At 72.9% G+C, this 56,036-nt stretch carries 50 protein-coding genes, 1 tRNA gene and 1 riboswitch; of the genes, 21 read left to right on the plus strand and 30 right to left on the minus strand.

What is annotated here, in order from left to right; all coding sequences use genetic code 11:
• Positions 1–152 precede the first annotated feature (152 nt).
• A complete protein-coding gene (locus tag ACFTWP_RS35205; protein WP_380269113.1) occupies positions 153–1,295 on the minus strand; it encodes a LuxR C-terminal-related transcriptional regulator in 1,143 nt (380 codons plus the stop codon).
• Positions 1,296–1,876: 581 nt separating this feature from the next.
• Between ACFTWP_RS35205 and ACFTWP_RS35210 the strand changes: the two genes are divergently transcribed.
• The 7 genes from ACFTWP_RS35210 to griF all read left to right on the plus strand — a co-directional run bounded on the left by ACFTWP_RS35210 (position 1,877) and on the right by griF (position 10,001).
• A complete protein-coding gene (locus ACFTWP_RS35210; protein ID WP_380269114.1) occupies positions 1,877–2,806 on the plus strand; it encodes a BTAD domain-containing putative transcriptional regulator in 930 nt (309 codons plus the stop codon).
• A gap of 313 nt (positions 2,807–3,119) precedes the next feature.
• Positions 3,120–4,547, plus strand: coding sequence for an FAD-binding oxidoreductase (locus ACFTWP_RS35215; protein WP_380269115.1), 1,428 nt, complete (start codon positions 3,120–3,122; stop codon positions 4,545–4,547).
• Positions 4,544–5,941, plus strand: a complete 1,398-nt coding sequence (locus ACFTWP_RS35220; RefSeq protein ID WP_380269116.1) for an MFS transporter — start codon at positions 4,544–4,546, stop codon at positions 5,939–5,941. Before ACFTWP_RS35215 ends, ACFTWP_RS35220 begins: the two co-directional genes overlap by 4 nt.
• A gap of 216 nt (positions 5,942–6,157) precedes the next feature.
• Complete coding sequence (locus ACFTWP_RS35225) at positions 6,158–7,207, plus strand: phenazine biosynthesis protein (protein ID WP_380269117.1); 1,050 nt, start codon at positions 6,158–6,160, stop codon at positions 7,205–7,207.
• Positions 7,207–8,598: an aldehyde dehydrogenase family protein gene (locus ACFTWP_RS35230; RefSeq protein ID WP_380269118.1), complete on the plus strand. Its 1,392-nt coding sequence runs from the start codon at positions 7,207–7,209 to the stop codon at positions 8,596–8,598. Before ACFTWP_RS35225 ends, ACFTWP_RS35230 begins: the two co-directional genes overlap by 1 nt.
• Before the next feature lie 48 nt (positions 8,599–8,646).
• Positions 8,647–9,048, plus strand: coding sequence for a tyrosinase family oxidase copper chaperone (locus tag ACFTWP_RS35235; protein WP_380269119.1), 402 nt, complete (start codon positions 8,647–8,649; stop codon positions 9,046–9,048).
• A 26-nt stretch (positions 9,049–9,074) separates the two neighbouring features.
• The gene (gene griF / locus ACFTWP_RS35240; RefSeq protein WP_380269120.1) at positions 9,075–10,001 is read left to right on the plus strand and encodes a grixazone synthase; all 927 of its coding nucleotides are present in this window, start codon (positions 9,075–9,077) and stop codon (positions 9,999–10,001) included.
• Between the two features lie 166 nt (positions 10,002–10,167).
• Here the strand turns inward: griF and ACFTWP_RS35245 are convergent, their stop codons facing one another.
• Positions 10,168–10,359: a hypothetical protein gene (locus tag ACFTWP_RS35245; protein WP_380269121.1), complete on the minus strand. Its 192-nt coding sequence runs from the start codon at positions 10,357–10,359 to the stop codon at positions 10,168–10,170.
• 66 nt (positions 10,360–10,425) lie between these two features.
• Entirely contained in the window at positions 10,426–11,322 is an 897-nt protein-coding gene (gene mca / locus ACFTWP_RS35250; protein WP_380269122.1) for a mycothiol conjugate amidase Mca, read from the minus strand.
• A 225-nt stretch (positions 11,323–11,547) separates the two neighbouring features.
• On the opposite strand from mca, the gene ACFTWP_RS35255 reads away from it, so the two are divergent.
• Both ACFTWP_RS35255 and greA read left to right on the plus strand, forming a co-directional pair.
• The gene (locus ACFTWP_RS35255) at positions 11,548–11,961 is read left to right on the plus strand and encodes a DUF4307 domain-containing protein (protein ID WP_380269123.1); all 414 of its coding nucleotides are present in this window, start codon (positions 11,548–11,550) and stop codon (positions 11,959–11,961) included.
• Between the two features lie 342 nt (positions 11,962–12,303).
• Positions 12,304–12,798 (plus strand): transcription elongation factor GreA, encoded by a 495-nt coding sequence (gene greA, locus ACFTWP_RS35260; protein ID WP_380269124.1) that lies wholly within the window; start codon positions 12,304–12,306, stop codon positions 12,796–12,798.
• A gap of 163 nt (positions 12,799–12,961) precedes the next feature.
• On the opposite strand, the gene ACFTWP_RS35265 is transcribed toward greA, so the two are convergent.
• From ACFTWP_RS35265 to ilvA, 3 genes are all read right to left on the minus strand, one after another.
• Positions 12,962–13,819, minus strand: a complete 858-nt coding sequence (locus ACFTWP_RS35265; RefSeq protein ID WP_380269125.1) for an ABC transporter permease — start codon at positions 13,817–13,819, stop codon at positions 12,962–12,964.
• Position 13,820: 1 nt separating this feature from the next.
• On the minus strand, positions 13,821–14,855 hold the full coding sequence (locus ACFTWP_RS35270; protein ID WP_380269126.1) for an ATP-binding cassette domain-containing protein: 1,035 nt from the start codon (positions 14,853–14,855) through the stop codon (positions 13,821–13,823).
• Positions 14,856–15,305: 450 nt separating this feature from the next.
• Entirely contained in the window at positions 15,306–16,517 is a 1,212-nt protein-coding gene (gene ilvA, locus ACFTWP_RS35275; RefSeq protein ID WP_380269127.1) for a threonine ammonia-lyase, read from the minus strand.
• A gap of 191 nt (positions 16,518–16,708) precedes the next feature.
• Between ilvA and ACFTWP_RS35280 the strand changes: the two genes are divergently transcribed.
• Positions 16,709–17,206 carry a MarR family winged helix-turn-helix transcriptional regulator gene (locus tag ACFTWP_RS35280; protein WP_380269128.1) on the plus strand — a complete coding sequence of 166 codons (498 nt, stop codon included), beginning with the start codon at positions 16,709–16,711 and terminating at the stop codon, positions 17,204–17,206.
• 4 nt (positions 17,207–17,210) lie between these two features.
• Here ACFTWP_RS35280 and ACFTWP_RS35285 read toward each other — a convergent pair whose 3' ends face one another.
• Positions 17,211–18,365, minus strand: coding sequence for a cystathionine gamma-synthase (locus ACFTWP_RS35285; protein WP_380269129.1), 1,155 nt, complete (start codon positions 18,363–18,365; stop codon positions 17,211–17,213).
• A gap of 227 nt (positions 18,366–18,592) precedes the next feature.
• On the opposite strand from ACFTWP_RS35285, the gene msrA reads away from it, so the two are divergent.
• Positions 18,593–19,258, plus strand: a complete 666-nt coding sequence (msrA, locus tag ACFTWP_RS35290) for a peptide-methionine (S)-S-oxide reductase MsrA (protein WP_380269130.1) — start codon at positions 18,593–18,595, stop codon at positions 19,256–19,258.
• A 51-nt stretch (positions 19,259–19,309) separates the two neighbouring features.
• On the opposite strand, the gene ACFTWP_RS35295 is transcribed toward msrA, so the two are convergent.
• The 5 genes from ACFTWP_RS35295 to ACFTWP_RS35315 all read right to left on the minus strand — a co-directional run bounded on the left by ACFTWP_RS35295 (position 19,310) and on the right by ACFTWP_RS35315 (position 24,738).
• Positions 19,310–19,801, minus strand: a complete 492-nt coding sequence (locus ACFTWP_RS35295) for a DUF1203 domain-containing protein (protein WP_380269131.1) — start codon at positions 19,799–19,801, stop codon at positions 19,310–19,312.
• Positions 19,802–19,848: 47 nt separating this feature from the next.
• On the minus strand, positions 19,849–20,784 hold the full coding sequence (locus ACFTWP_RS35300) for a MerR family transcriptional regulator (protein ID WP_380269132.1): 936 nt from the start codon (positions 20,782–20,784) through the stop codon (positions 19,849–19,851).
• A 76-nt stretch (positions 20,785–20,860) separates the two neighbouring features.
• Positions 20,861–22,150 (minus strand): Ig-like domain-containing protein, encoded by a 1,290-nt coding sequence (locus tag ACFTWP_RS35305; RefSeq protein WP_380269133.1) that lies wholly within the window; start codon positions 22,148–22,150, stop codon positions 20,861–20,863.
• 211 nt (positions 22,151–22,361) lie between these two features.
• Positions 22,362–22,700, minus strand: a complete 339-nt coding sequence (locus ACFTWP_RS35310; RefSeq protein WP_380269134.1) for a hypothetical protein — start codon at positions 22,698–22,700, stop codon at positions 22,362–22,364.
• A 637-nt stretch (positions 22,701–23,337) separates the two neighbouring features.
• The gene (locus tag ACFTWP_RS35315) at positions 23,338–24,738 is read right to left on the minus strand and encodes a cystathionine beta-synthase (RefSeq protein WP_380269135.1); all 1,401 of its coding nucleotides are present in this window, start codon (positions 24,736–24,738) and stop codon (positions 23,338–23,340) included.
• Positions 24,739–24,905: 167 nt separating this feature from the next.
• On the opposite strand from ACFTWP_RS35315, the gene ACFTWP_RS35320 reads away from it, so the two are divergent.
• The 3 genes from ACFTWP_RS35320 (at position 24,906) to ACFTWP_RS35330 (ending at position 28,610) form a co-directional block, all read left to right on the plus strand.
• Positions 24,906–26,057: an SGNH/GDSL hydrolase family protein gene (locus ACFTWP_RS35320; protein WP_380269136.1), complete on the plus strand. Its 1,152-nt coding sequence runs from the start codon at positions 24,906–24,908 to the stop codon at positions 26,055–26,057.
• A gap of 94 nt (positions 26,058–26,151) precedes the next feature.
• On the plus strand, positions 26,152–27,372 hold the full coding sequence (locus tag ACFTWP_RS35325) for an acetyl-CoA C-acetyltransferase (protein WP_380269137.1): 1,221 nt from the start codon (positions 26,152–26,154) through the stop codon (positions 27,370–27,372).
• A 287-nt stretch (positions 27,373–27,659) separates the two neighbouring features.
• Positions 27,660–28,610: a hypothetical protein gene (locus ACFTWP_RS35330; RefSeq protein ID WP_380269138.1), complete on the plus strand. Its 951-nt coding sequence runs from the start codon at positions 27,660–27,662 to the stop codon at positions 28,608–28,610.
• A 153-nt stretch (positions 28,611–28,763) separates the two neighbouring features.
• Here ACFTWP_RS35330 and ACFTWP_RS35335 read toward each other — a convergent pair whose 3' ends face one another.
• From ACFTWP_RS35335 to ACFTWP_RS35345, 3 genes are all read right to left on the minus strand, one after another.
• Positions 28,764–29,312: a hypothetical protein gene (locus ACFTWP_RS35335; protein ID WP_380269139.1), complete on the minus strand. Its 549-nt coding sequence runs from the start codon at positions 29,310–29,312 to the stop codon at positions 28,764–28,766.
• Positions 29,313–29,557: 245 nt separating this feature from the next.
• The gene (locus ACFTWP_RS35340; RefSeq protein ID WP_380269140.1) at positions 29,558–30,469 is read right to left on the minus strand and encodes a Bax inhibitor-1/YccA family protein; all 912 of its coding nucleotides are present in this window, start codon (positions 30,467–30,469) and stop codon (positions 29,558–29,560) included.
• Positions 30,470–30,612: 143 nt separating this feature from the next.
• Positions 30,613–30,697 (minus strand) — tRNA-Leu (locus ACFTWP_RS35345).
• Between the two features lie 253 nt (positions 30,698–30,950).
• On the opposite strand from ACFTWP_RS35345, the gene ACFTWP_RS35350 reads away from it, so the two are divergent.
• Positions 30,951–31,808 (plus strand): ABC transporter ATP-binding protein, encoded by an 858-nt coding sequence (locus ACFTWP_RS35350; protein ID WP_380269141.1) that lies wholly within the window; start codon positions 30,951–30,953, stop codon positions 31,806–31,808.
• Positions 31,809–31,866: 58 nt separating this feature from the next.
• A complete protein-coding gene (locus ACFTWP_RS35355; RefSeq protein ID WP_380269142.1) occupies positions 31,867–34,425 on the plus strand; it encodes an ABC transporter permease in 2,559 nt (852 codons plus the stop codon).
• A gap of 368 nt (positions 34,426–34,793) precedes the next feature.
• Here ACFTWP_RS35355 and ACFTWP_RS35360 read toward each other — a convergent pair whose 3' ends face one another.
• From ACFTWP_RS35360 to ACFTWP_RS35390, 7 genes are all read right to left on the minus strand, one after another.
• A complete protein-coding gene (locus tag ACFTWP_RS35360) occupies positions 34,794–36,161 on the minus strand; it encodes an NAD(P)/FAD-dependent oxidoreductase (RefSeq protein ID WP_380269143.1) in 1,368 nt (455 codons plus the stop codon).
• Between the two features lie 447 nt (positions 36,162–36,608).
• The gene (locus tag ACFTWP_RS35365; protein ID WP_380269145.1) at positions 36,609–37,553 is read right to left on the minus strand and encodes an exopolyphosphatase; all 945 of its coding nucleotides are present in this window, start codon (positions 37,551–37,553) and stop codon (positions 36,609–36,611) included.
• Positions 37,550–38,215 (minus strand): DUF501 domain-containing protein, encoded by a 666-nt coding sequence (locus ACFTWP_RS35370; protein ID WP_380269146.1) that lies wholly within the window; start codon positions 38,213–38,215, stop codon positions 37,550–37,552. Before ACFTWP_RS35370 ends, ACFTWP_RS35365 begins: the two co-directional genes overlap by 4 nt.
• Positions 38,205–38,690 (minus strand): septum formation initiator family protein, encoded by a 486-nt coding sequence (locus ACFTWP_RS35375; RefSeq protein WP_380269147.1) that lies wholly within the window; start codon positions 38,688–38,690, stop codon positions 38,205–38,207. Before ACFTWP_RS35375 ends, ACFTWP_RS35370 begins: the two co-directional genes overlap by 11 nt.
• A 192-nt stretch (positions 38,691–38,882) precedes the next feature.
• A complete protein-coding gene (gene eno / locus ACFTWP_RS35380) occupies positions 38,883–40,169 on the minus strand; it encodes a phosphopyruvate hydratase (RefSeq protein ID WP_380269148.1) in 1,287 nt (428 codons plus the stop codon).
• A gap of 240 nt (positions 40,170–40,409) precedes the next feature.
• On the minus strand, positions 40,410–41,354 hold the full coding sequence (locus ACFTWP_RS35385) for a transglycosylase family protein (RefSeq protein ID WP_380269149.1): 945 nt from the start codon (positions 41,352–41,354) through the stop codon (positions 40,410–40,412).
• Between the two features lie 3 nt (positions 41,355–41,357).
• A riboswitch (cyclic di-AMP (ydaO/yuaA leader) is annotated at positions 41,358–41,530 on the minus strand.
• A gap of 229 nt (positions 41,531–41,759) precedes the next feature.
• Positions 41,760–43,013, minus strand: coding sequence for a cytochrome P450 (locus ACFTWP_RS35390; protein ID WP_380269150.1), 1,254 nt, complete (start codon positions 43,011–43,013; stop codon positions 41,760–41,762).
• Positions 43,014–43,160: 147 nt separating this feature from the next.
• Here ACFTWP_RS35390 and ACFTWP_RS35395 point away from each other — a divergent pair, with 147 nt between their 5' ends.
• Positions 43,161–43,598, plus strand: coding sequence for an SDR family NAD(P)-dependent oxidoreductase (locus ACFTWP_RS35395; protein WP_380269151.1), 438 nt, complete (start codon positions 43,161–43,163; stop codon positions 43,596–43,598).
• A 95-nt stretch (positions 43,599–43,693) separates the two neighbouring features.
• On the opposite strand, the gene ACFTWP_RS35400 is transcribed toward ACFTWP_RS35395, so the two are convergent.
• From ACFTWP_RS35400 to ACFTWP_RS35420, 5 genes are all read right to left on the minus strand, one after another.
• Positions 43,694–44,704 carry a MazG family protein gene (locus ACFTWP_RS35400; protein WP_380269152.1) on the minus strand — a complete coding sequence of 337 codons (1,011 nt, stop codon included), beginning with the start codon at positions 44,702–44,704 and terminating at the stop codon, positions 43,694–43,696.
• A gap of 137 nt (positions 44,705–44,841) precedes the next feature.
• Positions 44,842–45,513, minus strand: a complete 672-nt coding sequence (locus tag ACFTWP_RS35405; protein WP_380269154.1) for a hypothetical protein — start codon at positions 45,511–45,513, stop codon at positions 44,842–44,844.
• Positions 45,514–45,884: 371 nt separating this feature from the next.
• Positions 45,885–47,771 carry a protein kinase gene (locus tag ACFTWP_RS35410; RefSeq protein ID WP_380269155.1) on the minus strand — a complete coding sequence of 629 codons (1,887 nt, stop codon included), beginning with the start codon at positions 47,769–47,771 and terminating at the stop codon, positions 45,885–45,887.
• Complete coding sequence (locus ACFTWP_RS35415) at positions 47,768–48,493, minus strand: hypothetical protein (RefSeq protein WP_380269156.1); 726 nt, start codon at positions 48,491–48,493, stop codon at positions 47,768–47,770. Before ACFTWP_RS35415 ends, ACFTWP_RS35410 begins: the two co-directional genes overlap by 4 nt.
• A gap of 175 nt (positions 48,494–48,668) precedes the next feature.
• Positions 48,669–50,939: an N-6 DNA methylase gene (locus ACFTWP_RS35420; protein WP_380269157.1), complete on the minus strand. Its 2,271-nt coding sequence runs from the start codon at positions 50,937–50,939 to the stop codon at positions 48,669–48,671.
• A gap of 271 nt (positions 50,940–51,210) precedes the next feature.
• Between ACFTWP_RS35420 and ACFTWP_RS35425 the strand changes: the two genes are divergently transcribed.
• On the plus strand, positions 51,211–51,831 hold the full coding sequence (locus ACFTWP_RS35425) for a DUF4352 domain-containing protein (protein ID WP_380269158.1): 621 nt from the start codon (positions 51,211–51,213) through the stop codon (positions 51,829–51,831).
• Positions 51,832–51,884: 53 nt separating this feature from the next.
• Here the strand turns inward: ACFTWP_RS35425 and ACFTWP_RS35430 are convergent, their stop codons facing one another.
• Positions 51,885–52,688 carry a DUF5984 family protein gene (locus ACFTWP_RS35430; RefSeq protein WP_380269159.1) on the minus strand — a complete coding sequence of 268 codons (804 nt, stop codon included), beginning with the start codon at positions 52,686–52,688 and terminating at the stop codon, positions 51,885–51,887.
• A 232-nt stretch (positions 52,689–52,920) separates the two neighbouring features.
• Here ACFTWP_RS35430 and ACFTWP_RS35435 point away from each other — a divergent pair, with 232 nt between their 5' ends.
• Positions 52,921–53,280, plus strand: coding sequence for a helix-turn-helix domain-containing protein (locus tag ACFTWP_RS35435; protein WP_380269173.1), 360 nt, complete (start codon positions 52,921–52,923; stop codon positions 53,278–53,280).
• 79 nt (positions 53,281–53,359) lie between these two features.
• On the plus strand, positions 53,360–53,770 hold the full coding sequence (locus ACFTWP_RS35440; RefSeq protein WP_380269160.1) for a VOC family protein: 411 nt from the start codon (positions 53,360–53,362) through the stop codon (positions 53,768–53,770).
• Positions 53,771–53,824: 54 nt separating this feature from the next.
• Here ACFTWP_RS35440 and ACFTWP_RS35445 read toward each other — a convergent pair whose 3' ends face one another.
• A complete protein-coding gene (locus tag ACFTWP_RS35445; protein WP_380269161.1) occupies positions 53,825–54,271 on the minus strand; it encodes a MarR family winged helix-turn-helix transcriptional regulator in 447 nt (148 codons plus the stop codon).
• A gap of 98 nt (positions 54,272–54,369) precedes the next feature.
• Positions 54,370–54,807, minus strand: a complete 438-nt coding sequence (locus ACFTWP_RS35450) for an ATP-binding protein (RefSeq protein WP_380269162.1) — start codon at positions 54,805–54,807, stop codon at positions 54,370–54,372.
• 237 nt (positions 54,808–55,044) lie between these two features.
• Here ACFTWP_RS35450 and ACFTWP_RS35455 point away from each other — a divergent pair, with 237 nt between their 5' ends.
• Positions 55,045–55,890 (plus strand): helix-turn-helix domain-containing protein, encoded by an 846-nt coding sequence (locus ACFTWP_RS35455; protein WP_380269163.1) that lies wholly within the window; start codon positions 55,045–55,047, stop codon positions 55,888–55,890.
• Positions 55,891–56,036 lie beyond the last annotated feature (146 nt).

Below are 56,036 nucleotides of genomic sequence, written 5' to 3' on the forward strand. Positions count from 1 at the left end.
CCCGCCGGAGGATTCCTCCGGCGGGGCTGCGGCGTTCGGCTACGGCGGGTCGGGTACGGCGGCCCCGTGGTACCGGTTCGCCTACGCCGGTTCGACCAGAGCGGGTCGACACCGCGGCCCGACCGACGGCACGCCGGCCGGCCGACGGGGCGTCAGCCCTCGGTGACCCTGACGATCCGCTGCTCCGCCACCGGCGCGTAGTGCTCGGTGAAGAGGCGGCCGACGAGTTCGCCCCGGCTGGAGACGCCGACCTTCTCGAAGACGGCCTTCACGTGGTCGCGCACGGTGTGCGGGGACAGGAAGAGCTGTTTGGCGATCTCCCCGGTGGCCAGCCCCCGGGCGATGAACTGGGTGATCTCCAGCTCCCGTTCGGAGAGCTCGTAGGCGTCGACGATCAGCGGGACGATCTCCGAGGCCTTGGCCGGCTCGATGACCACCGCGGAGGCCCCCAGCACGCCGCCGGCCTCGCGCAGGCAGGAGGCGTGGCAGACCAGCCAGCGCCCGGACCTGGTCCGGGTGCGGACCCGGGCCGTCCCCCGGCCGCGGTCCTGGGCGATGGCCCGGGCCTGGGCGGCCGTACTGCTGATCCACGCCGGGACCCTGATGCCCAGTCCGGTGTCCGTGGACGGGCCGGCCGGGAGGTCCTCCAGGTGCTGGCGGGCGTCGTCGTTGATCGAGATCAGATTGCCGTGCGCGTCGAAGAGCAGCAGGCCGGGGCCGTGCTGGGCCTCCGGGAGGTGCTCCGACAGCGGCTCCACCACCGGCTGGTCGTAGGAGCGCAGCCGCCGGGCCAGCGGCCCGACCAGGCTCTCGACGATCCTGGCCTCCTGGCGGCCGAACGAGGCCCGGCCCTTGGAGCGGAAGAGGCTGATGTGGCCGCGCGGACGGCCGCCGATGCGCAGCACCGCCCGCAGTTCGTCGTCCAGGCCGCGGGGGCGCATGAAGTCGTGGTAGACGACGCTGCGTCCGGGCAGGTCACCGGTGCTCTCCCGCAGGCTCGCGACGGGCACCTCGGCCCGGGCCAGGTCCCGGAAGAGGTTCACGCTCTCGGTGAACAGCTCACAGCCCCAGTAGACCGCGCAGCCCTCGTCGTCGAGGTTCTCCGCGCGGATGGGCGCGGTCATCAACCCGGTGACCGGGTCGGTGGCCCGCCAGACGGCGGCGTCGTAGGGAACGAGGCGGCGCAGATGGCGCGAGGCCTCGCCGAACATGGCGAGCGCGTCCGGTGCCCGTAAGGCGCTGTCGAGCAGTTCGTCACGGCCGGCCATCACCCGGGAGCTGGTTGGTTTGCTCACGCCCTGATCCTCCTGCTCCGGGGACCTGTTGCGCCACCCCCCAACTGAGGGGGGCCGAAGGTCGTCCCCGTACGACCGCGCGCCGTGGGACCGCTACTTCTCGGCCAACCCCCAAAATGCGGGATTGATTCCGCGGGCGGTCTGTTCAAGGCTTAGGGGCAGCTGGAGCCGCCGACCGGGGTAACGGCGGCTTCACCATGCCCGGACGCGGGTTTTGAGCATGGACACGCCATGGCAGACTGTGGAGGAGAGCCGTAGATTCCGTGAAGGACGATGGCAGGTGTGCGCACACCTCGTCCACCGAGGCCTCGCCGGAGCTCGGCCCGAGAAAGCTACAACAATCAACAACCAGTGCCGCGGACCAGCCGGGTCTGCCGTCGGTGCGGCCCCGCGACGCTCGGGGCGAACGACAGGAGGCGGGAGGTCGGCGCCCGTCCGAAAACGCACCATGGATCACGCGAGTGGCTGACAGCAAGGCGCGAAAAGCAGGTGGCGTCATTTCGATCATGGCTGTGCATCGCATCGATGGGGGAGAGCGCATGTCGGACGGCTTCCGTTTCCGAATACTCGGGCCACTCGCGGTGGAATTCTCCGGACAACCGATCCGGCTGGGAGGAGCGCGGCAACAGGCCCTGCTCACCATTCTGTTGCTAGAGGCGAACCACGTGGTACCGATCGAGCGGCTGGTCGACGCGATCTGGAACGACGCGCCGCCCGCCTCGGCGAAGAACCAGGTCCGGATCTGCGTCTCCGGGCTGCGGCGGCTGTTCGCCGACCACCACCCGGAGGCCGTCATCGAGACCCGGGCCTCCGGCTACATCATCAAGGTCCCGAACGGGGCCCTGGACCTCAGCGAGTTCGGCGAACTCACCTTCCGCGGACGTGCGGCCGGCACCACCGCGGAGGCGGTCGAACTGCTGCGCAGGGCGATCTCGCTGTGGCGCGGCCCGATCGGCTCGGGGCTCGACAGCCGGCTGGTGGAGTCCCTGGCCACCAAGTTCCACGAGGAGCGGCTGTCCGCCCTGGAGGACTGCTACGACCTGGAGCTGAAGCTCAACAGGCACCGGCAGATCGTCGGGGAGCTCTCCGGCCACGTCGCCGAGCATCCCTTCCGGGAGAAGATGTGCGGCCAGCTGATGCTGGCCCTGTTCCGCTCGGGACGAAAGGTCGAGGCGCTCGAACTGTTCCGCAGCACCCGGCGCAGACTCTCCGAGGAGATGGGCATCGAGCCCGGGGAGAGCCTGCGCGAGCTGCAGTACTCGATCCTCAACAGCGACACCCCGGGGCCGGGCGGCCCGGAACCCACCCAGCTCCTCAACCTGCGGGTGCCACCGGTCCGGGACAAGATCTCCTCGTCCGCCGTCCACAGCCCGTTGAGCATCTCCGAGTACCGCAAGACCGAGGACCGGCTGGAGCGACTGGAACGCGAGCACGCGAGACTGCGGGCGGAGCACGCGGTGTTCAAGCGCGCCATCTCGCTCTGGGCGAAGTTCTGGGAGACCCAGGCCTGACCGGGCCCGGCCCGCGCCGTTCACGGCCGGGCCGGGCACGACCCGGCGCGGCCGCAACCGCCCGCGCCCGCTCCGGCCTGCCCGCGCCCGGCCACGCGCGCCCCTGCCGCACGGGCCTGCCTGCCGCGGCGCCGGCGCACCCGTCCCGCGGCACGCCCGCCGACCCTGCTCGACACCCCTGAGCAGGCGACCCACCCCCTCAGATGAGGGATGCGACCCCCGCCGACTCCCCCCATTCAAGGGATGGGTTGTGCCACCGCCGGAGCGAAGAATCCGAGTGGAAGGTACAGCACATCGCTCGAAGGGAAGAACTGTGGGGATTGCGCAGGAAGGCCAGGTCGAATTCCGGTCCGTGCCGACCGGGGTCGCGCAGGAACTGGCCCGCGTGGTGAACGGCCCGGTGCTGTCACCGGGCGACGAGGGCTTCGCCGCCGAGTGCGCGGGGTTCAACCTCGTCACCGCGCACCGCCCGGCCCTGGTCGTGGTCGCCGAAGGCGCGGCCGACGTCCGGGCCGCGGTACGGACCGCCGGCGCGCACGGCCTGCCGGTGACCGTCCAGTCGACCGGGCACGGGATCTGCGCCCCCGCCGACGGCGGCCTGCTGATCTCCGTACGCCGGATGAACGGCGTCGCGGTGGACCCGGTCGCCCGGCTCGCCCGGGTGGAGGCCGGCACCCCCTGGCACAAGGTCATCCGGTCCGCGGCCGCCCACGGCCTGGCCCCGCTCAACGGCTCCTCGCACCTGGTCGGCGCGGTCGGCTACACCCTCGGCGGCGGCCTCGGACTGATGGCCCGCCGGTACGGCTACGCCGCCGACCACGTGACCCGGCTGGAGGTCGTCACCGCCGACGGCGAGCTGCGCATGGTGACCCAGGACCAGAACGCCGCCCTGTTCTGGGCGCTGCGCGGCGGCAAGGCCAACTTCGGCGTCGTCACCGCGATGGAGTTCGAACTCGTCCCGGTCACCCGGCTGTACGGGGGCGGCCTGTTCTACGACGGAGAGGACACCAGCGACGTCCTGCACACCTGGCGGGCCTGGAGCCGCGACCTGCCGGACGAGATGACCTCGTCGGTGGCGCTGCTGCGACTGCCCGACCTCCCGGCGGTGCCGGCCCTGCTGCGCGGGCGGCTGGTGGTGCACGTCCGGATCGCCTACCTCGGCTCCACCGCCGACGGCGAGCAGCTGATCCGGCCGCTGCGCTCGGTCGCGCTGCCCGTCCTCGACACCGTCGCCGACATGCCGTACACGGCCGTCCAGGAGATCCACCAGGACCCGACCCACCCGCTGCCGTACCACGAGCGCTCGATAGTGCTGCGGGAGCTGGACCACCAGGCGGTCACCCGGCTGCTGGCGCTGGCCGGCCCCGGCTCCGGCTGCGGCGAGCTGATGGTGGAGCTGCGGCAGCTCGGCGGCGCCCTCGCCCGGCCCGCGGCCGTCCCCAACGCGGTGGGCAACCGCGACGGCGCGTTCACCCTCGCCACCCTGACCCCCGCCGTCCCCTTCGGCCCGGCGGACGGGGTACCCGGCAGCGAGGTGCTCGACGGCATGGCCCCCTGGGGCACCGGCCGCCGCTACCTCAACTTCCTCGGCGGCCCGGCGACCACCGACCCCGAGTACGTACGTGCCTGCTACGACGCCGAGACGTACCGCCGGCTGGCGGACATCAAGGCGGTGCACGACCCCCAGAACCTCTTCCGTTTCAACCACAACATCCTGCCCAGCGAAGGGCTCTCCCAGTGACAACCGACCCCGCCGTGCAGCAGCCGACCGCCGCTGCCACCCCGCACCTCGTCCCCGACGCCGCGGCCCCCGCCGCGATCAGCGCCCGGTCCACCGGACTACGCCTCGGCGCACTCTTCGGACCTGCCGTCTTCGGCGTCACCGCGGCCGGTGTGGCCCTGCCCAAGGTCACCGCCGCGCTCCACACCACCCCGGCCGCCACGGCCTGGGTACTGACCATCCACGCCCTCGCCCTCGGGGTGGGGACGGCCCTCTTCGGCCGGCTGGCCGACTCCCTCGGGGTACGCACCACCCTGCTGGTGGGCTCCCTCGTCCTCCTCCTGGGCACCGGCATCTGCGTCTCCGCGGGCAACCTCGGCACCCTGGTGGCCGGGCGCTTCGTGCTCGCCGCCGGCTCCGGCGCGATGACCTCCGGCGCGCTCACCCTCGCCGCCTCCGGCGATCCGGCGAACAGGCCCAAGGTCCTGGCCGGGTTCGGCGGCACGATGGCCGCCTTCTCGGCCAGCGCGACCCTGATGGGCGGCGTGATCACCCAGTGGCTGAGCTGGCGGCTGACGGTCGTGCTGCCGGTGCTCTCGCTGCTCGCCGTGCCGTTCTGCCTGCGCCTCGCCACCCGGCCGGGCTCGCGCAAGCCGGTGGACATCACCGGCGCCGTGCTGCTCACCGTCACCTCGGCGGCGCTGCTGGTGCTGATCCAGTCCCCGACCCTGTCGCTCTCCACCCCCGTGGTGCTGGTCACCGCCCTGCTGGTGATCCTCGCGGCGGGCGCGCTCGCCCTGCGGGTGCGCAGCCTGCCGACCGGCTTCGTGCCGCGGTCGCTGGCCGGCGACCGGACGTTCCTGCTCGCCGCCGCCGTCGGCGTGGGCGTGTACGGCGGCCTGTTCGCCGCCATGTACGCCGTGCCGCAGGTGCTGGTGAAGACGTACGGCTGGAGCGTGCTCACCGTCGGCTTCGCACTCCTCCCCGGCGCCGTGATCGGTGCGGTGCTCTCCCGGGCGGCCGGGCGGATCTCGGGCAGCGGCGGCAGCCGGCTGCTGGCGGGCGCCGCGGCGGCCTCCGCGGTGCTGCTGGCGGTCGCGGGGGTCTACGGCGGCGGGGCGATCCTGCTGGTCGCCGGTGCCTCGCTGGGCTTCGCCGCCTTCGCCGTGACCCAGGTGGTGACGACCGGTCTGATGTCGGTGCGCATCCCGCCCGCGCAGCGCGGCGGCGCGATGGGGCTGCTGAACCTGACCTTCTTCGTGGGCGGCGCGGTCGGCTCGGCCGCGGCCGGGGCCCTGTCCAAGTCGATGGAACTGACCAGTGCGCTGGGCCTGGTCGCCGTGCTGCCACTGGTGGCCGCGGTCGTCGCCCTCTCCCTGAACGGCAGCACCGTCCAGCCCAAGCCGGCCGGCTGACCCGGACCGGTCGGTTGTCCCAGCCGACTCCCTCGTACCCGAACTGACATTCCGACAGCATCTCCCCGGTGCCGGAGACCGCCCGTGCGGTCTCCGGCACCGGCATGTCCGGGCAGGCCCGGCGGGCACCGATACCCAGGTGATAACCGCCCGATAGACGGAGCACAAAGCATGTGAGGGACACCCTGTCCGGCGCGTCGAGAGAGTAGTTCACCGATGACCTCAGACGACTTTGACAGCCACCTGCGGAAGCTGATGGCCTGGCACTTCGGCGACGCCACCGGGTCGCCGTTCTGGCTCGGAAAGCGGGCCGCCCTCGGCTTCGACCCGGTCCGCGACGTGAACGGGGCGGCCGACCTGCTGCGGTTCCCCGACGTCAGCTCGGAACTGCGCACCGTCCAGGCCGCGGACCTGATCCCGCAGGGCCTCGGCGACCAGGTATTCCGGGTGTACGACTCGGGCGGCACCACCGGATCGCCCAAGCGCATCGTCGACAGCGCCTACCGCTCGCGGCTGCTGGAGTGGGCGTACGGCCGGCTGGTCGCCCAGGGCGTGCCGACCACCGGCAACTGGCTGCACCTCGGGCCGAGCGGCCCGCACGTCATCGGGTTCGACGTGGCGCGCTACGCGGCACTGGGCAACGGCATCTTCTACACCGTCGACCTGGACCCCCGGTGGGTCAAGCGGCTCATCGGCAGCGGCCGGCCCGACCAGGCCGAGGAGTACGTCCAGCACCTGCTCGACCAGGCGGAAACGATCCTCCGCACCCAGGACGTCGCCGTCCTCAGCACCACGCCCCCGCTGCTGGAGGCCATCTGCGCCCGCGAGGAGCTGTACGAGCTGGTGCTCGCCAAGGTGCGGGCGGTCATCTGGGCCGGAACCTCGATCAGCGCCGAGAGCCTGCGCCTGGTCGAGGAGGTGTTCTTCCCCGGCACCGCCGTGGTCGGCATCTACGGCAACAGCCTGATGGGCGTGGCGCCGCAGCGCGAGCGCCGGGACGGCGACGAGTTCCCGTGCGTCTTCGAGGCCTTCCCCGAGACCACCCGGCTGGAGCTGGTCGACGAGGCCGGCGAGCAGGTCGGCTACGGCGAGCGCGGCCGGGTCCGGCTGCACCTGGTGGCCGAGGAGATGTTCCTGCCGAACGTCCTGGAGCGCGACAGCGCCGTTCGCGTGGCGCCGACCACCCCGGGCGGGCCGGACGGCCTGGCCGACGTCCAGACCTACGGGCGCATCGACGATGTGGCCGTCATCGAAGGGGTGTACTGATGAGCGCCGTCCGCATCGACCCGGTGACCGGCGGCCGGGCCGTCCCCAGCAGCGACCGGACGACGCTGCTCGGCGTCACCGGCGAACCGCTGGCCGACATCGGCCAGGCCCCCCGGCTGCTGGCCCAGGCCGCGCTGAACGAGCTGCGCCGGCACGCCGACGGCGTCCCGCCCGGCGCCGCCCTGCTCACCGAGGCGGCCGAGCTGTTCGCGAGCGCGGAACTCGACGGCGAGAGCGTCGACGACTACGTGAACCGGGTGACGCTGAGCACCGGCCTCACCGCGGCGACCGTCCGGCTGGCGATCGAGGACCTCGTCAAGGAGATCGTCGCGCTGCCCGAGACCACCGAGGCGGAGCTCCCGGTGACCGACTTCGGCGACGGCTTCCGGACCCGCTGGGTGCCCCGCGGCCGGGTCTTCGCCGGCGTGATGGCCAGCAACCACCCGGTGCCCAACTCCACCTGGGTGCAGGCGCTCTACCACGGCTACAGCGTCCTGGTGCGCCCCGGCAGCCGGGACCCGTTCACCCCGCGCCGACTGGTCGCCGCCCTGCTGCGGGCCGGCCTGCCGGCCAACCGGCTGGCCTTCCTGCCCAGTTCGCGCGAGGTCGGCGAGTTCCTGCTGCGCAAGGCCGACCGGGGGATCATCTACGGCGGCCGGCAGGCCGTCGAGACCTGGCAGGGCGACGACAGCATCGCGGTGCGCGGGCCCGGCAGCACCAAGGCGTTCCTGGACGCCGACCTGGACGACCGTCTGCTGGAGCACCTGGTCGCCTCCGCCTCCTTCGACGGCGGCACCCGCTGCACCAACCTCTCCGCGGTGCTCACCACCCGCCCGGTGGCCGAGGTGGCCGACCGGCTGGCCCGGCGGCTGAGCGCGCTGCCGGTGCTGCCCGCCGGGCACCCGGAGGCCTCGCTGCTGGTGCTGGACGCCGCCCGCGCGGAGCAGATCCGCCGCCAGACCGCCGAACTGCGCGCCGAGCTGACCGACCACTCGGCCGGCCACGACGCCCACGAGCCGTTCGTCCGGCTCGACGACGGCTCGCTGCTCCCCCGGCCGCTGGTGCTCTCCGCCGACCGTGCGGACCACCCGGCGGTCGGCACCGAACTGCCCTTCCCCTTCGTCATCGTGGCGCCCTGGACCGAGGCCGACGGCACCGCGCCGCTACGGGAGTCGCTCGTCCTCAACCTGCTCACCGAGCGGGAGGACCTCGCCGAGCGGGCCCTGCTGGAGCCGACCGTCCGCAAGGTCACCCGGGGCACCGTCCTGCCCTGGACCGCGGTGCCCGGCATCCCGCACGACGACAACTACACGCAGTTCCTCCTGGAGCCGAAGGGGGTCGTGAGTGGCGATATCGATTCGAAAGCCGGGCGACACCTCGCGTCGAAATGATTCCTGGCGTCAGGCATGCAGCAACGGACCCAGAAAGGCGTTGTGGTGATGAAACGACGTGACATGGTGAAGGCGACGGTGGGTGTGGCCGCCGCCGCGGCCAGCGGTGTGGTGGCGTTCAACGGGACCGGTCTCGGAACGCCGAGGGCCGCGGCCGAGGGCACGGGCGCGGGCGCGGTGGCCGCCGGCCCGGCGGACCATGTCGAGACCTACAAGGGCCGGACGATACGGGTGGCCGAGAGCGGTGGCGAGCACACCGCGGTGTTCATCGACGACCGGCCGCTGCACGTGATGAAGCTCGGCGAGAACGCCTACATGAGCTCCCTGTGCCACTACGGCCTGGAGGCCTCGCCGCTGGTCGCGGCCCGTCGCGCGGTCGACGAGCTGCGCGGCGCGCAGCTGCTGGCCGCCAAGGCCTCGGGCACCTCCGACCACCACCACGCCGCATGAGCGGGAACGAGCAGGAGAGACGACGCGTGGGCGTACGCAAGAACCACCTTCACATGAGCCGCGCGGAGAAGCGCCGGTTCGTCAACGCGGTGCTGGAGATCAAGCGTCGCGGCATATTCGACCAGTTCGTGCAGCTGCACATCCAGATCAACTCCGACGACTACCTGGCGAAGCTGGGCGGCAAGCGGATCGGGCACGTCAACCCGGGCCTGTTCCCCTGGCACCGCCAGTACCTGATCAACTTCGAGCGCGAGCTGCAGAAGGTCGACCCCCGGGTCACCCTGCCGTACTGGGACTGGACCACCGACCAGGGCGCCGACTCCCCGCTGTGGGACGAGGAGTTCATGGGCGGCAACGGCCGGCCCGGCGACAGGCGGGTGATGACCGGCCCGTTCGCCCGCGACAACGGGTGGAAGCTCAACATCAGCGTGGTGTCCGACGGTTCGGAGCCCGCGCCGGTGAACGGCCACTACACCACCGACGACCGCGACTACCTCGTCCGGGACTTCGGCACCCTCACCCCGAACCTGCCGACCCCCAAGGAGCTCCAGGACACCCTGGACCTCCCGGTCTACGACTCGTTCCCGTGGAACCACACCTCCGGCCGCGAGACGCCGTTCGCCAGCTTCCGCAACCACCTGGAGGGGTACGCCAAGTTCCCCTGGGAGCCGGCCTTCGGCAAGCTGCACGGCGCCGGTCACGTCTGGGTCGGCGGCCACATGATGTACATCGGCTCGCCCAACGACCCGGTGTTCTTCCTGCACCACTGCTTCATCGACAAGCTCTGGTCGGTGTGGCAGCGGCAGCACCCGAACGTCCCGCACTACCTGCCGCTGGAGCCCACCCAGGACGTGCCCGACGTGCACACCAAGCTGCCGCCGTGGAACACCCTGACCCCGGGCGACCTGACCGACCACCGCAGGTTCTACCAGTACGACGACGACTGCGACTGACCGGGCCCGGCCGCCCGCCCCGCGGGCGCGGCGGCCCGGCCGGCGGGCGACGGACGTGCGGGGTGGGACCGACCGGTCCCACCCCGCACCCGTGCGCCCCGGCGCACCCGCGTACGGCCCGCGGTCCGACCCCCACCGGGTCGGACCGCGGGCCGTACGCGTGCGGTCACTCCTTCGGAGCCTCGGGCTCCTCGACGAAGTCCACGCGCTTGAACTGCTTGTTCATCGACTTCACCAGGAACCAGGTGGCGACCGCGAGCGCGGCGAAGACCACGAAGCCCAGCAGGCCGGGGGTCACCTTGGTCTCGTCGAGGGCGAGCCCGGTGGCCAGGTCGGTGAGGTTCACGGGGGTGCTCATCTCTCCATGGTGACCCGACCCCGTCGGGGCCGGGTCACCGGGGGTGGTACGGGTCGGGGCCGGCGGTCAGTTGCCCGGCTCGGCGGCCAGGCTGCGGGTGCGCAGACCGGCGAAGAGGTCGTCCTCGGGGAGGTCGGTGTCGATCAGGGAGCGGGCCAGCTCGTAGTCCTCGGTCGGCCAGACCACGCGCTGGACCTCCAGCGGGACCCGGAACCACGGCCCGTCCGGGTCGATCTGGGTGGCGTGGGCGATCAGCGCGCGGTCCCGGGTCTCGAACCAGTCGTCGCACTTCACGTTGGTGGTGATCTCGCGCTCCTTGCGGCCGCTCTTCTCCCACCCCGCGATCCACTCGCCGTACGGCGACTCGTGGCCGTGCTCGGTCAGGTAGGCGTGCAGGGCCCGGATCCGGCCCATCGGGAAGCCGTGGTTGTAGTACAGCTTCAGCGGCTGCCAGGGGTCGCCGGCGCCCGGGTAGGCGTCCGGGTCCCCCGCGGCGTCGAAGGCCAGCATGGTGATCTTGTGGGTCATGATGTGGTCCGGGTGCGGGTAGCCGCCGTTCTCGTCGTAGGTGGTGATCACCTGCGGCCGGAACTCGCGGATCAGCCGCACCAGCGGCTCGGCCGCCGCGGCGACGTCCTGGAGCGCGAAGCAGCCCTCGGGCAGCGGCGGCAGCGGGTCGCCCTCGGGCAGGCCCGAGTCGACGAAACCGAGCCAGGCCTGCTTCACACCGAGGATCTCCCGGGCCGCGTCCATCTCCTTGCGGCGCACCTCGTGGATGTTCTCCTCGACGAACGGGTCCCCCTGGAGCTTCGGGTTGAGGACCGACCCGCGTTCCCCACCGGTGCAGGTGGCAACGAGGACGTCGACCCCCTGGTCGACGTACATGGCCATGGAGGCCGCACCCTTGCTGGACTCGTCGTCCGGGTGGGCGTGCACCGCCATCAGTCGCAACTGCTCAGTCAACGCCTGGTTCCTTCCACCAATTGTTCCGGGCCGCCCACCGTCCGGGCCGCACGGTCTCCCGGGGCCACGGCATCGCGGCACCCTCCGCCGACGGGTGCCGGCGCGGCAGGCCCCCCGCCCCCGCTGGACCGGCCGCGGGCGTGCCCCTCCTATAGTGACGGACTGGAGGAGCCTTACATTCCCGCACCACCCGGCCGGCTGCTCCCCCGAGAGGACTGAGCCACCATGAGCGTCGGCACCACCACCCCGCAGCCGCCCGAGGGCCGCTACGGCCGCACCGGCGACCGCGAGGCGGACCGCAGGCTGAAGGTGGTCGGCGCCGCCTGCGCGGTGGTGCTGCTGGGCCTGGTCGCCTGGTTCGGCACCTCGTACCTGCTGCGCGAGACGGCCATGAACGGCCTGGTGCCGACCTTCCAGGCCGTCTCGGACTCCGAGATGCAGATCCACCTGCAGGTCAGCAAGAGCGACGGCACCGCGGGGGCGTGCACCGTCCGCTCGCAGGCCGGGGACGGCTCGGTGGTCGGCCAGAGCGACTTCCCGGTGCCCGCGGCCGGCAGCCAGTACGACGCCGTGCTGACCCTGCGGACCACCGCCCGGGGCACCACCGCCCAGTTGCTGGGCTGCACGCCGGCCAAGTAGCGCCGGTCCCGCCCCGGCGCGCGGCCCCGGGGCCCGCCGACCGGCGCCCGCCCCTCGTCCGGCCCTGCCCGCCGGACCCTTTGAAACTCACCCGATCGGGCGCATATTCGATCGGGAGAGCGGGAATCCGACCAGGGCCCCGGTCACCTTCGCGCAACCATGTGGTCAACAGGGCGTCAATGCCCCTCCCGCCCGGTGACGGAAATTGTTAGGCTCGTGGTTTCGCCCCTTCCGCGCCGGATGGTACGGGAGTGGGCGTTGCTTTGTAGTTAAGACCGATATCACCACCACCCGTGCCGACGGCCCCGCCTCGGCACCGCCCAGTACCTACGAGGAGCACCCGTGACCCAGACCAGCGAAAACGTGACCTGGCTCACTCAGTCCGGCTATGACCAGCTCAAGGCCGAGCTGGAGCACCTGACCGGCCCCTGGCGTGTCGAGATCGCCCAGAAGATCGAGGCGGCGCGCGAAGAGGGTGACCTCAAGGAGAACGCCGGCTACCACGCCGCCAAGGAGGAGCAGGGCAAGGGCGAACTGCGCGTGCGCCAGCTCACCCAGCTCCTGGAGCGCGCCAAGGTCGGCGAGGCCCCCACCGACACCGGTGTGGTGGCTCCCGGCATGGTCGTCACGGTGGCCTTCGACGGCGACCCGGACGACACCATGGTCTTCCTGCTCGGCTCCCGCGAGGCCGCCGGCGACCTGGACATCTACTCCCCGCAGTCGCCGCTCGGCCGTGCCATCGACGGCAAGAAGGTCGGCGCCGACGCCGGCTACGAGCTGCCGAACGGCAAGAAGGCCTCCGTCCGGATCGTGGAGGTCAAGCCGTACACCGGCTGACCCGCCCCGAACGCGCCGAAGGGCGGCCGTGGAGTCTCCTCCACGGCCGCCCTTCGGCTTACCGGGGTGCACGCTCCGCGGAGCGGCGCCGTCCGACCGCGGAGCGGCCGTGCCTGTCCGGCCGCGGAGCGACCGTGCCTACCCGACCGCGGAGCGACCGTTCCTACCCGACCGCGGAGCGGTACTTGCGCACCGACAGCCAGGAAAACACCGCCATGATGATCAGCGACCAGACGATCGAGACCGGGACGGCGTGCTGCATCGGCCAGGCGCTGTCCACCGGCCCGACCTGGTTGCCGAACAGGTCGCGGCAGGCCTGCACGGTGGCGCTGAACGGGTTCCAGTAGGCGATCGGCTGGAGCCAGCCCGGCATGCTGCTGATCGGCACGAACGCGTTGGAGATGAAGGTCAGCGGGAACAGCCAGATCAGGCCGGCCGAGGTGGCCGCCTCCGGGCTGCGCACCGACAGGCCGATCAACGCGCCGATCCAGGAGAAGGCGTAGCCGAGCAGGAGCAGCAGGCCGAAGGCCGCGAGCGCCTTCGGGAAGCCCTCGTGGATGCGCCAGCCGACCCCGACCGCCACCAGGGCCAGCACCAGCAGGGTGAACGCCGTCTGGACGAGGTCCGCCAGCGTCCGGCCGACCAGGACGGCCGAGCGGGCCATCGGCAGCGACCGGAACCGGTCCACCAGGCCCTTCGTCATGTCCTCCGCGATGCCCGCCGAGGCGCCGGCCACCGCGAACGTGACGGTCTGGGCGAAGATGCCGGCCATCAGGAACTGGGTGTACGTGTCCGAGCTGGCCTCGGTGCCGGGGATCTGGATCGCCCCGCCCATCACGAACGAGAACAGCAGGACGAACATCACCGGCTGCATCAGGCCGAAGACCACGATCTCCGGGATGCGGGTCATCCGGCGCAGGTTGCGCTTGGCGACCACCCAGGAGTCGTGCAGGGTGGCGGCCGCGCCGTGCCGCTGCCGGGGAACGGCGCCGCCGATGGCGTGTTCGGTGGCCGTCGTCATCTCAGGCGTCCTTTCCGGCCGCGACGGCCTGCTTGTCCCGGCCGGACCGGCCGGTGTCCGCCGCGCCGCCCGCGCCGCCGTTCTCGGCGTCCTCCGCCGTGGTGGCGTGGCCGGTGAGGGAGAGGAAGACGTCGTCCAGCGTCGGGCGGCGCAGCCCGATGTCGTCGATCTCGATCGAGCGGGTGTCGAGCTCGCGGATGACGTCGGCGAGCACCTTGGCGCCGCCGCTGACCGGGACGGTGATCTTGCGGGTGTTCTTCTCGACCGCCGGGTCGCCCTTGGCGTACGGGGTGAGGGCCTCCAGGGCCTCGCTCACCTGGTCGCGCCGGTGGACGACGACCTCGACGCGCTCGCCGCCGATCTGCGCCTTGAGCTGGTCGGCCGTGCCCCGGGCGATCACCTTGCCGTGGTCGACCACGGCGATGTCGTGGGCGAGGCGGTCGGCCTCCTCCAGGTACTGGGTGGTGAGCAGCAGGGTGGTGCCCTGCTCGACCAGGGTCTCGATCACCTCCCAGAGGGCGAGGCGGTTGCGCGGGTCCAGGCCGGTGGTGGGCTCGTCGAGGAACATCACCGGGGGCCGGACGACCAGCGCGGCCGCGAGGTCGAGCCGGCGGCGCATGCCGCCGGAGTACGTCTTGGCGGTGCGGTCCGCGGCCTCCGTGAGGTTGAACCACTCCAGCAGTTCCAGCGCGCGGGCCTTCGCGTCCCGCACGCTCATCTGGTAGAGCTCGCCGACCATCTGCAGGTTCTCGCGGCCCGTCAGGTACTCGTCGACGGCGGCGTACTGGCCGGAGAGCCCGATCAGGCTGCGGACCTTGTTGGGGTGCTTCAGCACGTCGACACCGGCGACCACCGCGTGGCCGGAGTCGGGGCGGAGCAGGGTGGTGAGGACGCGGACGGTGGTGGTCTTGCCGGCGCCGTTCGGGCCGAGCAGGCCGAGCACCGTGCCCTCGGGGACGTCGAGGCTGACGCCGTCCAGGGCTCGTACGTCGCCGAAGGTCTTCACCAGGTTCTCGGCTTGGATGGCTGGCGCCATGGCCTGCCTCATCTCCTCTGACGGGGGTGCTGTGGATCGGACGGGCTGCATCGGGCGGTGCTGTCCGGGCGGTGCTGTCCGGGCGCTTCCTGTTCACCGGCGGGCGGCGGACCGGAGAGACCGGTCGGTTTGCCCTGTTTTGTGCCTGAATAGGGCTACCCGAGCGGCTCCGCCTTCATGCATGTGGAGACGCATGCGATCGACACCAACGCGATACATCGCGAGAATGGCAGATCGCGATATATCGCGTCAAGGTGCCGAGCTGGGCCATCCTCGCAGGCCCCACTGACAATCACGGGTCGCAGCCGTGAACGGCGCCCTCCCGCACGCGACGCCGCCGCACCGGGGCCCGGCGATCCGACCCTCCCGCGACTGCGGCTCCCGCAGCCCCCGCAGTTCCTCCGGCCCCCAGGAGCCGGGTGCCCGTTCGGTGCGCCGCCGCGCACCCCGTCAGTGCGACACCACGTACCCGGCGTCCCGCAGCTCGCTCACCACCAGCGCGCAGTGCTCCGGCCCCTTGGTCTCCAGGTGCAGGTCGACCTCCACCTCCGCCAGTCCCAGCCGCGGGTCGATCCGTACGTGGGCCACGTCCAGGACGTTGGCGTCCACCCGGGTGAGGACGCCGAGCAGGTCCGCCAGCGAGCCGGGGCGGTCGGTCAGCCGCACCCGCAGCGAGAGGTAGCGGCCGGCCACCGCGAGGCCGTGCCGCAGCACCCGCTGCATCAGCTGCGGGTCGATGTTGCCGCCGGAGAGCACCGCGACCACCGGGCCCTCGAAGGAGTCCGGCTGCTCCAGCAGGGCCGCGATCGGGCTCGCCCCGGCCGGTTCGACCACCAGTTTCAGCCGCTCCAGGCTCAGCAGCAGGGCCCGGGAGAGGGAGTCCTCGGAGACCGTGCGGATGCCGTCCGCCAGGGTGTTGATCACCTCGAAGGGGATGTCCCCCGGCCGGCCGACCATGATCCCGTCGGCCATCGTGGCCACGTGCTCCAGCGACATCGGCCGGCCCGCCGCCAGCGAGGGCGGGTAGGCGGCCGCGCCCGCCGCCTGGACGCCGATCACCTTCACGTCCGGACGCAGCGGCTTGACCGCCGCCGCGATGCCGGCCAGCAGTCCGCCGCCGCCCACCCCGACCAGGATGGTCCGCACCTCGGGGCACTGCTCCAGGATCTCCAGGCCCACGGTGGCCTGGCCGGTGATGACGTCCCAGTGGTCGAAGGGGTGGATGAAGACCGCTCCGGTGGTCTCGGCGTACCGCTGCGCGGCCTGTAGCGCCTCGTCCACCGTCGCGCCGTGCAGCCGGACCTCGGCGCCGTAGTCCCGGGTCGCCGCGATCTTCGGCAGCGGGGCGGCCACCGGCATGAACACGGTCGAGTGCACGCCCAGCAGCGAGGCCGCCAGCGCCACCCCCTGGGCGTGGTTCCCGGCGCTCGCCGCCACCACCCCGCCCGCCCGCTGCACCGGCGAGAGCCCGGCGATCCGGACGTACGCGCCGCGCAGTTTGAACGACCCGGTGCGCTGGAGGTTCTCGCACTTCAGCCGGACGGGGGCGCCGACCAGCCCGGAGAGGTGCCGGCTGCCCTCCATCGCGGTGACCCGGGCGACCCCGGCGAGCATCTTCTGGGCGCCGCGGACGTCGTCGATGGTGATCGGCCAGCTCTGCATGCCGCCAGCGTACGGCCGACGGGCCCGGCGACCGGGTACGCAGGCACGGTTCCCGGGGCGGGCCCGCCCGCGTACGCTGCTGGTCCTGGGACCGACCGGCAGCCGGTGGGCGGCCGAGGGAGCGGCGTCCGCGCCGCCCGTCACGCTCCGGCCGGCCCAGCCTCCCTCACCGCACACGATCGTGAGCCGCGATGACGACGACCTCGCCCCGGGCCACCACCCGCACCGACCCCGTACACACCCAACTCCAGTACCAGGTGGCGGTCTTCGCCCGCCGGCTGGAGCAGATCCGGACCGCCGACGGCGTCGGTGCCCTGGACCGCGCGGCCTACCTGCTGCTCGACCGCCTGGAGCGGCACGGGCCCGCCAACATCAAGACCCTGGCCGACTGCCTGGGCATCGACTCGTCCACGGTGACCAGACAGGTCGCCCCGCTGGTCGGGTCCGCCCTGGTCGGCCGGGTCCGCGACCCGGCCGACCGACGCGCCGTGCGGCTCGCCCTGACCCCGCTCGGCTCCCAGCGGCTGGCCGAAGTACGGTCCGGCCGCGAGGAGCTGATCCGCCGTCTGATGGACGGCTGGCCGCCCGAGGAGCAGCGGGCGTTCTGCGCCCTGCTGGCCCGCTTCAACGGGAGCCTGGAGTCGTACGCGGCGGAGCCGCCGTACGGACCCGGCCGAGCCGGGGAGTGAACGGCTAGCCGAGCGCCCGCTGGAGGTCGGCCAGCAGGTCGTCGATCGACTCGATGCCGACCGAGACGCGGACCAGGTCCGAGGGCACCTCCAGGGCCGAACCGGCCACCGAGGCGTGCGTCATCCGGCCGGGGTGCTCGATCAGCGACTCGACGCCGCCCAGCGACTCGCCGAGGGTGAACAGCTGCGCGCGGTTGCACACGTCGACCGCCGCCTGCTCGCCGTCCTTCAGCCGGAACGAGACCATGCCGCCGAAGGCCTTCATCTGCTTGGCGGCGATGTCGTGGCCCGGGTGCTCGGGCAGACCCGGGTAGAGCACCTGGCCGACCTTCGGGTGCGAGGTCAGCAGCTCGGCGATCCGCTCCGCGTTGGAGCTGTGGCGGTCCATCCGGACCCCGAGGGTCTTGATGCCGCGCAGCACCAGCCACGAGTCGAACGGGCCGGCGACCGCGCCCATCGCGTTCTGGTGGTAGGCGATCTCCTCGCCGAGGCCGGCGTCGGCCGCCACCAGCGCGCCGCCGACCACGTCCGAGTGGCCGCCCATGTACTTGGTGGTGGAGTGCACGACGACGTCCGCGCCGAGCGCGATCGGCTGCTGCAGGTACGGGCTGGCGAAGGTGTTGTCCACCACCAGCAGCGCGCCCGCGGCGTGCGCGATCTCGGCGAGCGCCGCGAGGTCGGTGATGCCCAGCAGCGGGTTGGACGGGGTCTCCACCCACACCGCGCGGGTGTTGGGGCGCAGCGCGTCCCGGACGGTCGACAGGTCCTGGGTGTTGGCCACCGAGAACTCGACGCCCCAGCGGGTCAGCACCTTGGCGAAGAGCCGGAAGGTGCCGCCGTAGGCGTCGTTCGGGATGACGATGTGGTCGCCCGGCTTGAGGACGGTGCGCAGCAGGGTGTCCTCGGCGGCCAGGCCGGAGGCGAAGGCCAGCCCGCGGCTGCCCCCCTCCAGTGCGGCGAGGCACTCCTCCAGCGCGGTGCGGGTCGGGTTGGCGGAACGGCTGTACTCGTACCCGCCCCGAAGGCCGCCCACCCCGTCCTGCTTGTAGGTGGACACCTGGTAGATCGGCGTGACGACGGCCCCGGTCTGGGGGTCTGCCTCCTGACCCGCGTGGATGGCGAGGGTCTCGAAGCCGTGGGGAAGCTGGTGCTCGGTCATAGCACCGAGGGTAGTGGGCGAATGTCGGGAAGTCCGAGCACAGCGCGTCGCCCGCCCGGTGGCCCGGCCGATTCCGGCCGTCCGCCGCCGGATCCACCGCCACGGGCCGGTGCGGGGGTCCGTGAGGGGGCCCGCGGCTCCCTCGACGGGGGGCGGCCGGCCGGAATCCGGCGCCCCCGGTGGACGTTGGACCTGGGGCAACCGTTCCCTCGACCGCTGGAGCAGCCGTGCTGTTCAACCGCCACAAGACCGAGCTCGTCTCCGCCGAGCAGGCGCTGCCCGGCCGGGCGGCCGCGCCGTTCACGCTCACCCAGCCGCACACCGTCCTCGGCAACCCGCTCACCGGCCCGTACCCGGCCGGCCTGGAGGTCGCCGACTTCGGCCTGGGCTGCTTCTGGGGCGCCGAGCGCACCTTCTGGAAGCTGCCCGGCGTCTGGACCACCCTGGTCGGCTACCAGGGCGGCCACACCGAGAACCCGACGTACGAGGAGGTGTGCAGCGGCCGCACCGGGCACACCGAGGCCGTCCGGGTGGTCTACGACCCGGCCGTCCTCCCGTACGAGACCCTGCTGAAGACCTTCTGGGAGGCCCACGACCCGACCCAGGGCAACCGTCAGGGCAACGACGTCGGCACCCAGTACCGCTCCGCCGTCTACACCCACTCCCCCGCGCAGGCCGCCGCCGCCGAGGCCACCCGGGACGCCTTCCAGCCCAACCTGGCCGCGATCGGCCTCGGCCCGATCACCACCGAGATCGCCCCGGCCGGCCCGTTCTACCCGGCCGAGCCGTACCACCAGCAGTACCTGTCCGACGCGAAGAACCCGAACGGCTACTGCGGCCTCGGCGGCACGGGCGCGAGCTGCCCGATCGGCGTGGCCCGCACCGAGGGCTGAGCGGCCGGGTCGGGGGCCCGTCCATCGGCCGACGGACGGGCCCCCGACCGGTCAGCCCCGGCGGATCTCGTGCATGAAGCAGCCGAAGTCCAGCGCCCGGATGTGCACGACGGCGACCTCCGGGTCGGCCAGCAGCTCGCCGGCGGTGGCCTCGGCCGTTCCGGGGGCGACCTGGACCCCGCGCAGGATCCGGCCCCGCCGGTCGTAGGCGCGCAGGACGCGCGCGGAGCCGTGGAAGTCCACCGGCCAGGCGGTGCCGGCGCCCGGGCAGGCCTCGGCGTGCACGAAGACCGGGCCCAGCTCGTCGTAGGGGCCCGGCTGCGCGCCGGTCTCCTCGGCCCAGCGCCGCAGCGGCGCGTAGCTGAGCAGCGCGATCCGGTCACCGGGCCGGGCCCGGGTGAGGCAGCAGCGCAGCGGGGCGCCGCCCTCCTCGTCGGTGGAGAGGACGGGCGGGCGCCCTGCGTCGTCCTGCTCGCGCAGGCGCCGGAGCGCCGCCGGGTCGATCGGCCTGACCTGCGGGGTGGGTGCGGCTGTCGTCGTCATGCCTGCCACCCTGCGCGATCCGGGCCGGCGTCACCGGCGGGATTCGGTCATCGCGTTCGCAGGCCGGCGATCAGCCAGTCGAAGGCGGGGCCGAGCGCGGGCGGGACGGGCCGGCCGTTGACGATCGCGATCAGGTGCCAGTACCGCTCGGCGCGGGGGTCGTTGCCGGTCTCCAGCCGCTCCAGCAGCCAGGCCCGGAACTGCGGCCCGTCGGTGCGGGCGAACAGGTCGGCGAAGGCCGCCACCAGATCGTCGACGACCGGCCGGGCGGCGGCGGAGTCGGGTGCGACACCCGCCTCCCGGGCCCGGGTGGTCCTCGTCAGGACGGTCGCGACGAGCCTCCCGTCCTCGTCGGTGCCAGTGCGGGCCCCCTCGGCGCGCTCCCTGGCCTGGTAGGCGGCCATCCGCCGGACGGCGGCCCGGAAGTCCTCGTCCTGGACGAGTTCCGCGAGTTCGATCCAGGCGTCGGCCTGCTCGGCGGTCGGGTCCTCGGGGAGCTCCGGCAGGGTGGACCGCATCTTGGCGACGAACTCGGGGCCGACGTCGAGCCCGTCGAAGGCCTGGTCGACGAAGTCCTGGACCAGTCGGCGCCGCTCCTGGTCGGAGAGCTTGGCAAGCGTGTTCATGAGTTCCAACTCCTCTGGGCTGGACCCGCGTCTGGCCACGGCTCGCAGGACGGCCCGGCGCAGCCGCAGGGTGCGGATCTGCGCGTCCAGGGCCTGCGCGTGCACGGCGGCGACCTCGGCGACGGTGGTCTCGCGGTCCAGCAGGCGCTGGACGGTGGCGAGGTCGACACCGAGGTCGCGCAGGGTCCGGACGAGGTCCAGGCGGGCGCGTGCGTCGCGGTCGTAGAGCCGGTAGCCGGCGGGTGTGCGGTCGGTCGGCGGCACCACGCCCTCGTCGGACCAGAACCGGATGGTCCTGACCGGCAGCCCGGTCAGGGCGGCCAGCTCGCCGATGGTGTGCAGGGTGTCGCCGTCCATGTCCGCCACCTTGGGCCTTCCAGTCGCTGGAGACTCAAGTCTGGGGCGGCGACCGTCCCGGGGAGGGGCGAACGGGTCAGAGCGCGCTGCCGGCCTTCCAGGCCGCCCAGGTCATGTTCCAGCCGTTGAGGCCATTGGACGGCTCGACCGTCTTGTCGCCGGAGTTCACGACCTCGACCACGTCGCCGACCATCGAGCTCTTGTAGAACTTGTAGCCGTTGGTGGACGGGTCCTCGCCGCCCTTGGCGTCCTGCAGGCCGACGCAGCCGTGGCTGGTGTTCGCGCTGCCGAAGATGGCGGCGGGTGACCAGTAGTTGCCGTGGATGAAGGTGCCCGAGGTGGTGAGGCGCTGGGCGTGCGGCACGTCGGGGATGTTGTACTCGTCGCCGAGGCCGACCGTGGTGGAGTCCATCTTGGTCTGCTGGAACTGCTCGGAGATGACCATCTTGCCGCCCCAGGTCTTGTGCTCCGGGGAGCCGCCCGAGATCGGGTAGCTGGCGCTGACCTGGCCGTCGGTGGTGACGGTGAGGGTCTTGGCGGCGAGGTCGACGACGCTGGTCTGGCTGCGGCCGACGGTGAAGCGGACGTCCTTGGACTGGGTGCCGTAGTAGCCCTTGGCGCCCTCGACGTCCTTGAGGCGGAGCTTGAGGGTGACCTTGGTGCCGGCCGCCCAGTAGTCCTCGGGCCGGAAGTCGAGCCGGGTGCTGGAGAACCAGTGCCCGACTATCTCGACTCCCGGCTGGGCTATGACGGTGATCGCGCGCTGGACGGCCTCGCGGTCGGTGATCGGCTTGTTGAAGTTGATCGACACGGGCATCCCGACCCCGACCACCGAGCCGTTCTCGGGGGTGAAGTAGCCGACGAAGGTGTTGGCGGGGGTCGTGGTGGTGAAGCCGGTGTTGGCGTCCGCCTCCAGCTTGTCGCCGTCCACGGCGGTGACCGCGACCGTGTATTTGGTCCCGCTGGTCAGCGTGCCGGTGGAGGTCCAGCCGGTGCCGTCGGCGGCCAGCTGCCCGGCCACGGGCCTGCCGGTGGAGTCGGCGAGCACCACGGAGGTGAGGGTGCCGGAGGCGACCGTGACCTTGACCGGTTCGACGAAGCTGGCGTTGACGGTGTTGTCGGCGGGCACCACGGTGATCCGGGCCACCGAGGTCTTGGGCGAGCTGCTCGCGCTGCCGGTGGCGCTCGCGCCCTCGGTGGCCCCGCCCACGGCGCCGGCGCCGGTGCCGGTGCCGGTCGTGCCGCTGCTCTTGGTGTCGTTGCAGGCCGCGATGAGCAGGACCGGCGCTCCCAGCAGTCCGGCGAGCACGCCGCGCCGGGTCCAGTTGCCTTCGGTGGGCCGGTTTCGTCCGTCACGTGCGGTCACGTCGTCGTCTCCCTGCTGCTCACCTTCGGGGCATTACGGATGGAAAGAGGCGTTCTGTCCTTCCGCGGTTGCACCGCCAACGGGAAGAGATCGTATGAGAACACTTATCTTCGTGCCAAACATGGACAAACCGCCCGACCGGTGATGTCACTGGCCGGGCGGTCGTCACTGCAGCTCAGCGGGTCGCCCGCTCAGCGAGGGGTGTCGCGAGTCACTCGGCGGACTCGTCCACCGTGTACTCGTCCCAGCCCTCCCCCTCCGGGTCGAACTCGGTCTGCGCGGACTCCCAGGTGGCCGAGGCGAGCTCGATCCCCGGGACGTCGCCGAGCAGGGCGACCGGGTCGATGAAGTGGGCGAGCGAACCCGACGGGTCCACCTCGATGGCCTCGACGGACTGCGCCCGCTCCTCGTCGTCGAGGTACTCGTCGTTCTCCACCTGGGTGAGGGCGGCGGCCTTCAGGGCCTGCTCATCGGTGATCTCCGCGATGAGCTCGATGCTGAGCCGGACGTAGCGCGGGGCGTCCTGGCCGGTCAGTTCAGTGCTGGTCATGCGTGCGAGCGTACGGGAACGCGGGGGCGCGTGGGCGCGGGCTGCGCGCGCCCCCTGAAACACGGGAAGGCCGGCCCCTCCGAAGAGGGGCCGGCCTTCCCGCCTCCGCCGCGCTCCCCCACCCGGGAGCCGCGAAGACGCGCCGTTCGGCGCGGTTGGGTGCCGCAGGAGCCGCCGCACCCTGTTGATCCGGCAGTACCGGACAGGGGCGGGACGACGGCGTCCCCCACGGGCAGACACGGCGGGCCGGGTCAGGGCCGACCGACGTGTCCCAGATGACCGCGGTTGCCGGGGAGCCGCTCCCGGCGGTTGCTGTCATCTCGCTTCGGCATCTTGCCGTTGACCAATACGATGCACGACCGTTGTTAACCGGATGCTGCGTACAGGTGACGCCGGTGTACCACTTCACGGGGTGGACGAAGTTTCACCCGCCCGACAGACCTCCGCCCCTGACCTCCGGTCAGTGGACCGGGGATCAGGGGCGGAGGTCACCGGATCAGGGCCGCTCGGGCCTCCGGTGCGCGGCGCGGCCGCTCGGGCCGCCGGCAGGGGCCCTCAGTGCGCGGTACGGCCGCCCGGGCCGCCGGCAGGGGCCCTCAGTGCGCGGTACGACCGCCCGGGCCGCCGGCAGGGGCCCTCAGTGCGCGGTACGGCTGGTGAGGAAGCCCAGCAGGTCCTGCCGGGTGACGATGCCCTGCGGCTTGCCGTCCACCAGCACCACGGCCGCGTCGGCCTTCTCCAACACCGTCATCAGGCTGGTCACCGTCTCGCCCGAGCCGACCACCGGCAGCGGCCTGGACATGACCTTCTCCAGCTTGTCGCCGAGCTCGATCTGCTTCGCGAACAGGCCCTCCAGCAGGAGCTTCTCCGCCACCGAGCCGATCACCTCGCCCGCCATGATGTCCGGGTGCCCGGCGCCCGGGGAGACGACCGGCATCTGCGAGACGCCGTACTCCTGCAGCACCCGGACGGCCTCGGCGACCGTCTCGCTGGGGTGCATGTGGACGAACTGCGGGATGCCCTCGTGCTCGATGGCGTCCTTGCGGGCCAGCACCTCGCCGATCGAGGCCTCGTCGGTCGAGGACGGCAGGAAGCCGTAGTCGGCCATCCAGTCGTCGTTGAAGATCTTGGAGAGGTAGCCCCGGCCGCCGTCCGGCAGCAGCACCACGACCACGTCGTCCGGCCCGAGCCGTTTGGCGACCTCCAGCGCGGCGACCACGGCCATCCCGCAGGAGCCGCCGACCAGCAGGCCCTCCTCCTTGGCCAGGCGGCGGGTCATCTGGAACGAGTCCTTGTCGGAGACGGCCACGATCTCGTCGGCGACCGAGCGGTCGTACGCGGTCGGCCAGAAGTCCTCACCGACGCCCTCGACCAGGTACGGCCGGCCGGTGCCGCCCGAGTAGACCGAGCCCTCCGGGTCGGCGCCGATGACCTTGACCTTGCCGCCGGACGCCTCCTTCAGGTAGTTGCCGGTGCCGGAGATGGTGCCGCCGGTGCCGACGCCCGCCACGAAGTGGGTGATCCTCCCGTCGGTCTGCTCCCACAGCTCGGGGCCGGTGGAGTGGTAGTGGGAGGCCGGGTTGTCGGGGTTGGAGTACTGGTCCGGCTTCCAGGCGTTCGGCGTCTCGCGGACCAGGCGGTCGGAGACGTTGTAGTACGAGTCCGGGTGCTCCGGCGCGACCGCCGTCGGGCAGACCACGACCTCGGCGCCGTAGGCGCGCAGGGTGTTGATCTTGTCGGTGGAGACCTTGTCCGGACAGACGAAGATGCAGTGGTAGCCCTTCTGCTGCGCCACGATCGCCAGACCCACGCCGGTGTTGCCGGAGGTCGGCTCGACGATCGTCCCGCCGGGCTTGAGAGCGCCGGAGGCCTCGGCGGCCTCGATCATGCGCATCGCGATGCGGTCCTTGACCGAACCGCCGGGGTTGAAGTACTCGACCTTCGCCAGCACCGTCGCGCTGATCCCGTCGGTGACCTTGTTCAGCTTGACCAGCGGCGTGTTGCCGACCAGGTCGATGATCGAGTTGTGGTACCGCACGGGGGTCCTCCCGGTCTGTGGCCCTGCAGGTTTTCGGTACTCCAAAGACTATGGCCACGGATGGCCCACGCTCACCGATAGCACGCGGTCAGGACGGGTACTAGGGGTACGCAGACACTTGAATGGCCCCGCCCGGGGCGACGCGAGGACGCGAAGGGGGGTACCGGATGCCAGGCGCGACACGGTCGCGGGCCCGGGTGGCCCGGCGGATCGCCACGGCGGCCGCCTACGGCGGCGGCGGACTGGGACTTCTCGGTGTGGGGCTGGTCGGGGTACTGCTCACCGAGAGCAAGCTGGCCGTCCGGGCGGTCGGCATCCTGGACGGCGATCCACCCAAGGCCGACGGCGTGTACGGGGAGGCGTTCGCCGACCCGGCGGGGGACGCCCCGCCGATCACCCTCGCCTTCCTCGGCGACTCGACGGCGGCCGGGCTCGGGGTGCTGCGGGGGCGCGAGACGCCCGGCGCGCTGCTCGCGGCCGGTCTGGCCTCGGTGGCCGAACGGCGGGTGCGACTGCTGAACGTGGCGAAGTCGGGCGCCCGCTCCTCCGACCTGGCCCGGCAGGCGGAGCTGGCCCTGCCGCACCGCCCCGACCTCGCGGTGATCATGGTCGGCGCCAACGACGTGACCCGGCACAGCCCGGCCGCGCAGTGCGTGCGCCAGTTGGGCGAGGCCGTCGAGGTGCTGCAGGCGGCCGGCTGCCAGGTGGTGGTCGCCACCTGCCCGGACCTGGGGACGATCAAGCCGGTGCGGCCGCCGCTGCGCTGGGTGGCCCGGCGGCTCAGCCGGCAGCTCGCGGCGGCGCAGACCATCGCGGTGGTGGAGGCCGGCGGGCGGACCGTCTCGCTGGGCTCGCTGCTCGGCCCCGAGTTCGCGGCCCGACCGGAGATGTTCGCCTCGGACCGGTACCACCCCTCGGCCCAGGGGTACGCGACCGCGGCGATGGCCATGCTGCCCTCGCTCTGCGCCGCACTGGACCTCTGGCCCGTCGAGGACGGAGCCGGCGAGGGCGGCACCGGCGAGGGCGAGGCGGTGCTGCCGGTGGCGGTCGCCGCCGCGGCGGCGGCCGGGCAGTCCGGCGCCGAGGTCGAGGCGGTCGGGCCGGACGGCGGCGCCCGGCGCTGGGCCCTGATCCGGCACCGGCTGAGGTTCGGCCTGCCGGACCCGGGAGCGCCCGCGGGGCAGCCGGACGGGCCGGCGGACGGGCCGGCGGCGGTCGAGCCCGCGGGCGGGCAACCGGCGGACGGACGGCCGGGCCGGCGGCCGCCCGAGGCCGGTACGGCGTCGGCCAACTCACACGCGGGGGCAGGTGACGCCTGAGCTACCAAGCGGTAACTTTCCTCCGGGGTGTCCACCGGTCGGGTCGGCCGGGCGGGCGCCAGGTAGCCGAAGGTCACTCAACGAGGAGCCCGCCATGCCCGAAGCCGTCATCGTCAGCGCCGCCCGTTCGCCGATCGGCCGGGCGTTCAAGGGCTCGCTCAAGGACGTCCGCCCGGACGACCTGACCGCCCAGATCATCGCCACCGCCCTGGCCAAGGTCCCCCAGCTGGACCCCCGCGACATCGACGACCTGATGCTCGGCTGCGGCCTGCCCGGCGGCGAGCAGGGCCACAACCTGGCCCGGATCGTCGCGGTCCAGATGGGCATGGACTACCTGCCCGGCGCGACGATCACCCGGTACTGCTCATCCTCCCTGCAGACCACCCGGATGGCGCTGCACGCCATCAAGGCGGGCGAGGGCGACGTCTTCATCTCGGCCGGCGTCGAGACCGTCTCGCGCAGCGTCAACGGCACCTCGGACGGCATCCCGGGCACCCTCAACCCGTTCTTCGACGACGCGCTGGCCCGCACCGCCAAGCGCGCCGAGGAGGGCGGCGGCGAGTGGCACGACCCGCGCGCCGACGGCCTGGTGCCCGACGCCTACATCGCGATGGGCCAGACCGCCGAGAACCTGGCCGCGCTCAAGGGCGTCACCCGGGCCGACCAGGACGAGTTCGGCGTGCGCTCGCAGAACCTCGCCGAGGCCGCCATCGAGTCCGGCTTCTGGGCCCGCGAGATCACCCCGGTCACCACCCCCGACGGCACCGTGGTCTCCACCGACGACGGCCCGCGCGCCGGGGTGACCCTGGAGGCCGTCTCCGGCCTCAAGCCCGTCTTCCGCCCCGACGGCACCGTTACCGCTGGTAACTGCTGCCCGCTGAACGACGGCGCCGCCGCACTGGTCATCATGTCCGACACCAAGGCCCGCGAGCTGGGCATCACCCCGCTGGCCCGGGTCGTCTCCACCGGCGTGAGCGGCCTGTCCCCCGAGATCATGGGCTACGGCCCGGTCGAGGCCTCCCGCCAGGCGCTGAAGCGCGCGGGGCTGAGCATCGGCGACATCGACCTGGTCGAGATCAACGAGGCCTTCGCCGCCCAGGTCATCCCGTCCTACCGCGACCTGGGCGTCGACATCGACCGCCTGAACGTCAACGGCGGCGCCATCGCGGTCGGCCACCCCTTCGGCATGACCGGTGCCCGCCTCACCACCACCCTGATCAACTCCCTCCAGTGGCACGACAAGCAGTTCGGGCTGGAGACCATGTGCGTCGGCGGCGGCCAGGGCATGGCCATGGTCATCGAGCGCCTCAGCTGACGAACTCCCCCGTCGGCCCGGGCGTGTCACCCATTCGCCATGACGGAGAGTGATTGAGGGCCGGATCACATCCAGACCGTGATCCGGCCCTCGAACTGCTCGGATCCGGCCCGAAAGTCGACAGTCCGAAGTGGATCAACTCCGCTGCGTAGAACGGAGTTACCTAACAATTTGAGGACAAGTACGAAAGTCACGGACATATCGGACATCTGCCTCTGCAGTAACTCGTCCCCATGCGGCAGTGTGGAGATGTAACCCCGTTCCGCTCCTCCCTAGGAGTACGTTCCGTGAGCGCCGTCTACACCGTTCTGCTGCTGATCCTCATCGCCGTGTCGACCTCCGTGCTGGTCCACCTCCGCGGCATCTCCCGCCACCTGGCCGCACGTTCCACGGCCACCGCCGACGCCCCGGTGGACGAAGCCGCGATACGCCGCGCCGTCACCGAGGCGCTGGCCGCCGACCGCGAGCGGGAGATCACCGAGGCCCGGGCGTTCTGGGCCGAGCAGGAGGCCCGCGCGGCCGAGGACGCGCCGCTGTTCGACAATCCGCTGGGCGCGAGCGGTACAGCCGCCGAGTGGCCGCTGTTCTTCCCGCGTCCCACCGGACCCCTGGAGGCCGCGGACAACGCCGGCACCATGGACCCGGAGTTCGGCGAGGCGCTGCGCTCCGCCCTCGAGGACCTCATCAACGACGGCGAGGCCGGCGGCTCCGGTGGCGCGCCCCTGCGCCCGAGCCACCCCGCCGGCGCCGGCCACCCGGCCGGGACACCGGCCGCCGAGGCCGGCGGCGACGCCAAGGCCCGCCGGGAGGCCGACCTGCTGGCCACCGGCCTGGAGGCCGGGCTGCTCGACACCGAGCCCGCCGTCGAGGCCGAGCCGCAGGCCGCTCCCGACCCGCGCCGGCACCCCTCCCACCCCGACTTCGTCCCCAGCCAGGCCCCGTCCCGCGAGTGGACCGACACCCGGCTGACCGCCCTGGCGGAGGAGTGCGTGGCGCTGACCGACGTCCGGCCCGGCCCGCTGGGCACCCTGGACGTCTACGCCTTCGCCGACGGCACCACCCTGTGCGTGGCCCCGGGCGACCGCGAGGCGGCCTACCGGCTGATCGACGCCGTGCGGGCCGGCGAGGACGTCCGACTGCTCGGCGGCTCCCGCTTCTCCGGCTCGTACTCGCTGACCTTCTCCACCGACGAGGAGACCGTCTACGTCCTCGCCGACCGGGTCGTGGCCAGCATCTGACGCACGACCAGAGGGCCGGCCGGGTCTCGGGGTTACGACTCGGCCGGCCTTCCGGCCTTCCGGCGTTCCCGGGCCGGACCGGGCCCGTCCGGCCCGGCGCGACGGACCACCGGACGGCCCACGGGCGGGCCGCTCGGCGCGGCGCCCCGCGGCTCAGGCGCAGAGCTCCGCGGTGGCGGCCACCGCGGACACCGCGGCGGCCAGCAGGGCGGGGGCGTCGGCCCGGGTGCCGACCGCCAGCGCGCCGAGCGGGACGGGGAGGACCACCGGCGCCCGGCCCCCCGCGGTGCGGTCGCCGGCCGCGGCCAGGGCGGCGGCCAGGTCGTGTCCGGCGACGGCCAGTTGGTCGCCGGCCGCGAACGCCCCGGCATCGGGGAAGGCCCGCGGTCGATCGCCCTCCAGCACCTGCGCGACGGCCGCCAGGTCACGCGCGAGCGCGAGGCCGGCCGCCGCCCGGGAGGCGTGCCCGGGCACGCCGGCGAGCAGCCGGCTCTGCGCCATCGCGCGGAAACGATCCGCCAGACGGTCGACGGCCGCCACCAGCGGCGCCGGCTCGATCGGCGCCGCGGACGGCGTGCCGGGAGGCTCGGTCGGGGTCGTCGGTGCGTGCGGGGTCGTCGGTGCGTGCGGCGGCGCCGACGCGTGCGGGGTCGTCGGTGCGGGCGCGGTCGTCGGTGCGTTCCGGGACGTCGGTTCGGGCATGCGGCGAGCCTAACCGCGCGGTACCGCGGTCGGGCGCCCCGCACCGGCCGCCGTGCGACGACCGTCCGCCGTACGACGACTGTCCGCCCTCCGCCGGGCGGCCCGGCGGACCGGCGGCCGCGCGGACGGCCGAGAACGCCGACGGACCCCGGAGCGGGTGCTCCGGGGTCCGTCGCGCCGGCGGCCGGTCGCGCGGCCGTCGGGGGTGGTCACTGCGGGGCGGGGCCCCGGCCGGACCGGTCGGGCTAGTCGTCGCCGCGCAGGATCGCGATCAGGCGCAGCATCTCGATGTAGATCCAGACCAGCGAGAGGGTGAGCCCGAAGGCGGCCCGCCAGGCCTCCTGCTGCGGCGCGCCCTGCCGGATGGCCTCCTCGATCGCGGCGAAGTCCAGCGACAGGAAGAACGCGCCCAGCGCGACACCGACCAGACCGACGGCGATGCCGAGCGGGCCGGAGCGCAGGCCCATGTCCGCGCCGAAGAACGAGGCGACCAGGTTGATCAGCAGCAGGCCGAGGAAGCCCATCGCGATGGTCAGCCCGATCCGCGTGTAGCGGGGGGTGACGCGGATCCGGCCGCTCTTGTAGGCGATCAGGATCGCCCCGAAGACCGCGGCCGTGCCCAGGACCGCCTGGATGGCGATGCCCGGCCAGATGGTGTTGAACACCTTGGTGATCGCGCCGAGGAAGAAGCCCTCCAGGCCCGCGTACGCCAGGATCAGCGGCGGGCTGACGCTCCGCTTGAAGCTGATGACCATGCCGACGACGAAGGCGGCGAAGGCGGCGACGATCGCCGCGCCGTAACCGGAGTCCGGCAGCGCGAACCACGCCACCGCGCCGGCCGCGACCAGGGTGAGCAGCGTCATCGCCGTACGGGCGACGACGTCGTCCAGGGTCATCCGACCGGTGGCCAGCGGGCCGGCCGACGGGGCCTGGTACATCTCGGCGAGCTGCTCGGCGGTCAGCGGCTGCTGTCCGTGGGGCTGCTGGGCGCCGGGCTGCTGGGCGTACGGGTTGTTGCCGTAGGGGTTGTTGGCGTAGGGGCTGCCGGTGGGCTGGCCACCGGCGTGGGGCGCCTGCTGCGTGGTGCCGAAACCCGCGTAACCGGAGTCGCGGGTGAAGGACCCCTCCCGCGAGAAGACCGGGTTGCTGCTTCTCATGCTCATTCCCTCCGGGGCGGCACGGCGCTGCCCACGGATCAAGGGTAATGGCTTGGCAAAGTTCGGTGGGTACGTCTCCGGGAGGAAATCCGCCGGGTCGTCGCGCGGGGGCGGTCGTCGGACGCCCCCGCGATCCGAGTGGGTGGTGCCCGGAGCCGGATTCGAACCGGCACGGCCTCGCGGCCAAGCAGTTTTAAGCTGCCCGTGTCTGCGTTCCACCATCCGGGCGTGAGCCGCTCCGCGCCGTGCGGGCCACGCCCTGAGCCTAGTCGCCCGGCTCCCTCTTTCGCATGTTCCCAGCCAGGGAAATTGTCATGTTTCCTTGCCATCTGACGAACAGTTCGCGATTCGGCCACGACACCTGTGGGATCCGGCCAGCGGACCTCCTCAGGGTCCGGGTCATCCCGCAGGATGAGGCCGCCCACCCTGACGTACGCCCAGCGGCGGTAGGGCCAACCGTTCCCCGGAGCTACGAAAAACCATGATCACATCACCGACCATGGAGGTACGGCCCGGGCCCGCGCCCCGCCCGCCCCGACCACCCCCTCTGCACAAGGAGTTCCCCGTGACCACGACGACCGCAACCGCCGTCCGCACCGGCCAGGCGGCCGCCCGCGCCACCGGCCTCAACAAGGTCTACGGGGAGGGCGAGACCAGGGTGGTCGCGCTCGACGACGTCAGCGTGGTCTTCCCGCAGGGCGAGTACACCGCGATCATGGGCCCGTCCGGCTCCGGCAAGTCCACCCTGATGCACTGCATGGCCGGGCTGGACACGGTCTCCTCCGGCTCCTCGATGATCGGGGACACCGAGCTGGTCGGCCTGAAGGACAAGCAGCTGACCCAGCTCCGCCGCGACCACATCGGCTTCATCTTCCAGGCCTTCAACCTGCTGCCGACGCTGACGGCGCTGGAGAACATCACCCTCCCGATGGACATCGCCGGCCGAAAGGCCGACAAGGAGTGGCTGGACCGCGTGGTCGAGACGGTCGGCCTCTCCGGCCGCCTCTCGCACCGCCCCTCGCAGCTCTCCGGCGGCCAGCAGCAGCGGGTGGCCTGTGCCCGCGCCCTGGCGAGCAAGCCCGACATCATCTTCGCCGACGAGCCCACCGGGAACCTCGACTCCCGCTCCGGCGCGGAGATCCTCTCCTTCCTGCGCAACTCGGTGCGCGAGCTCGGCCAGACCGTGGTGATGGTCACCCACGACCCGGTCGCCGCCGCCTACGCCGACCGCGTGGTCTTCCTCGCCGACGGCCGGATCGTCGACGAGCTGATCGCCCCGACCGCCGACAGCGTGCTGGACCGGATGCGCCGGTTCGACGCCAAGGGCCGTACGAGCTGACGGGCCGGCAGCACCCGCCGCCCCCGCCCGTACCGACTCCTTCACCCTGGACGCATCCATGTATCGCACCGCACTGCGCAACGTGCTGGCCCACAAGGGCCGCCTGCTGATGACGGCACTGGCCGTCATGCTGGGCACGGCCTTCGTCGCCGGCACCATGGTCTTCTCCGACACGTTCGGCAAGGCCATGGCCAACAGCTACTCCAAGAGCTTCTCGGACGTCTCCGTCCGGGTCGTCGACTCGGCGGCCGGATCCGGCGCCAGCGCCCGGGACAAGAGCGAGCGGAGCCCGGCCTCGCTCACCGACGCCACCGTCCAGCAGATCGCCGCCCTGCCCGGCGCGGCCGGCGCCCGCGGCGTGGTCGGCGGCTTCACCGGCGTGGCCGACAAGAAGGGCAGCCTGATCGGCCAGGCGTGGAGCGCGCGGGGCACCAACTTCGCCCCGGCCGCCGACGGCCGGGACTCCCGCTACCCGATGGTCGAGGGCCGCGGTCCGCAGGCGGCCAAGGAGGTCGCCCTCGACCGGGCGACCGCCGACAAGGGCGGCTACCAGGTGGGCGACACCGTCCGGGTCGCCTCCAACGGCCCGGTCGTCGACGCCAAGCTGACCGGCGTCTTCACCACCGACGATCCCGAGGTGGTCTCGGGCGGCACCCTCACCCTCTTCGAGCGCGCCACCGCCCAGCAGCTGCTGCTGGCGCCCGGTCAGTTCAGCAGCATCGCGGTGACGGCCAAGCCCGGCGTCACCGAGAGCGCCCTGCTGGCCGAGGTCCGGACGAAGATCCCGGCCGGTGACCAGTTCAGCGCCGAGACCGGTCAGGAGCTGAAGGACGCGCAGGCGAAGATGGTCGCCAGCGGCACCAGCAGCATGAAGACGATGCTGCTCGTGTTCGCCTTCATCTCGCTCTTCGTCGGCATCTTCATCATCGCCAACACCTTCACCATGCTGATCGCCCAGCGGACCAAGGAGCTGGCCCTGCTGCGCGCCGTCGGCGCCAGCCGCAAGCAGGTGACCCGCTCGGTGCTGGTCGAGGCCCTGGTGATCGGTGCGGTCTCCTCGGTGGCGGGCCTGATCGCCGGAGTCGGCATCGGCGCCGGCATGCAGGCGCTGATGGGCGCCCTCGACACCGGCATGCCCTCCGGCCCCCTGGTGGTCGCGCCGATCACGATCGTGGTGGCCCTGCTGGTCGGCGTCCTGGTGACGGTGCTCTCCGCGCTGCTGCCGGCCGTCCGCGCCGCACGGATCGCCCCGGTGGCCGCGATGAGCAGCGGCGACCAGCCCAGCACCCAGAAGAGCCTGGTGATCCGCAACTCGATCGGCTCGGTGCTGGCGGCCGGCGGCCTGGCCCTGGTGGCCTTCGGCGCCTCCACCGGCAACGACACCGGCCGGATCCCGGTCGGCCTGGGCGCCGCGCTCGCCCTGGTCGGCGTCTTCGTCCTGCTGCCGCTGCTGGCCCGCCCGGTGATCGCGCTGATCGGCCCGGCGCTCGGCAGGCTGTTCGGCACGCCCGGCAAGCTGGCCCGGCAGAACGCGGTGCGCAACCCGCGCCGCACCGCCGCCACGGCCGCCGCGCTCACCATCGGACTGACCCTGGTCAGCGCCCTGACCGTGCTCGGCGCCTCGGTGGGCGGCGCGGTCGACAAGGCCGTCACCAGTGCGATGAAGGCCGACTACAACGTCGCGATGGCCAACGGCATGGGCCTGTCCCCGCAGGTGCCGGCGGAGATCGCCAAGACCTCCGGGGTGGCCGCCTCCTCCGCGCTGACCACGGTGTACTGGGACCTCGGCGGCCACTCGAAGGCGATCACCGGCATCGACGCCAGGACCGCCGACCAGCTGCTCTCGCTGACCTTCGTGAACGGCTCGGGCGCCGGCCTCGGCAAGGGCGAGATCCTGGTGGACACCGACGTCGCCAAGGCGAACGGCCTGACGCCGGGCGGATCCCTCGCGGTGACCTTCCCCGACGACACCAAGGGCACCTACACGGTGGGCGGCGTCTTCGAGAAGAACGAGATGCTCAACCCGGTGGTGCTCGCCAACAGCGAGATCGCCAAGCACGACCCCGAGCCGTACATCACCGACGTGCTGGTGAAGGGCGCGGACGGCGCGACCGGCTCGCTGAAGCAGTCCCTGAAGGACGCGACGGGCTCCAACCCGGCCATCGAGGTGAAGACCAAGCAGGACGTCCGGGACGAGTTCAGCCAGATCATCACCTTCGCGCTGAACATGATGTACGGCCTGCTGGCGATGTCCGTGATCGTCGCGATCCTCGGTGTCGTCAACACGCTGGCCATGTCGGTGTTCGAGCGCAAGCGCGAGATCGGGATGCTGCGGGCGATCGGCCTGGACCGCGGCGGCATCAAGCGGATGGTCCGGCTGGAGTCCGTGGTGATCTCGGTGTTCGGCGCCCTGGTGGGTGTCCTGCTCGGCTGCTTCGTGGCCTGGGCGGTCAACGGCACCATGAAGTCCAGCATCGCCGGCATCACCACGGTCGTCCCGTACGACCGGATGGCGCTCTTCCTGGCCCTGGCCGGCCTGGTGGGCCTGGTGGCCGCGATCTGGCCCGCCCGCCGGGCGTCCAGGCTCGACATCCTGGAGAGCATCAAGACGGACTGAGCCGGCCCGGGCGGCCCGCCGCCGAGGACCTCGTCCGCCCCGGAAGGGGAGGGCGGGGTCCTTCGCGTCGTACCCGAGGCCGGGCCCGGCACCGCGGCGCACGGCACGGCACCGCGGCGCACGGCACGGCACGGCACGACGCGGCACGGCCGCGGGCACGGGCACGGCCGCGGGAAAGGCGAAGGACCCCGCCGGTGCCCCCGAGGGAGGGGGCGGCGGGGTCCTTCTCGTTCCGTTACTTCTCGCTACTGCTGTACTCCGCCCGGTCGCACGGCCGGCTGAGCACCACGGAGGTCGTGGTCCGGCGACATTGCCGGGCGGAGGGCCTCCGACACATACCCGGGCGCTCCCACGCCCGGGCCGGGTCGTTACTTGCTGGTGGCGAGTTCCTTCTCGGCGGGCTTGGCCTCGACCGGCTTGGGGGCCGGCGCGGTCGCCTCCTGGAAGGCCTCGAACGGCTTCTCCATCTCGGCGAGGCCGACGGTCTCCCGCTTGAGGAACATGGCCAGCGTCCAGTCGGTGAAGACCCGGACCTTGCGGTTCATCGTCGGTACCCGGCTGCCGTGGTACAGGCGGTGGAACCACCAGGCCGGACGGCCCTTCAGCTTGTACTTGCCGAAGAGGATCGCCACGCCCTTGTGCAGGCCGAGACCGGCCACCGCACCGAGGTTCTTGTGCTTGTACTCGGCCTGCGGGAAGCCCCGCATGCCCGAGATCACGTTGTCGCCGAGGACGATCGCCTGACGGACGGCGTGCTGCGCGTTCGGCGGGCACCAGGCGCCCTCGCCGACGGCGAGGTCCGGCACCTGGGCGTTGTCGCCGGCCGCCCAGACGTAGTCGAAGCCCTGGACCTGAAGCGTCGGCGCGGTGTCCACGTGGCCGCGCGGGCCGAGCGGGAGGCCGAAGTTGTTCAGGACCGGGTTGGGCTTGACGCCCGCCGTCCACACGATGGTGGAGGCGTCGGCCTCGACACCGTTCTTCAGCACGACGTGCTGGTCGACGCAGGAGTCCATCGAGGTCTCGATGTAGATCTCGATGTTGCGCTCTTCGAGCTTCTCCTTGGTCCACAGACCGAGGTCCGGGCCCATCTCCGGGAGGATGCGGTTGGCCGCCTCCACCAGGATGAAGCGCATGTCGTCGCGGCTGACGGTCTTGTAGATCTTCGCCGCGTCCCGCGCCATGTCCTCGACCTCGGCGATGGTCTCGACGCCGGCGAAGCCGCCGCCGATGACCACGAAGGTGAGGGCCTTGCGACGGACGTCCGGGTCCGTGGTGGACTCGGCCTTGTCCAGCTGCGCCATGACGTGGTTGCGGAGGCTGATCGCCTCTTCGACCGTCTTCATGCCGATGCCGTGCTCGGCCAGGCCGGGGATCGGGAAGGTGCGGGAGACCGAGCCGGTGGCCACGACGAGGTAGTCGAAGGGCAGCTCGTAGGACCCGCCGGCCGGCGGCGCGATGGTGGCGACCTTGCGCGCGTGGTCCACACCGGTCACGTGACCGGTGAGCACCTCCGCGTTCTTGAGGGCGCTGCGCAGCGGCGCGACGAGGTTGCGAGGCGCGACGTTGCCGCCGGCCGCCTCGGGGAGGAAGGGCAGGTACGTCATGTACGACCGCGGGTCGACGACCGTGACGGTCGCCTCCCCGTAGCGCATCTTCTTGAGGATGCGCATCGCGGCATACAGGCCGACGTAACCACCGCCGACAATGAGGATGCGAGGACGCTCCGTGGTGCTCATATCCGAAAGTATCCAGCACCGTCCGAGGCGCCCTTCGTGAGGCCCGTCACAGGGGGCTGGACACCCTGTGCTACACTACGCGGCCACTTCCTCGGGGCGGGGGCTCCTGCTCACCCGTCGCACGGGTCGACGGTGAGCACAATCGTTCGATCAACCCATGTGAGCAGCAACGATCCGTGTGGCAGTTGGGTTCCCGGCTCCGCATTGGGATTCCACCGCCGGAGCAGGAGACCACCTGCGAACCAGCGGTCAGCCTCCACGGACGACCTTCGGTCCCACATATCGGACGTAGCGGACCCCTGAGTGCACCGAATGACCGGATCGCCATGTGAAGAAATTCACGAAGTTTCTCGCGGAGCCCCGGGCGCGGCGCGGCCCCGGGCGCCGAACGGGCGCTCCGGGGCCGGATCCGTAAGCCCCGCAGGGGGCGAGCGGGCACGACAGGGCCTAGGCCCGGGCGATGCTCCAGGCGATGCCGTCCAGGATGTCGTGCTCGCTGACGACCACCTCGTCGGCGCCCGTCCGTCCCATGATCTCCAGCAGTTCGAGCGCGCCGGCCGCGATCACGTCCACCCGCCCCGGGTGCATCGCCGGGATCGCCGCCCGCTCGGCGTGGGTGGAGGCCAGCAGCCGGCCGGCGATCTCCGCCACCCGGTCGCGCGAGATCCGCGAGTGGTGGATCCGCTCCGAGTCGTACTCGGGCAGCTCCAGCGCGATCGCGGACACCGTGGTGACCGTGCCGGCCAGGCCGACCAGGGTCGCCGCGCCGGTCAGCGGGACGACCTCGGCGGCCTTGTCCAGCTCGCCCCTGATGTGCTTCTTGGCGGCGGAGATCTGCCCCAGGGTCGGCAGCTCGGCCCCGGCGAAGTGCCGCTCGGTCAGCCGGACGCAGCCGATGTCGACCGAGCGGGCGGCCTGCACGTCGTCCTCGCCCAGGACGAACTCGGTGGAGCCGCCCCCGAGGTCGAAGACCAGGTAGGGCGCCGGGAACTGGCCGCCGGTCAGCTCCTTGGTCGCGCCGACGAAGGAGAGCCGCGCCTCCTCGTCCCCGCTCACCACCTCGGGTGCCACGCCCAGGATCTCCCGGACGCCCCTGGTGTACTCGTCGCTGTTCTCGGCGTCCCGCGAGGCGCTGGTCGCCACGAAGCGGATCCGGTCCGGGCCGACCCCGTGCTCGGCGATCACCGCGGCGTACTCGCGGCAGGCCGCGAAGGTCCGTTCCAGGGCCTCGGGGGCGAGCCGGCCGGTGCGGTCGACGCCCTGGCCGAGCCGGTTGATGATCATCCGGCGGTCCAGGTCGGTGATCTCGCCGGTCTCCGGGTCGAGGTCGGCGACCAGCAGCCGGATCGAGTTGGTCCCGCAGTCGATCGCGGCCACCCGGGTGGTGCTCATGCGCCCTCCTCCTCGGCCGCGCGCTTCTTCGCCGCGCGCTCTGCGGCCAGCTGCTCCTTGGCGGCGATCACGGCCGCGTGGTCCTCGGCCGTGGCCCGCTGCTCGGCGACCCTGGCCGCGCTCTCGGCCACCTCGGCGGCGGAGACGCACGGGCCCTTGGCCCACCAGTCCTCCAGCATCCCGATCGCCTCGTCGCCGAGCGGGTTGACGCCCGGGCCGGCCGCCAGCGAGTGGCCGACCAGCACGTGGAGGCACTTCACCCGGTCCGGCATGCCGCCGGCGCTCGGGAAGCCCTCCAGCACCTCGATCGCGTCACGGCGCGCGATGTAGTCCTCGTGCGCCTTCTGGTAGGCGGCGGCGAGCTCCGGGTCCTCGGCGAGCCGGGCCGTCTGATCCTTCATCACGCCGTCGGCCTCCAGGGTGCCGATCAGCGAGGCGGCCTTGGGGCAGGTCAGGTAGTAGAGGGTCGGGAACGGCGTGCCGTCCGCGAGCCGGGGGGCGGTCTCGACGACGTCGGGATTGCCGCACGGGCAGCGGTGGGCGACACCGCGCAGACCGCGCGGGACCCGGCCGAGCTGGGCGGCGATCGCCGCGACGTCGGAGTCCGCGACGGTGGCACCGGGGGTGGCGTCGGGGGCGGAGGGGGTGTTCTCAGTGGTCATGGGGAGAGCTGTCTCTAGCGGGGGCAGGGGCGGGGGCGGGCGGGGCCAGGGCGGCCGGGTCGGCGTCGGCGGCGTCGACGGAGTCCCAGACGCTCGCGTACCAGGGCTTGGCGGCCTTCACCGGGCCGGCGGCGCCGGCACCGGCCGCGGAGGGGGCGGTGGTTCCGGCCGCGGCCGGGTCCACCGAGATGAACGGGGTCTCCCCCGGCATCGCGTAGTGCAGCCGGGCCCGGGCCTGCGCCTTGACGAACTCCGGGTCCTGCCAGCGGGCCTTCTCCCGGCGGAGCTGTTCGACCTGCTGCCGGGCGTGTTCGGCCTTGGCGCGCTGGGCGGAGATCTCCGAGCGCTGGGAGATGAACTGGCGGGTGGGGTAGGCGAGGATCGCCACCAGGGAGCAGAGCACCAGGACGAGGACGGTCGCCCGGCTCGTGAACCGCGGACGCGCCGCGAAGCCAGGAATCCTCCAGCCTGCCATCTCCCGTTACCCCTCCTGGTCGTGCCGGTGCCCCGGCCCCCACCCTACGGGGTGAGAGCCGGGGCACCGGTGCAGCGGCCGTGTGTCAGCCCGCGGACTCGACGGCTCCGGACCCCCGTTCCCGGAGGTCCCGGCCGTGCGCCCGAGGGTCGTCGGGCCCCACGAGCGAGGGCGTCCGCCCTCGCGGCGGGGTCAGCCCTCGTACTTGTAGCGCGGGAACGCGCCGCGGCCCGCGTACTCGGCGGCGTCGTCGAGGATCTCCTCGATGCGCAGCAGCTGGTTGTACTTGGCGACGCGCTCGGAGCGGGCCGGGGCGCCGGTCTTGATCTGGCCGCAGTTGGTGGCGACGGCGAGGTCGGCGATGGTGACGTCCTCGGTCTCGCCGGAGCGGTGCGACATCATGCAGCGGTAGCCGTTGCGCTGGGCCAGCTCGACGGCGTCCAGGGTCTCGGTGAGCGAGCCGATCTGGTTGACCTTCACCAGCAGCGCGTTGGCGGTGCCGGTCTCGATGCCCTTGGCCAGGCGGACGGGGTTGGTGACGAACAGGTCGTCGCCGACCAGCTGCACCTTGTCGCCGAGCTTGACGGTCATGGCCTTCCAGCCGTCCCAGTCCTGCTCGTCCAGCGGGTCCTCGATGGAGACCAGCGGGTACGAGGCGACCAGGTCGGCGTAGTAGTCGATGAGCTCGGCCGAGGAGAGGCCCTTGCCCTCGAACTGGTAGGCGCCGTCCTTGTGGAACTCGGAGGCGGCGACGTCGAGCGCCAGCGCGACGTCCTTGCCGGGCACGTAGCCGGCCTTCTTGATGGCCTCGACGATGAGGTCGAGCGCCTCGCGGTTGCTGTCCAGGTTCGGGGCGAAGCCGCCCTCGTCGCCCAGACCGGTGGAGAGGCCGCGCTCCTTCAGCACGCCCTTGAGCGTGTGGTAGACCTCGACGCCCCAGCGGACGGCCTCGGAGAAGGACTCCGCGCCGATCGGAGCGATCATGAACTCCTGGATGTCGACGTTGGAGTCCGCGTGCGAGCCGCCGTTGAGGATGTTCATCATCGGGACGGGCAGGACGTGCGCGTTGGGGCCGCCGAGGTAGCGGAACAGCGGCAGGTCCGAGGCCTCGGAGGCGGCGTGCGCCACGGCGAGCGAGACGCCGAGGATGGCGTTGGCGCCGAGCGAGGACTTGTCCGGGGTGGCGTCCAGGTCGAGCATGGCCTGGTCGATCAGGCGCTGCTCGGTGGCGTCGTAGCCGACCAGCTCCGGGCCGATCTGCTCGATGACGGCCAGGACGGCCTTCTCCACGCCCTTGCCGAAGTAGCGGTTCTTGTCGCCGTCGCGCAGCTCGAGCGCCTCGAAGGCACCGGTGGAGGCGCCGGACGGGACAGCGGCACGGCCGGTGCTGCCGTCGTCGAGGCCGACCTCGACCTCGACCGTGGGGTTGCCACGCGAGTCGAGAATCTCACGGGCTACGACGACATCAATGGACGGCACGAGGCATCTCCTAGCGGAAGCAGGTATCCGCGGACCGTTGTGGAGTCCTGCGGACGATTGCGGAGTCGTTACGACCAGAGCCTAACCGCACGGGCTCGCCCGGCCACGTTGACCTAGGTCCCGTCTCAGCGTGTGGCCCGGCTACCCACCGGTAGTTCACCTGGATGCCCCACGTGATGCACCCAGAGACCGATAAAAGGGGAGATAAGGGCCGTACCGGTCCGGTACGGCCCTCCCGTCTCAGGCCCGGCCGAGGTCCAGGACCTGGCCCGGCAGGATGAGGTCCGGGTCGGTGCCGACGACGGCGCGGTTGCCGTCGTACAGCGCGTTCCAGCCTCCGGCCACGCCCTGGGCGCCGGCGATGGCGCCGAGCGTGTCGCCGGGCTGGACGGTGTAGTCGCGGCCGGTGCCCGGCGCGGCGGCCGGTGTGACCGCGGCCGGGGCGGCGGCGGGGGCCGGGGCGGCCGGGACCTCGGCGGCGGCCTCGTTGGTCGTGTGCCGGTCGAAGACGTTCTGGTGGCTGGTCCAGTGCCAGTCGCCGTCGACCTGGTACCAGAAGACCTTGTTGGCGGCGTCCCAGCCGGTGTGGCCGGAGAACTCCGGGTCGCGGTCGGAGCTGCGACCCTGACCCGTCGTCGTCTTCGCCGCCTTGGACTGGGTCGACTTGGACTGCGCCGCGCCCGAAGGCGCCGTGTTCGACTGCGTGCTCCGGTCCTGCCGGGTCTGTGACCGGGAGGCCTCCGGCAGGCTCCGGTCGGTCTGCGAGTCCGCGGAGGTGGCCGCGGTGTCGACCTGGGCCGAGGGGCCGCCCTTGCTCAGGCCGGCCTTGACGGAGCAGACCGGCCAGGCCCCGGGGCCCTGCGAGGCGAGGACCTTCTCGGCCACCGCGATCTGCTGGCCCTTGCTGGCCCGGTGCGCCTGCGGGGCGTACTGGTCGCCGCCGAAGGCCTTCCAGGTGCTCTGGCTGAACTGCAGTCCGCCGTAGTAGCCGTTGCCCGTGTTGATGCTCCAGTTGCCCCCGCTCTCGCACTGGGCGACCTTCTCCCAGGTGGACATGGGGGCGGCGTGGGCGCCGGTGGCGGCGAGAAGCGGCATCGCGAGACCGACGCCGGCGACGCCGGCCACGGCGATCGCCTTCTCGGCCTGGGTACGACGACGGTGACGTCCGTTACCAACGAACAGCATGGGTGTCCCTCTCCGCACGCCTGCGAGGTGAGCTGTCGGGTTCGGACCGGGAGGTGGCCCGGCCGCGCCAGGCGGAAAGCTTCTTCCGCCTGATGCGGCTTCACCCCAAGCCGTGGGGAACGGCAGAAAATCCTGGGTCCCCCGCCCCTGCCCAAGGGTCTGGTCGGTTTCCCGGACGCGCGGCGGGCAGGACTCGGCGTACCGCGCACGGGGTTCGCAGCTGCGAACTCCAGGGAGAGTAGACAGATCCTCACATCAATCACAAGCTCATATCGCCGACATCACACGGAAATTACGACAGTCGGCCGATCGTCCACAAACCACGCCCATATGTCCGGATTGATGCGCCTTCTGACCGCCTGTGAGCGAGTCTGTCCGACACGCCGTCAGCCTCGCACGGGCCGGTCAGGGTGCCTTTTCGGGGGTGAATTCGACCGGGAGTTCACGAAGTCCACGCATGATCAGACCACCACGCCACCGCAGTTCCCCCGGTTCCGCCGCAAGTCGCAGGTCAGGCAGACGGGTGAGCAGGGTGGCCAGGGCCGCCTGTCCCTCCAGCCGGGCCAGCGGGGCACCGATGCAGTAGTGGATTCCGTGGCCGAAACCGAGGTGCGGATTGTCCTTGCGAGCGATGTCCAGGGTGTTCTCGTCCGCGAACCGCGCCGGGTCGCGGTCCGCCGCCGCCAGCACCACCAGCACCGGATCGCCCACCGGGATGTCCACCCCGCCGATGGTCAGCGGCCGGGTCGCGAAGCGCCAGGTGGCCAGCTCCACCGGACCGTCGTAGCGGAGCAGTTCCTCCACCGCCGTACCGAGGAGCCCGCTCTCCCCCGCCGCCACCGATTCCTGCAGCAGGGCCCGCTGCTCGGGGTGGCGCAGCAGCGCGTACACGCCGTTCCCGATCAGGTTGACCGTCGTCTCGAACCCGGCGAAGAGCAGGATGAAGGCCATCGCCGCGGCCTCGTTCTCGGTGAGGTGCTCCCCGTGGTCACTGGCCCGGATCAGCCCGGAGATCAGGTCGTCCCCGAGGTCCGCCCGCTTGCGGTGGATCAGCTCCAGCAGGTACGAGCGCATCCTCTTCACCGCGCGGGCCACCCCGCCGCGCGGTCCCCCGCCGTGCCGGATCATCATGCCCGCCCAGTCCCGGAAGTCGTCCTGGTCCTCCGGCGGGACGCCCAGCAGGTCGCAGATCGCGTAGATGGGGAGCGGGAAGGCGAACTCGTGGATCAGGTCGGCCGAGCCGCGCTCGGCGAAGGAGTCGATCAGCCGGTCGGTCAGCTGCTGCACCCGCGGCTCGAACTCCGCCACCCGGCGCGGCGTGAACGCCTTGGAGACCAGCCGCCGCAGCCGGGTGTGGTCCGGCGGGTCGATGTTCAGCAGGTGGGTCATCAGGTCGGCGCTGCGCTCACCGGGGATGCCGACCCGCCCGGTGCGGTGCGCCTGCTCGCTGTGGTGGGCCGGGTTCTTGGAGAGCCGGCCGTCGGCCAGCGCCTGCCGGGCGTCCGCGTACCGCGTGACCAGCCAGGCGTCCACCCCGCTCGGCAGCGTGGTGCGGTGGACGGGGGCGTGCTCGCGCAGCCACGCGTACGCGGGGTAGGGGTCGGCGGCGAACTCCCACGTGAAGAGGGGAGGCTGGGTGGGGTTCGGCTGATCCGGCATGTCCTGACGGTATCCGGTGGCCGACGGGCGTGAGTCTGGTCACCTGATGGGTAATCCCTGTTGCGGAGGGTCGTGACGTGCCTAGGATCCTCCGACATGTCTTTGGTGGGCGCCGGTGCGGTGTCGCCCACAGGGAGGAGCGCACCCATGCGGGTAGCCGGGGCAGTGGTGGTCATCGCGGTACTGGACGGCGGTTCGGGCGCCGACCTGGCCCGCCGGTTCACGGCCGCCGGCGCCGCCGGGGTGCTCATCGCGGACCAGCACCCCAACAAGGCGGAGGACCTCGCCGCCGTCCTCGACCGCCCGGGCTGCCCGGTGGTCGGGGTGTGCGGCGACATCCACCGGCCCAGCGACGTGGCCGCCCTGGTCGACACCGCGGAGAAGCACCTCGGCCCGATCGACCTGTTCTGCGTCGCCGGGCCCGACGGCGAGCGGATCGTCTCGCTGGCCGACCTCCCCGACCACCTCGACCGGCTCGCCGAGCTGCTCGCCCTGGTCGGCGAGGCGATCAGCGAGGTCGTCCCGGCGCAGCGCAGGCCCGTCGAGGACGTCGCCCTCTCCGCGACGACCGCCGAGCGCGGCTGAGCGCCCGCGCCCACCGCTCCGCGCCCCCGTACCCGGCTGCGCGCCGCCGACCGCGGGCACGCCGTCCGGCGCGCCCCCGTGCCCGGCCGGGCCGGTCAGTCCGCCAGACCCTCCGCCGCCCGGACCTCGCGGCGGTAGTCCCGCGCGCTCGCCCGGAGCGCGGCGTCCACGTCCACGCCCTCGTCGTGCGCCCGCTGGGCCACCGCGAGCAGCAGCAGCCCCACCGAGCGGGCCGTCAGCTCCGAGGGCAGCTCGTACGGGGCGTCCGGCACGGCGGTGAAGCCCGCCCGGCGCACCCGGGAGACCAGCTTCGCCGCGTACGCCAGCGCCGGGAGCCCGGCCGGGACCCCGTCCAGGACCGACTCGCGTTGCTTCTCGGCCGCCTTCAACTGCTCCCAGTTCGCCTCGACCGCGGCCGTCCCCTCCGCCTCGACGTCGCCGAACACGTGCGGGTGGCGGTACATCAGCTTCTCGACGATGTCGCCCGCCACGTCGTCGATCGAGAACGGGTCCTCCGGGTGCTCCTCGGCGATCCGGGAGTGGAAGAACACCTGCAACAGGACGTCCCCCAGCTCCTCGCGCAGCGTCTCCCGGTCGCCCTCCTCGATCGCCTCGACCAGCTCGAAGGCCTCCTCCACCAGGTACTTCACCAGCGAGGCGTGGGTCTGCTCGGCGTCCCAGGGGCAGCCGCCGGGCGAGCGCAGCCGGTCCATCACCGAGGCCAGGTCGAGCAGCCGGGCGCCGGGCAGGTCGTACGAGCCGGGCAGCAGCTCGATCTCGGCCACCGAGCCGGCCTCCTCGACGGCGAGCCGGGCGAGGGCGTCCGTCAGCCCCGGGTCGCCGTCCGGGCTGCCCAGCCAGACGGTGACCGGTGCGGGCACCCCGGACAACCGGCGGGCCAGCGCCGGGGCCGTACCGCGCTCGACGATCTCCACCTCGACGCCCGCCTGGCGGACCGCCGGCAGCTGCGGGTGCGCCGGGTCGGCCGCCAGTACCCGGTCGGCGCCGCGCAGGGCCTCCCAGGCCGGCCAGGACAGCAGACCGGGAGCGACCCGGTGGGTGGTGGTGAGCAGGATCAGCTTCGGGGCTGGCGTAGGCGTGGTCACGCTCCGAACCTACCGGGCCGGGGGCCGGTGCCGGGCCGGTCGCCCGGCCGGATCGGCGGCGCGGGGGCGAGCGACCGGCCGGATCGACGGCGCGGGGGCGGCCGGCGGGGCTGCGGGACGCCCGGGACGGGCCCGGATCAGCGGGGCTGCGGGGTCGGCGCCGGTGCGTCCGGGAGGTCGGGGGCCAGGGCGACCCGCCGGGCGTCCCAGCTGCCGTAGCGGGGGTTGACCCGGACGTGCAGGGCGAGGGCCGCCTCCGCCAGCGCCCCGCGGACCTCCGCGTCCCCCGCCTCGGTGTCCGCGTCCAGCCCCCGCGCCGCCGCCAGCCGCCGGATGCCCGCCTGCTGCCGGTAGTAGTCGTCCACCTCGGCCACCGGGACGCCCCGACGGGCCAGCACCCGCTCCAGCTGCGCCGCACCGCCCGCCCAGGCCTGGTCAGCCGCGCGGGCCGCCGCCACCTCGGCCGGGTCGAGGCTCAGCCCGCGGTCCGCCAGCGCCCGGCTCACCAGGGCGTCCAGGACCAGCTGGGTCACCACCCGGCCCGCCAGGCCCTCGGAGCCGGCCGCGGCGTCCCCCGGCGAGGGCTCGGCGACCGTCCGCAGCTCGGCGGCCCGCTGCTGCACGGCCGAGAGGCTGATGCGCCGGCCGTCCAGCACCGCCGCGGTACCGACCTGCACCGGGCCGCCGCAGGAGCAGGCCAGCAGCGCGAGGAGCACGGCGGCGGCAGCCGGCCGGAGCCGGGAGGCGGCTGCGGCGACGGTCGTGCCGGCGGTCGTGCCGGCGGTCGTGCCGGCGGCCCGACGGTTCATACGGGAGCCTCCCGGGGTGCGGGCGGTGCGGTGGATGCGGGCGGGTGCGGCGGGCGCCGGCGGTGCGGTGGATGCGGGCGGCGCGCCGCCGGCACCCGTTCGGGTTGCTGCGGGCAGGACGGGTCCGGGGTCCCGACGAGCGGGAGGTACCGGGACCGGCGGGCGCTCCCGAGGGTAGGCCGCCCGGTGCCCCCGGGCGGGGACCCTGCTCCGAACGGGCGACACCGGCCCGGTCGCGGCCCCGGGCCGGGCGGCGGTCGACGGACGGGCGGACGGGCGGACGGGCGGACGGGCGGACGGGCGAGGGCCGGACGGGCGAGGGACGGGCGGATGCTCAGAGGGGGAGCCGGAACAGCGAGGCCGGCGGCCGGTCAGCGCCCGGTCGCGTACGGGTTGCCCGGGGCGGGCGCGGGCCAGCCGCCCGAACGGGGGTCGAAGGGCGGCGGCACCGGGGGCCGCTGGGTGGGCGCGGGGGTCGGCGGGCGGCCCGTGCGGCGGTGCTGCTGGAGCTGGTCGAGGCTCTGCCGCAGGCGCCGGACGTCCGGGTGGTGCGGGCCCAGCAGCCGTTCGCGGTCCAGGAGCAGCTGGAGCAACCACTGCCAGGCGCCCTCCGGGTCACCCCCGGCGGCGAGCAGCAGCCCGATCCGCTCGCGCAGACCGTGCACCCGCTCGGGGTCCGGGTCGAGCCCGGCGTCCACCCGGGCCGAGTGGGCCGCGAGCAGTGCCCGGTACTCGGCCAACGCCTCCGCACCGTGGCCCAACTGCTCCAGGCAGCCGGCCGCCCGGTACCGGTGCTCCAGCCCCGCCGGGCCGTGCGGCCCGCCCTCGGCGGTGCCGGCCAGCAGCAGGTACTCGGGCAGGGCGTCCCGGAAGCGCCGCTCCTGCAGCAGGGTCCGGGCGTAGATGGTGCGGATGGTGCGGACGAGCGGCGCGCCGTCGCCCTGCTCGGCGCGGGCCCGCGGGAGCAGCCTCGCGGCCAGGTCGATGACCTCGGCATGACGCTTCGCGGCGACCAGGTCGGACAGCTCGGCGCAGGCGTCCGCCAGGTCTCCGGCCGGTTCAGCCCGCGGCGACCGGCCGCTCGCGGCGGGCGGCGGCGCGGGACGGCCCACCGGCGCGGGCGCCGTGGGCAGTGCGGTCATCAGCAGCGGACGCGGTTCGGCCGTCCCCCGGTCGTCGTTGTCTGCCGTCCCCCGGTCGTCGGCCGGCAGGCTGCCGGCCGGCACCGGCGCGCCGGGAGCGGCGTACGCCCCGACGGCTTGCTGCGCGCCGGGAGCGGGCTGCGCCTGCGGCGGCCCGACCGGACCGGGAGCCGGCTGCGGCTGGTGCGGATAGCGGAACGGAAGGGTGGGATCGGGCACCGGGCCGTACCGCGGCTGGAGCACCGGGCCGGGCGGCGACGGCAGCAGGGGCAGCAACCGCGCGTACACCTGCTGGGCGTCGGCGGGGCGGTCGGCGGGCTGCTTCGCGAGCAGGTCCAGGACCAGCGCCTCCAACGGCGCCGGTACGTCCGCGCGCAGGTCGCGCAGGGGGACGGGCGGCTCGTCCACGTGACGGCGCAGGACGCCCAGGGCGGTGGGCGCCCGGAAGGGCTCCTCACCGCAGAGCATCTCGTGCAGCAGGCAGCCGAGGGCGTAGAGGTCGCTGCGGGCGTCGGCGGTGGCGGCGAGGGCCTGTTCGGGGGCCATGTACGCCGGGCTGCCGATCGGCACGCCGGTGAGGGTGAGCCGGGTCGCGTCGGCCTCCACCGCGGTGGCGATGCCGAGGTCGAGCAGCACCACCCGGCCGTCGTCACGGACCATCACGTTGCTCGGCTTGATGTCCCGGTGGACCACCGGGACGGCGTGCACGACGGCCAGCGCGGCGCAGATCTGGGCGGCGACGGCGGTCGCGTGGCCGACCGGGAGGGGGGCCTCCTCGGCGATCAGGTCGGCCAGGCTGAGCCCGGGGACGCGCTGCATCACGAGGTACAGCTCGCCGCCGTCCTCCCCCGCGTCGAACACGGTGACCAGGCCGGGGTGGTCGAGAGCGGCCGTGATCCGGCACTCCCGCAGGAAGCGTCGGCGCAGCTCCTCGCCGCGGCTGCGGCGGTGCGGTTCGGCGGTACCGGCGGGAAGGAGGTGGTCGGTGTGCAGCAGCTTGACGGCGACCCGGCGGTCCAGGCGCTCGTCGTACGCCGCCCAGACCTGCCCCATGCCGCCGTGCCCGATCTTCTCCGCCAGGCGGTACCGGCCGCCGATCACTCTCGGTGCGGTCACGGCCGGTCCTCGCGGGACTGCCGGCGCAGCAGTTCACCGAGCTCCTGCAGTTCGTCGGCGGACCGGCCGGAGGTGGGGCTCTCGACGGCGGGAGCGGGGGCGGGGGCGGGGGCGGGGGCGGGAGCAGCTGTGGGTTTGGCGGCCGCGGGGGCCCGGTAGCGGGCCACCAGGGCATAGGGGTCGGCCTCGACGGCCGGCGGCGGGTACCAGGCGGACTGCACCGGCGGCATCGGCTGCCCGGGCAGCACCTGCTGGACGGGCTGCATCTGCTGGAAGGGCTGCACCTGCTGGACCGGCTGCAGCTGCTGCATCGGCGGGTAGGGGTAGCCGCCGGGGGTCTGGGCCGGGGCGGGCCAGAGCGCCCGGCGGTCCATCGCCAGGTAGTGCAGGGGCGCACCGAGCCAGAGCAGGACCATGGCGACGGTCCCGACGGTGTCGGCGGTGTTCGGGGCCTTGCTGCCGCCCGCGAGCGCGATGCTGACCAGGAACACCACGAAGACCAGGCTGAAGAGCACCGCGCCGACCACGTCGGCCACCCGCCTGCGCCGCACCGCCAGGAGCAGTGAGGGCACGATGCCGAGGATCCCGACGGTGAGCAGCGGCGCGAGGCAGCACAGGACGCGCCCCGGTACGCCGAACCGTCCCGGCGGCCGCCCGGCCGCACCACCGGGCGCGGGACCGCCGGCCGGCGGTCCGAACTGACCCGGGTAGTGCCCTGCCATGTGCGCTCCTGAACGGTGGTGACGACGCTTCACGAGGAAGGATGCGAACCCCGCACACGCTACCGTCCGGGCTGACGCGCCGGTGGGCTTCCGTGCCACCGGCGACGCCCGCCCCCAGGTCCGCTCCCCTGCACCGCCCCCGGCTGGGGCCGGCCGGCTCGGACCGGCCTCCCCGCTACTCCCCCGGCTCGTCCGTCCGCCCGTCCTCGTGTCCGCCCGGCACCACCGCCAGGCTGCCGTCCGCCAGACCGTCCGTCAGGCCCTGGGCCAGGGTGCGGCCGAGCGCGGCGGCCCGGTGCAGGGCGGTGTCGAAGGCGGCGACCCGGGCGAAGGCCGCGCCGAGCAGGCGCTGCCGGGCGATCGGCAGCCGGGGCAGTTCGACCCGGCGGACGTCGAGCCGGGCGGTGGTGGACGCGTGGCTGGCGGCACGGCGGTTCAGCGCCGTGGAGCGCAGCTGGCCGGCCAGGAACTCGGGGTCGACCAGGGCCGGATCGGGCCGCAGCAGGTGCAGCTGGCGGCCGAGCGCCACGCCCTCCCAGGGACCGCCGGGCAGCACCACCCCGGCCAGCCCGCCGAGGGCCGGTACCAGGACGTCGCCGGCGCGGGTGAGCAGGGCCGCCTCCGGGCCGTCGGAGTCGGTCACCGCACCGGGCGGATCACCGGCGGCCAGGTCCTGGTCCGTCAGCAGGGGCGTGCCGTCGGCGCCGTCGGCGGCCGGACGCGGCGGGGCGCCCGGACCGGAGGAGTGGATCTCCAGTGCGCCGCTCCTGGCCAGCTCGCCGACGGTGACGACGGCCGGCGGGTGGGCCGGCGGGTGGGCCGGCCCGACCTCGGGGGGCCCGGCGTCGGGCTCGGCGAGCCCGGCGAGCAGTTCGGTCAGCCGTCCGCGCAGGTGGGCGAGGGCGGCGGCGCCGCCGACCGGGGCGGCGGGCGGGACGTGGCGGGCCGGTGAGAGGTCGGTCTCGTCGTCCAACAGGTCGATCGCGGCCATCACCCGGTGCACGCCGGGCCGGTCGACGGGCAGGGGCCGTCCGGTGGCGGCGGCCTCGTCGAAGGCCTGCCAGGACTCCAGCACGGCGCCGCGCAGTTCGGGCCAGTCGACCCGCTCGCGGCCGCCCTCGCCGGAGGAGTGGGACGTCGCGGCGTCCAGCAGCAGCACCTGGCGGAAGTCGTCGCCGGGCGCCGGCCGGCGCAGCACCCACAGGTGCAGCGGCACGCCGTACGGCGGCGCGGCGCCCGCGGGCAGGGCGATCACGGCGCGCAGGGCGCCGGAGCGCAGCAGCTCGGCGCGGACCCGTCGGCCGGCCCGCCGGGAGGCCACGGTCGGCGGCAGCAGCAGGGCGGTGAGGCCGCCGGGCCGGGTGTGGGAGAGGCAGTGCAGCACCCAGGCGAGCTCGGACTCGCCGCGCGGGGGCAGCTGCCCGGCGGGCCAGCGGGAGTCGTACTGGAGCTCGTCGTGGCCCCAGTCGCGCTCGTTGTAGGGGGGCTGGCAGAGCACGGCGTCCACCGTGCGGCCGGGGTGGGCGTCGGCGCGCAGCGAGTCGCCCGCGCGAAGGTCGAGCCCGAGCGGGCCGGGGGCTGCGGCCGGGGCGTGCAGGGCGAGCCGGAGCAGGGCCAGCGCGGCGGTGACCGGATCGCGGTCCTGCCCGTAGCGGGTGGTGGCGGACGGAAGTGCGAGCAGGACGGCGCCGAGCCCGGTGGCCGGGTCCAGCGCCGCCGCCCCCGGCGCGGCGAGTGCGGGCCCGGCGACGGCGGCCAGCAGGCCGGCGGCCTCGGGCGGGGTGGGGCTGAGCTGGCGGGTGTTGGCCTCGGCGTACCGGGTGAGCAGTTGCTCGTACGCGGCGGCGGGCGGCGAGGCCGGGAGCGGACCCGGACCGCCGGCGGCGACGGGGGTCGGGGCGGTCGCGGGGCCCGGGGCGGCAGCGGGGGTCGGGGTGGTCGCGGCGGCCGGGGCCTGCTCGACGGCGAGCCGGGCGAGCAGCCGGACGAGGTCCAGGTAGGTGCTGCCGAGCAGGCCGGGCAGGCCCAGCTGGGCGGCGCCGTCCAGGCCGAGGGTCTGGGCGGCGATCCGGGCGAGCGCCCGGGGGAGCGCGGTGGCGAGGTGCGTGTCGGGCTCGCCGGCCAGGGCCTGCCAGGCCTGGGGCTCGCGGTGCAGCAGCAGCAGGAAGGCGCCGGCCGGCACCAGGGGCGCGGCGGGGTGGCCGGCGGGGTCGCGGAGGGTCTCCAACTGCCGCCAGGCGTGTTCGAGGACGGGGAGCTCGGCGATCTTGCCCTGGCCCTGCAGCCAGTTCTCGACCTCGGCGAGGGCGAAGGTCGGGCTGGCGTCGCTGCCGCCGACCGGGCGCGGGAAGTCCGGGTGGCGACGCCGCCAGTTGCTGACCGCGGCCCGCCCCACTCCGGCGAGCCTGGCGATCTCGACCGCGGTCACCTCGGGGCGGTCCGGCATTGGGGGCTCCTTCGGTGCGGCTTCGGGTGCTGCAGGGGTTCAGAGCTACAGGGCTTCAGGAGTGCAGGGCTTCAGGGGTACGGCCCGAGCCCATGGCCCGTGTGACCACACAGCATAGCCAGAGCGGCTCCGCATGGCTGTTCACACGTGAACAGAGAGGTTTCATGAATCGCTGTTGACATCGTTCACAGCGGATGGTGTGATCTACCCATCGCTTCAAGCGGCAGCCGAGCCGCGAAGGAGCACCCGCCGCACCGATGTGGAGACCGTCATGTCCTTCGCCACCACCGCCCGCCGCCGTTCCGCCGCCCTCCTGGTCGGCGCCGCCCTGGTCGCCCTCAGCGCCACCGCCTGCTCCTCCGGCGCCTCCGTCTCGACCAGCCCGAAGCAGACCGCCGCCGCCCCGGCCGCCGACGGCGCCAAGCCGGCCGACAGCGGCAAGCCCGCCGACCAGGGCGCGGCGAAGGCCCCGGCGGCGGCCAAGGTCGGCGACACCATCGCGCTCAAGGGCATGGAGAAGAGCAACACCGCCGACGTCACCGCGGTGAAGGTGGTGGACAACGCCGAGAGCGGCGACGAGTACCTCAAGCCCGCCGACGGCAAGCGCTGGGTCGCGGTCCAGTTCCAGATCAAGGCCACCGGCAGCAAGGCCTACAGCGACGCCCCGCTCGGCGCCGCGAAGGTCGTCGACACCCAGGGCCAGGCCTACGGCCCGAGCTTCACCGACACCACGGCCGGCCCGAGCTTCCAGACCCCCACCACCATCGCCCCCGGCGAGACGGGCAAGGGCTTCATCACCTTCGAGGTCCCCAAGGACGCCAAGCTCGACAAGATCCAGTTCGGCCTGGACGCCGGCTTCGCCGACCAGACCGGCCAGTGGAAGATCGGCTGATCGGTCATCACGGCGAGGGGCACCCGGCGCACCACCCCGGCGAGGTCAGCGGATCAGGCTTCGTCCGGGGCAAGGGTCGGCCCCGCCGCGAGGAACACCCGGGCCCCTGCGCGCACAGCGGGCCAGTCGGTGACACGGTTCCGGGTACGGGCCCGCTCCAGCCACCCCGCCCGGTCCAGGTGCTCACGGCGGAGCTGTTCCAGGTCCAGGTCGACACCGACCGGCGGACCGGAAGCCTCCAGGGTCGCGACGCGCTGCTCCATCGCCGCCAGCAGTGCACCGTCCAACTCGGTGACGGCGGCCAGGAAGTCGTCGGTCGGCAGGACAAGACGACCGGCCGGCGGGGCCGCGAACCCGATCCGGTGGCCGGGCTCGTGCGTCCAGGTGAGCGTGACCCGATCGCCTGCCTCGTCGACCGTCCGCCACCAGCGGGGCTGCGGGGCGTTGACCAGCGGGCCCATGTACATCGACCGGCGGCCGTGCCAGTCGGCCGCCGCCTCGGCCTCGGGGGCGATGTCGTCCTCGTCCCAGATCGGATGCCCGGAGAGGTCGCTCGACACGAAGGCGACCAGATCCCGGGGTACCGGCTCCAGCACGTCCGCCAGGATCTCCAGTACGTCCTCCCAGATCCGGACCACGAAGTAGTCGACGTACGGGTGCACTTCGCCGCCGGACTCCTCGCGCCACCGCCGCAGGGTGGCCTCCGAGTAGCGCAGCAGTTCCTGACCGCCCGCCTCGATCCAGTAGCAACCCGCCGTCAATGCGAACCAGTGCAGGACGGGGTGGCGCTCGTCTCCCCACGGGGCGACCTCGCCCAGCGCCCGCAGTTCGAACCGGAACCGCAGTCCACCACTCAAGAGCCGTCCCCCTTCCCGCTCGATGCCGCCGCCTCGAAGAGCGAACACCGGACGGGTGGCGAAATCCTCGCAGATCCCCACACCGTCCGGGCCACCAGCACACGCACCGCATGGACCGGGGCCCGGTCACTCCCCCAGCATCGGTAGGCGTGTCCCCGGCGCGGGGACGGCGGGCGGCCCGACGTGGTGGGATGGCATCGTGAGCCGCACCACCGAGGAGTCGAACCGCCGCATGCTGCGGGCCAGGGACGCGATGGACCGCGCCTACGCGCAGCCGCTGGACGTCCCGGCCCTGGCCCGGATCGCCCATGTGTCGCCGGCGCACTTCGCCCGCACCTTCCGGGCCACCTTCGGCGAGACGCCGCACCGCTACCTGCAGCGCCGACGGGTCGAGCGGGCGATGTTCCTGCTGCGCGAGAGCGACCGCAGCGTGACGGACATCTGCTTCGAGGTCGGTTTCGGCAGCCCCGGCACCTTCAGCCGGACCTTCCGCGAGATCGTGGGCCGCTCACCGAGGACGTACCGCCGGGAGGCGGTGGCGGCCGGTGTGCCGACCTGCTTCACCATGGCGTGGATGCGGCCGAGCGACTGACCGCCACCGTTCCACCGCCACCGCCAACACAGCAGATTCGGACAAGTTTTCCGCCGGCCCGGTCAGTAGCGTGGTTCCCATGTTCAACGCCATCACGCAATCGCAGATCTACGTTCTCGACCAGGACGAGGCCCTCGACTTCTACGTCGGCAAGCTCGGCCTGGAGGTCGCCGCCGACGTCCCGCTGGGCTTCATGCGCTGGCTGACCGTCAGCGTTCCGGGCCACCCGGAGCGCCAGGTCCTACTGGAGAAGCCGGGGCCCCCGGCGATGTCCGAGGAGACCGCGCAGCAGGTCCGCGAACTGGTCACCAAGGGGGCGATGGGCGGCTGGCTCATCTTCACCACCGACGACTGCCACAAGACGTACGAGACCCTGCTCGGCCGGGGCGTCGAGTTCACCGAGGAGCCCACCGACCGCCCGTACGGGATCGACTGCGGCCTGCGCGACCCGTTCGGCAACCGCATCCGCTTCACCCAGCCGAAGGCCTGAGGTCCGTCGGCGCCGCCCTGCCCGCCTCTCCCGGCGGGCGGGGCGGCGGCGCGCTCAGCCCCGCACGTTGGCGATCATGCGGCGGAGCACCTTGAGCGCGATCACGTAGTCCGCGTCGGGGATGCCCTGGTGGATCCGGTCCCGGACGCCCGGCGCGATCGCCAGCAGCCGGGCCCGGCCGGCGTGCCCGGATTCGGTGAGGGTCAGGCGGCCGTCGGCGCCCGGCGTGATCCAGCCGCGTTCCAGCAGGTCGTCCAGCACGGCGCCGTACGTGGACACGTCGCCGATCTGCGGCGTCATGTACCGGCCCAGCGCCTCCGCCAGCCCCTCCCGGGTGAGGCCGCCGTCGACGATGGCCAGGCGGTTCAGGGTCATCCAGTGCCGCTGGGTGACGCCGAGCCTGCCCTGTTCCGCATTGATGAAGGCGATGACGGCCGCGTGCGCCTCGCCCGTCCAGTACCCGACGGGTTGGTCGGCGAGCTCTTCGTCGGTGAGTTCCATGGTGTGGCCCGCTCCCCCTGTGGTCGACCGGCAAGTTCGGTGACCACGCTAGGAGTTGAAGCGGGCTTGAGGTCAAGGGCCGGGGGCCGGGGGCCGGGCTACGCCACCGCCCGCAGCGTGTGGAGTTCGAACCAGACCCCCTTGCTGGGCAGTCCGAACCGCGAGTCGGTGACCCCCCAGCCGTCGGCCACCGCGTCGACCAGACCGAGGCCGCGACCGCCCACCTGGTCGTCGGTGGCCAGCCGGAGCCTGGGGCGCTCCGGACTGCTGTCGTGGACCGAGACCCGGACCCGCGTCCGGTCGGCCGTGAACTGGAGGTGGACCAGCCCGCCGGCGTACCGGTGGGCGTTGGTGACCAGCTCGGACGTGCAGAGCGCGGCCCGCTCGGCGAGGTGCCCGAAGCCGATGAGGTCCAGCACGGTGGTGACGAAGTCCCGGCAGATCTTGGGCGCGATGGCCGCCGCCGGCAGCATGATCGTGCAGGAGTGGGGGAACCAGAAGGGCTCCGGGCGGTCCGAGAGAACGTCAATCGTCATGGCGGACTTCTCCGTACGGTGATGGTGACGGGACGTCGGGCGGTGGCGATGTCGTCCCGGCCAGGCCGGGGCGATGCACTTCCGGCTGACGCCGGTCACGCTGGGCGGTCGATGCGACACTTACGGTAGGGCACGAGATTTTTACGGCACAACCTTGTGCTGATGATTCACCCGGACGTGTCTGGCCCCGACTGCGGTCAGTGCGCCAGACTTCTGACGGGTCGAAGGAAGAGATGCATGCCACCGAGGATCAACCCGTCCGCGCGCCATGAACGCCTGGGCTCAGAGCTGAGAAAGCTCCGCGAGAAGGCAGGACTGACGGCGCGTGCGGCCGCGAACCTGATCGGCTCGGATCAGGCCCAGATGTCCAACCTGGAAGCAGGGCGCGTAGGCGCCAGTGCGGAACGCATCCGACGTCTGGCGTTCCACTACGCCTGTGACGACACCGCGCTGATCGACGCCCTGGTGGCGATGGCCACGGATCGGACGCGCGGTTGGTGGGAGGAGTACCGAGACATCCTGTCCCGTGGGTTCCTCGATCTGGCCGAGGCCGAGTTCCACGCCGTAGCGGTACGTTCGGTCCGCATCGCTGAGATCCCGGGCTTCATGCAGACCGAGGCACACGCACGGGCCGTGTTCAGCTACTACGTGCCCGGAATGCTCTCCGCCGATCTGGAGGCCAAGGTGGCTTTCCGTGTTCAGCGACGGGTGCTCCTGCAGCACACTGCCGACGTGCGAGCCGTCATCCACGAAGCCGCGCTCCGCATGAATGTGGGTGGCACCGCCGTCGCCCGAGAGCAACTCACCCTGCTGCTTGAACTGTCGGAACGACCGAACGTGGAGATCCGTGTCATCCCGTTCTCTGCCAGCGAATTCGCCGGTGCCAGCGGTTCCATGTACTACCTGGCCGGACCTGTACCTCAGTTGGACACCTTGCACTTCGATTCGCCTGTGCGCGGCACCTTCATGGACGCGGAGGCCCTGCTCTCCCAGCACCGACGCCTGTTCTCCAAGGTGCAAAGCTCAGCCCACAGCCCGCAGGAGTCACGCGACTTCATCGCCCGTGTACTCAAGGAGCGCTGAGAGGTCCGCCGGCCGTCAGGTCGATCTGACGGAAGTCCACTCACCGCAGCGACCGGGCCGGTGCGGCCGAGCTCGCAAAGCTTTGGTCAACGCTCCCCGGAGAACGGCGCTCCGTACGCCACCGGCCGCTCCGGCCCGGCATAGTG

Source organism: Kitasatospora sp. NPDC057015 (assembly GCF_042673745.1).
Lineage (GTDB): Bacteria > Actinomycetota > Actinomycetes > Streptomycetales > Streptomycetaceae > Kitasatospora.

Excerpts from the sequence above, each read along its gene's own strand:
- ACFTWP_RS35365 (WP_380269145.1), bottom strand. The coding sequence starts at position 37,553 with ATGAGCACCACCCGGGTGGCCGCGATCGACTGCGGGACCAACTCGATC.
- ACFTWP_RS35285 (WP_380269129.1), bottom strand. The coding sequence starts at position 18,365 with ATGACCGAGCACCAGCTTCCCCACGGCTTCGAGACCCTCGCCATCCAC.
- ACFTWP_RS35320 (WP_380269136.1), top strand. The coding sequence starts at position 24,906 with ATGCCAGGCGCGACACGGTCGCGGGCCCGGGTGGCCCGGCGGATCGCC.
- ACFTWP_RS35385 (WP_380269149.1), bottom strand. The coding sequence starts at position 41,354 with ATGCTGTTCGTTGGTAACGGACGTCACCGTCGTCGTACCCAGGCCGAG.
- ACFTWP_RS35310 (WP_380269134.1), bottom strand. The coding sequence starts at position 22,700 with ATGACCAGCACTGAACTGACCGGCCAGGACGCCCCGCGCTACGTCCGG.
- ACFTWP_RS35245 (WP_380269121.1), bottom strand. The coding sequence starts at position 10,359 with ATGAGCACCCCCGTGAACCTCACCGACCTGGCCACCGGGCTCGCCCTC.
- ACFTWP_RS35235 (WP_380269119.1), top strand. The coding sequence starts at position 8,647 with ATGAAACGACGTGACATGGTGAAGGCGACGGTGGGTGTGGCCGCCGCC.
- ACFTWP_RS35360 (WP_380269143.1), bottom strand. The coding sequence starts at position 36,161 with ATGAGCACCACGGAGCGTCCTCGCATCCTCATTGTCGGCGGTGGTTAC.
- ACFTWP_RS35265 (WP_380269125.1), bottom strand. The coding sequence starts at position 13,819 with ATGACGACGGCCACCGAACACGCCATCGGCGGCGCCGTTCCCCGGCAG.
- ACFTWP_RS35295 (WP_380269131.1), bottom strand. The coding sequence starts at position 19,801 with ATGACGACGACAGCCGCACCCACCCCGCAGGTCAGGCCGATCGACCCG.
- ACFTWP_RS35405 (WP_380269154.1), bottom strand. The coding sequence starts at position 45,513 with ATGAACCGTCGGGCCGCCGGCACGACCGCCGGCACGACCGCCGGCACG.
- ACFTWP_RS35225 (WP_380269117.1), top strand. The coding sequence starts at position 6,158 with ATGACCTCAGACGACTTTGACAGCCACCTGCGGAAGCTGATGGCCTGG.
- ACFTWP_RS35335 (WP_380269139.1), bottom strand. The coding sequence starts at position 29,312 with ATGCCCGAACCGACGTCCCGGAACGCACCGACGACCGCGCCCGCACCG.
- ACFTWP_RS35445 (WP_380269161.1), bottom strand. The coding sequence starts at position 54,271 with ATGGAACTCACCGACGAAGAGCTCGCCGACCAACCCGTCGGGTACTGG.
- ACFTWP_RS35455 (WP_380269163.1), top strand. The coding sequence starts at position 55,045 with ATGCCACCGAGGATCAACCCGTCCGCGCGCCATGAACGCCTGGGCTCA.
- ACFTWP_RS35280 (WP_380269128.1), top strand. The coding sequence starts at position 16,709 with ATGACGACGACCTCGCCCCGGGCCACCACCCGCACCGACCCCGTACAC.
- ilvA (WP_380269127.1), bottom strand. The coding sequence starts at position 16,517 with ATGCAGAGCTGGCCGATCACCATCGACGACGTCCGCGGCGCCCAGAAG.
- ACFTWP_RS35350 (WP_380269141.1), top strand. The coding sequence starts at position 30,951 with ATGATCACATCACCGACCATGGAGGTACGGCCCGGGCCCGCGCCCCGC.
- ACFTWP_RS35370 (WP_380269146.1), bottom strand. The coding sequence starts at position 38,215 with ATGACCACTGAGAACACCCCCTCCGCCCCCGACGCCACCCCCGGTGCC.
- ACFTWP_RS35270 (WP_380269126.1), bottom strand. The coding sequence starts at position 14,855 with ATGGCGCCAGCCATCCAAGCCGAGAACCTGGTGAAGACCTTCGGCGAC.
- ACFTWP_RS35390 (WP_380269150.1), bottom strand. The coding sequence starts at position 43,013 with ATGCCGGATCAGCCGAACCCCACCCAGCCTCCCCTCTTCACGTGGGAG.
- ACFTWP_RS35255 (WP_380269123.1), top strand. The coding sequence starts at position 11,548 with ATGAGCGTCGGCACCACCACCCCGCAGCCGCCCGAGGGCCGCTACGGC.
- ACFTWP_RS35375 (WP_380269147.1), bottom strand. The coding sequence starts at position 38,690 with ATGGCAGGCTGGAGGATTCCTGGCTTCGCGGCGCGTCCGCGGTTCACG.
- ACFTWP_RS35425 (WP_380269158.1), top strand. The coding sequence starts at position 51,211 with ATGTCCTTCGCCACCACCGCCCGCCGCCGTTCCGCCGCCCTCCTGGTC.
- ACFTWP_RS35325 (WP_380269137.1), top strand. The coding sequence starts at position 26,152 with ATGCCCGAAGCCGTCATCGTCAGCGCCGCCCGTTCGCCGATCGGCCGG.
- ACFTWP_RS35395 (WP_380269151.1), top strand. The coding sequence starts at position 43,161 with ATGCGGGTAGCCGGGGCAGTGGTGGTCATCGCGGTACTGGACGGCGGT.
- ACFTWP_RS35300 (WP_380269132.1), bottom strand. The coding sequence starts at position 20,784 with ATGGACGGCGACACCCTGCACACCATCGGCGAGCTGGCCGCCCTGACC.
- ACFTWP_RS35355 (WP_380269142.1), top strand. The coding sequence starts at position 31,867 with ATGTATCGCACCGCACTGCGCAACGTGCTGGCCCACAAGGGCCGCCTG.
- ACFTWP_RS35340 (WP_380269140.1), bottom strand. The coding sequence starts at position 30,469 with ATGAGAAGCAGCAACCCGGTCTTCTCGCGGGAGGGGTCCTTCACCCGC.
- ACFTWP_RS35420 (WP_380269157.1), bottom strand. The coding sequence starts at position 50,939 with ATGCCGGACCGCCCCGAGGTGACCGCGGTCGAGATCGCCAGGCTCGCC.
- ACFTWP_RS35415 (WP_380269156.1), bottom strand. The coding sequence starts at position 48,493 with ATGGCAGGGCACTACCCGGGTCAGTTCGGACCGCCGGCCGGCGGTCCC.
- ACFTWP_RS35440 (WP_380269160.1), top strand. The coding sequence starts at position 53,360 with ATGTTCAACGCCATCACGCAATCGCAGATCTACGTTCTCGACCAGGAC.
- ACFTWP_RS35450 (WP_380269162.1), bottom strand. The coding sequence starts at position 54,807 with ATGACGATTGACGTTCTCTCGGACCGCCCGGAGCCCTTCTGGTTCCCC.
- ACFTWP_RS35230 (WP_380269118.1), top strand. The coding sequence starts at position 7,207 with ATGAGCGCCGTCCGCATCGACCCGGTGACCGGCGGCCGGGCCGTCCCC.
- ACFTWP_RS35435 (WP_380269173.1), top strand. The coding sequence starts at position 52,921 with ATGCTGCGGGCCAGGGACGCGATGGACCGCGCCTACGCGCAGCCGCTG.